Here is a 53,970-nt window from a genome sequence, read left to right on the forward strand (position 1 = left end):
CGCTTTCCTATTTTCCAAGTCGGTCAGGGACATCGCGCCGCCGCTCTCGGGTTGCGGCGCGGAGATGGCGGCGGTTTCCTTTGGTGGGGGTTCCTTTCCCGGAAGTTCACCCTTTGGTAACCCAGATTAAATCAAAATGAAGCGAACGGGCTGGGCGGGATCCGGCCTGGCTTTCGAACCATTTGAGAATACGGGAAAAGCGATGCGCGGATTGATAGCCACAGTTGCGAGCCTCATCCTTGTCGCGGGCGCAGCTCCGGCGCTCGCCCAGCAGGCGACCAAGATCGGCCAGCACAGCGCCTGGGGCACCTACAGTTACAAGACGGCGAACGGCAAGGTCTGCTACGTGCTGACTGTGCCGACCGACAAGCAGCCGCCCAGCCTCGACCACGGCGATATGTTCTTCTTCGTCAGCCAGCGGCCGGGCCAGCAGGTATCCTACGAGCCACAGTTCATCGCCGGCTACAACTTCCAGGAAGGCTCGAAGGCCACCGTCACGATCAACGGCAAGTCCTTCTCGATGTTCACCAAGGGTAAGTCGGCCTGGGTCGAGAACGCGGCCGAAGAGCCGGTGCTGGTCGCCGCCATGAAGGGCGGTTCCGACATGAAGGTCGAGGCCAAGTCCGGCCGCGGCAACGCCACCAGCTATACTTTCTCGCTCAAGGGCATCTCGGCGGCGCTCGATTCGATCAAGAGCTGCAAGTAGGTGCTCTCACGGCTGCTTGCCGGTCGACGGCGGCCGCCGGATTGACGGCTCAGCCTTCGGCGCCCGGTGCGGCCTCGGCGCGATGCCTGCGGATCGCCTCGGCGATGAAGATGCGCGACAGGGCGTGGTAGAGCGGCTCGTGCGAGACGATGCGCGCCGTACCGTAACCCAGCATTGACGCCAGCATCAGCGCGATGACGTTGTCGTGATTGCCGGTCATCTCCAGGATGATGACGAAAGCCGTCATCGGCGCCTGCACCACGCCGGCGAAATAGCCGGCCATGCCGAGCAGCGAGGCGATGCCGATGCTGGAGCCGAAGGCCATGCCGAGCGTGCTGCCAAGTCCCGCTCCCACGGCCAGCGACGGCGCGAACAGACCGCCCGGGATGCCCGAGACCGTCGACAGCACGCCTGCCGCCAGCTTGGCGCCGAAGAAATACCACGGCAGCGGAGCGCCTTCGATGGCGCCGCGCGCCTGGCTGTAGCCGGTGCCGAATGTCAGCCCGCCGGCTGCCAGCCCGATGACGGCGACGCCGAGCCCGCATAGCGCGGCGACGACCAGCGTCCGTTTCAACGGCCGCAGCGTGTTCCAGCGCCGGATACGGCGCGTCGCCTTGAGCGTCAGCCACGAGAACAGCGCGCCGAACCCACCGCCGACCACGCCGCAGGCGATCACCAGCGGCCAGTCGGCAAACGACACGCTGTCCTTGGCGACGCCGAAATAGGTGTAGTTGCCGACCAGCCCCAGGGAGGCAAGGCCGGCGAAGATCACCGCTGTCAGCACAAGCCCGTTGGTGCGTGCCTGGTAGGTACGCCCCATCTCCTCGATGGCAAAGACGATGCCGGCGAGCGGCGTGTTGAAGGCAGCCGCCACGCCGGCAGCCGAGCCGGCCAGGATGAGCCCTCGTTCCTGCGCGATGCCGCCCCAGCGCGCCGCCTGCAACATCACGGAGGCTCCGACCTGCACCGTCGGTCCCTCGCGACTGATCGAGGCGCCGCAGAGCAGTCCCAGCAGGGTGAGGCCGATCTTGCCGACCACCATCTTCAGCGAGAGCAGGCGGCTACGATCCTCGTCGGAACGAAGATGCCGTGCCGCGATCGCCTGAGGGATGCCGCTACCCTGCGAATTGGGGAAGCAGGTGAAGGCGAGCCACGCGCAGGCGACGAAGCCGAGCGGCGTGACGACCAGCGGCAACCAGCCGCGCCAGCCATGGCCGTCATTCACCAGCATCTGGAAGCCGAGTTGCGCCAGATCGGCCAGCTTCGCGAAAAGGACGCTGATAAGGCCGACGGCGATGGCGCCGCTCCAGAACACCAGGCGCGGCTGCCAGACGCGGCGCGAGCCCCAGAGCACGCGCGTGCGACGCAGCATGGGATATTTGCGGGGCGGGACTGCCATCGTCGAAGCTGCCTGTTTCGGCGAGCGGTAACACAGCTCGAAAGCGCGTTGAACCCATGAACGGCTCGCGACGGCTGACGCCGCCGGGACCGCCGCTTCCTCCAACCGGTCGATGACTCTTCCGCCAACCTGTGCTATGCGCCGCGTTTTCCGTGCGCCCGATGCTGAAATCGGCCGCAAATCGCTTATATTGGGCCGGCCATGTCCCTTTCCCTCGATCTTACCAGCCCGGACGCGCGCGCAGCGCTTGCCTGTCCCGTCGCTGCCGAAAAACCGCCGCTGATCGGCCTGACCCGGCCCGAACTGGCTGAGGCTCTCGTTGCCGCCGGCATCGTGCCGGAAAAGCAGGCGAAGATGCGCGCCAGCCAGCTCTGGCATTGGCTCTATGTGCGCGGCGTCTCCGACTTTTCCCTGATGTTCAACATCTCCAAGGACCTGCGCACCGCGCTTGACCGGCATTTTTCCATTGCGCGGCCGGAAGTCGTCGAGGAGCAGAACTCTACCGACGGCACCCGCAAATGGCTGTTCCGGTTTCCGCCGCGCGGCGCCGGCCGGCCGGTGGAAATCGAGACGGTCTACATCCCCGAGGAAGGCCGCGGCACGCTGTGCATCTCCAGCCAGGTCGGCTGCACGCTGACCTGTTCCTTCTGCCACACCGGCACACAGAAGCTGGTGCGCAACCTGACGGCCGAGGAGATTCTTGCCCAGCTGCTTTCCGCCCGCGACCGGCTGGGCGACTTCCCCGACCGCGACACGCCGGCCGGCGCCATCGTACCAACCGAGGGGCGGAAAGTGTCCAACATCGTCATGATGGGCATGGGCGAGCCGCTGTATAATTTCGAGGCGGTGAAGAAGGCGCTGCTCATCGCCTCCGACGGCGATGGGCTGGCGCTGTCGAAGCGCCGCATCACGCTGTCGACCTCAGGCGTCGTGCCGGAAATCTATCGCACCGGCGAGGAGATCGGCGTCATGCTGGCGATCTCGCTGCACGCCACCAATGACGACCTGCGCGACCTCCTGGTGCCAATCAACAAGAAGTTCCCGCTGAAGGACCTGATCGCAGCCTGTCGCGCCTATCCGGGCCTGTCCAACGCCCGCCGCATCACCTTCGAATACGTCATGCTCAAGGACGTCAACGACAGCCTCGACGACGCCCGCGCGCTGGTGGCGCTGTTGAAGGGCATTCCGGCCAAGATCAACCTCATCCCCTTCAATCCCTGGCCGGGCACCAACTACCAGTGCTCCGACTGGGAGACGATCGAGCGCTTCGCCGACTTCATCAACAATGCCGGCTACGCCTCGCCGATCCGCACGCCGCGCGGCCGCGACATCCTCGCCGCCTGCGGCCAGCTGAAGTCGGAATCGGAGCGCATGCGGAAAGTGGACCGGCTGGCGCTCGAAGCGATGATGATCGCGGGGCACGGCGAGGCGTGAGCGCCGGCGCCGCCGGAGAGCAGGGCGGCAGGCCCGGCCGGCTGCGGTCGGCCCTCTTGAAACTGTTGCTGATCGCCGCCGGCTATGTCCTTGCCGTCGCGGTCGCCACCGTAGTGACGGTGGCGTTGCTGTTTGCACCGTCGGCGATGTCGAGCGGAACGCTGGCGGGTGTCCGCTTCGCGCTGACCGACGCGCCCGTCATCGTCTTCGTCGCCTTCTTCTGGACGTTCTTCTGCGCCCTGCCGGGCTTCATCGTCGCGATCGCGCTCGGCGAGCGGCTGGGCTGGCGGCGCTGGCGCAGCTACGCCTTCGCCGGGTTGGCGGATGTCGTCCCGTCCTTCCTCATCTTCGGCATCTACAGCGGCTCGCTGTTCGGCATGATCGAGCCGTTCCTTGCCGCCCTTCCCGGCGGCTTCGCCGGCGGCGCGGCCTATTGGGCAGGCGCGGGACGCTTCGTCGCCGCGCGTAGGCGAGCGGTGGAAACATGAGCGGCGTCCTCGCCTGCCTGCTGCGCCTCGTCGTCATCCTGGCCGGCTATGTCGCGGCCTCGCTGGCGGCGAGCGCTTTCCTGCACGTCATCGTCTTCGCCTGGGCCGGTTTCGAGCCCGGGGACGCGCCGGCTTTCGTGGCCGGGTCGCTGATCTTTTCGGTCCCCTTCGTCGCCCTGTTCGTCGCCTATCTCGGCTTCATCCCGGCGGTCGCGGTGGTGCTGGTCGGCGAGCTGCTGGCGCGGCGGGACTGGCTCACCTACGCGCTCGGCGGCGGCGCGGTCGCCGCCGTCTTCCTCGCCTTCCTGTACCAGGCACCCGATCCCGGCCTCGAGGCCGCCAGCCCTCGCATGATGGCGACGATCCTCGGCAGCGGCATCGTCGGCGGCATTTTCTACTGGCTGGTCGCCGGCCGCACGGCCGGGTCGTGGCGTGCGGGCGCCGCTACTTCGCCTGGGCCGTGAGGATCTTCAGCGCGAAGGCGGAAAACACGCCGGCGAACAGATAGTCGACCACGCGGGTGACCCGCGGGCTCGCCTTCATCGCCGCGGCGAAGCGTTCGGCCGCCAGCACCATCGGCGCCGTTACCACGATCGACACCACCACGAACAGGGCGCCTAGGAAGAACAGCTTGCCCGGCGCATGCGGGTCGTGCGCGGAGACGAATTGCGGCAGGAAGGTCATGAAGAACAGGATGACCTTGGGATTGAGCAGGTTGACGCCGAGGCCGGCCATCCAGCTCCTGAACAGCGAGATGCGCGGACCGGCCTTTGCCTCCGGCGAGAAGGCCGAACCCTTCGTCAGCGCCTGCCAGGCGAGAAAGACGAGATAGCCGGCGCCGAAGATCTTCAGCACGAAAAAGGCCATCGGCGAGGCGACGATCAGCGCCGAGATGCCGACCACCACCAGCGTCGTGTGGACCAGCGTGCCGAACAGGGCGCCCGACATCGAGGCGAAGCCCGTGGCGCGGCCCTGGGAGAGCGTGCGCGAGACGAACAATGTCATGTCCGGTCCCGGCGTGATTGCCAGGATGACGCTGGCGATGGCGAACTGGACGAGAATGGAAAGGTCGGGAATGAAGGTCACGGGAGGTAACCGGAATTGGAGCGAGCGCCGGATCGGCGCCCGCTTTCTCTAGCCGAAAATTGCTAGCTGATGAAGTAGCTTTGCGTACCATGCGCCTCGATGGCCTCGGCCAACCGGCTCAGCGCATGCACATAGGCGGCCGTGCGCATGGTGATGCCGCGCGACACCGAAAGCTCGCGGATCGCCCGCCCCTCGCGCTCCATAATGGTGCGCAGCTTGGTGTGGATTTCCTCCAGCTCCCAGTAATAGCCCTGCTTGTTCTGCACCCACTCGAAATAGGAGACGGTGACGCCGCCGGCATTGGCGAGGATATCGGGAAGCACCACCACGTCGCGCGAAGCCAGGATCGCGTCGGCCTCCGGCGTCACCGGCCCGTTGGCCAGTTCCAGCACCAGCCTGGCCTTGACGGTCGCGGCATTGTGCTCGTGGATCATGTTTTCCAGCGCGGCGGGAACGAGGATGTCGCAATCGGCGCCGACGATTTCGTCGGCGGCGATGGCCTCATGGCCGTGCCTGCCGGCCGTCGTCACCACCGAATGGCCTTCGGCCTTGGCGGCCAGCAGCGCCTCGACGTCGAGCCCGCCGGCAGCGGCCACGGCACCGCCGGAATCCGAAACCGCCACGATCGAATGGCCGTCTGCCGCGAACAGCGAGGCGATATGCTGGCCGGCATTGCCGAAGCCCTGGATGGCGATGCGCAGCTTACCCTTGAGGCCGAGGTCGCCGGAGAGATGCCGCACCAGATAGTAGCCGCCGCGCGCGGTGGCGTCGCCGCGCCCGAGCGAGCCGCCGAGCGCGATCGGCTTGCCGGTGATGACGGCCGGCGAGGCCTGCCCGACGATCTCGGAATATTCGTCGGCCATCCAGCCCATGATCATGGCGTTGGTGTAGACGTCCGGCGCCGGAATATCGCGGTCCGGCCCGATGATGCGCGAGAAGGCCTGCATGTAGGAACGCGACAGGCGCTCGAGCTCGGCCTTGGAGAGCTGGCGCGGATCGACCTGCACGGCGCCCTTGCCGCCGCCGTAGGGCAGGTTCATGACCGCGCATTTGAAGGTCATCCAGAAGGCCAGCATCTCGACTTCCTCGACGGTGGCGTCGGGATGGAAGCGGATGCCGCCCTTGGTCGGGCCGCGCGTGTCGTCATAGCGGCATCGCCAGGCGAGGAACGATTTTCGCGACCCGTCGTCCATGCGGATCATCAATCGGACCTTGGTGGTTTCGCGGGCGTATTTCAGCTTCTCGATGACGTCGGGATCGACGTTGATGTGCTTGGCCGCCTCGTCGAGACGGGAGAGGGCGCTGTCGAGAAGGTTGCCTTGCGACATGGTCATTCCTTGCGTGATTTCCTGCTTTTCATGGCGAGGGGATGAGGCGGCCGGACGGCCGCGCCCTGAATTGCACACAAGCCGCGCCCTTAACAATGCCTCAATCGCCTCTATTGGACCATTTGCGTAATTTTCCGGCTGTTTGCGCATCCGTGGCGCAACTTTCGATGCCGGCCCGAACGCTTGCCGCGCGGCGCTTTCCTGCTATGAAGTGCGCCATCCAAACACGCGCTGAACGGTAACGGACTTCCCATGGCCAAGCTGAAAGACGTCAAGAAGGTCGTGCTCGCCTATTCGGGCGGCCTCGACACCTCCATCATCCTGAAATGGCTGCAGACCGAGCTCGGCGCCGAAGTCGTCACCTTCACCGCCGACCTCGGCCAGGGCGACAGCGACCTGGAGCCGGCGCGCAAGAAGGCCGAGATGATGGGCGCCAAGGAGATTTATATCGAGGACGTGCGCGAGGAATTCGTGCGCGATTTCGTCTTCCCGATGTTCCGCGCCAACGCCGAATACGAGGGGCTCTACCTGCTCGGCACCTCCATCGCCCGGCCGCTGATCTCCAAGCGACTGGTCGAGATCGCCCGCGAGACCGGCGCCGACGCCGTCGCCCATGGCGCCACCGGCAAGGGCAACGACCAGGTTCGCTTCGAGCTTTCGGCTTATGCGCTGAACCCCGACATCAAGGTCATCGCGCCGTGGCGCGACTGGTCGTTCAAGTCACGCACCGACCTGCTCGACTTCGCCGAAAAGCATCAGATCCCGATCGCCAAGGACAAGCGCGGCGACGCGCCCTTCTCGGTCGACGCCAACCTTCTGCACTCCTCCTCCGAAGGCAAGGTGCTGGAAGACCCATGGGTCGAGCCGCCGGAATTCGTCCACCAGCGCACCATCTCGCCGATGGACGCGCCGGACACGGTGACGGAAATCGAGATCGAGTTCCTGAAGGGCGATCCCGTCGCGCTGAACGGCAAGGCGCTCTCGCCGGCGGCGATGCTGGCGGCCCTCAACGACCTCGGCCGCGACAACGGCATCGGCCGCCTCGACCTCGTGGAAAACCGCTTCGTCGGCATGAAGAGCCGCGGTGTCTACGAGACGCCCGGCGGCACGATTCTGTTGCAGGCGCATCGCGGTATCGAGTCGATCACCCTCGACCGGGGCGCGGCGCATCTCAAGGACGAGCTGATGCCGCGCTATGCCGAACTGATCTACAACGGCTTCTGGTTCTCGCCCGAGCGACTGATGCTGCAAGCCCTGATCGACAAGAGCCAGGAAGACGTCGAAGGCACGGTGCGCCTGAAGCTCTACAAGGGCAACGCCATCGTTTCCGGCCGCAAGTCGAAGAAGTCGCTCTACCGCAACGACCTCGTCACCTTCGAGGACGATCGCGGCGCCTACGACCAGAAGGACGCCGAAGGCTTCATCCGGTTGAACGCGCTGAGGCTCAGGACGCTGGCGGCCCGCAACCGCGGCAACTGAGGCGGCACGAAGCTGCCTTTCCTTTGCGGCAGCCTTTATGTTAATCCGGGGTCATCCCCGCAACCCAAGACGGGCATCAGGCCATGGAAAAATTCACCAAGCTCACCGGCGTCGCCGCACCCTTGCCGATCGTCAATGTCGACACTGACATGATCATCCCCAAGGACTATCTCAAGACGATCAAGCGCACCGGCCTCGGCACCGGCCTGTTCGCCGAGATGCGCTACAACGAGGACGGCTCGGAGAACCCGGATTTCGTCCTCAACAAGCCAGCCTACCGCAAGGCGCAGATCCTCGTCGCCGGCGACAATTTCGGCTGCGGTTCGAGCCGTGAGCACGCACCGTGGGCGCTGCTCGACTTCGGCATCCGCTGCGTCATCTCGACCTCGTTCGCCGACATCTTCTACAACAACTGCTTCAAGAACGGCGTCCTGCCGATCACCGTCAGCCCCGAGGATCTCGACAAGCTGATGGACGACGCTTCGCGCGGCGCCAACGCCACCATCTCGGTCGATCTCGAAGCCAAGGAAATCCGCGGCCCGGACGGCGGCGTGGTCAGGTTCGACCTCGACGACTTCAAGCGCCACTGCCTGCTCAACGGCCTCGACGACATCGGCCTGACCATGGAGAAGGCCGGCGCCATCGCCTCCTTCGAGAAGCGCAACGCGGAAGTCCGCCCCTGGGCGTGATTTTCGGCGCGACACGGCGTGCCGGCCAAGTCTAGGAGACGTGTCATGACGCGGTTGTTTCTTGCCGGAACCTGCGCGGCGGCGCTTTTCGTCTTCTCGGGCATTGCTGCGCATGCCCAGCAGGCGGCGGACCCGGCGCCCGCCGCCGAGCCCGCGCCAAACGACGCCGTGGCCGGAGGCGAGCCGCCGACCTCCATCGATTTCGAGGGCGGCAAGCTCACCATCACCCAGCAGGAAAAATACGGCGAAAAGACCCTTGCCTATGACGGCAGGGAACTGGCGAAGAACTACCAGGTGAATTTCGACAAGGTCGTCACTGTCGGCGGCGTCAACGTGGCGCTGGTGGCGGTCGGCAACGGCGGCAATGCCTGCGGCCCGGCCGAAGTGCTGGTCTGGAAGCCGAAGGGCGACGAAATCCAAAGCATTGCCATCGGCGAGGAAGAATGCGGTGCACCGCCGGCCTCCGTGTCGGACGATCGCATCGTCTTCCTGCCCTACCTGTTGCCCGGCGACACCGCGCTGGTGCAGACGTGGTCGCCTGACGCCGGGCTGACCACAGCGGGAGAGCTCTCCTTCTCGCCCGAGCCCAATACCGGGTGGAAGAACTTCAGCCCGTCGAAGCTGGCCAGCATGCTTGACGCTTTCAAGAATGCCGAAATCTACCGGATGAGCCGCAAGCTGCTCGGCGACCATATGTCGGAGGTCGTCGTCGGCCTCAGCGTCAGCGGCGCGCCCGAGACGACCAAGATGGGGATCGTCTTCGGCAACGGCTGCACGCCGCACGCCTGCGGCGTCGCCGATTCCTTTATGGCGGTCGATACGAGGAACAAGGCCGTCTATTTCGCGCATCAGGGCGAAAAGGACGTCGATACATGGCCTGCATTGAAGCGCTGGCCGCCCGCCATTCGCGGCTTGATGACCACCGCGCTCACGCCGCCGAACTGACGCGATGCGCAAGCTGATCTCCACCGGCTCGCCGTTCGAGAAGACCGCCGGCTATTCGCGCGCCGTGGTGCAAGGCGACTGGTGTTTCGTCTCCGGCACCACAGGCTATGACTACGCCACCATGACCATGCCCGACACGATCGAGGCGCAGACCCGCAACTGCCTGGACACGATAACCAAAGCACTGAAGGAGGGCGGCTTCGAGCTGGCCGACGTCGTGCGCGCGCACTACTACATCACCGACCCGGCCGACGTGGACACGGTCTTCCCCATCCTGGGGGAATATTTCGGCGACATCCGCCCGGCCGCCACCATGATAACCTGCCAGCTAAACAAGCCGGAAATGAAGATCGAGATCGAGGTGACGGCCCTCAAGAGGGGCGCGGCATGACGGTGCGCCGCATCGTCGCCAATGTGGCGACCGGCGACATGGAAGCCGCGAAGCGCTTCTACGGCGATGTGCTCGGCCTCGATGTCCTCATGGATATGGGCTGGATCACCACCTGGGGTTCGGATGAAAGGATGACGGTCCAGCTGAGCTTCATGGAAGAGGGTGGCTCCAGCACACCGGTGCCTGACCTTTCCATCGAGGTGGACGACGTCGAGGCCGCGCTGAAAGGCATGAAGGATGCCGGTTTCCGGATCGAATACGGCCCGGCCGACGAGCCATGGGGCGTGAAACGCTTCTACGTGCGTGACCCGTTCGGCCGACTGGTCAACATTCTCTCGCACGCCTGAAGCAGGTCCCCCGAAAGTGAGACCGGATTTCCGTTCGGAATTGCGTTAAAATAAGAAGATAGATCGGGCCGGCCTCTATCTGTCGCGCGCGGCCACGAAGGAAGCGGCGTCCGCCAGCATCGCCGCGCGTGCGCCGTAAGGTTCGAGCAGCGCGTGCGCCTGCGCGACCAGTCCGGCAAGCTGGCGCCGCGCCCAGTCTTCCCCATGCAGGGCGGCCAGCGTCGCCTTGCCGGCGGCCGCGTCCTTGCCCGTCGCCTTGCCCATGGTCCCGGCGTCGGCGGTGAGGTCGAGAAGATCGTCGGCAAGCTGGAAGGCCAGTCCGATCGCCGAGCCAAACTCGGCCAGCCGCTCGCGCTCGGCTGCCGGCGCGCCGGCGACGATGGCGCCGGCCTCGCAGGCGAAGCGGATGAGTGCGCCGGTCTTCATCGCCTGCAGGCGGATGATGCCGGCTTCGTCCGGCGGCGCGTCGGCTGCCTGCAGATCGAGCATCTGGCCGCCCGCCATGCCGCCGGCCCCGGCAGCGCGCGCCAGAGCAAGCACCAGCGCCGCCCGGCGCTCGGCCGCAAGCTGCGTTGCCTCGTCGGTGACGATATCGAAGGCCAGCGTCAGCAGCGCATCGCCGGCCAGGATGGCGGTCGCCTCGTCATAGGCCTTGTGCACGGTCGGCTGGCCACGGCGCAGGTCGTCGTCGTCCATCGCCGGCAGATCGTCGTGGATGAGCGAATAGCAATGCACGCATTCGAGCGCCGCCGCCACGCGCGCGGCCGCCTCGCCGTCGGCTGAGAACAGCGCAGCACTTTCCATCACCAGGAAGGGGCGCAGCCGCTTGCCGCCGGCGAGCACGCCGTGCTGCATCGCCGCCATCAGCCGTTGCGGCCGGGCGATTTCGCCGGCCAGCGGCCGCTGCTCCAGCACCTGCCGAAGCACCGCCTCCACCGTCCGGGCGCGCCGCCGAAGCGCCTCATCGAAGCCCGCCTGATCGAATGCCGTGTCGTCGTCTTTCGCCATGGCCGCGAGCGGTAGCCGACACTCAGACATTGCGCAAGCAGCCAACCGCCTTTATGCCGGTAGGGGGTTTGATCGAGGTTGAACGGGTTGGCGGAACCGATCAGCGACCAAGGGGCCGAAGGGCTGGAAATGGCGTCGAGAGCAAAGCGCGGCAGCCGCGTCGGTGCCCGGCGCTGGGTCAGGCGCATCGTGATGACGGCACTGGCACTGGCGCTCGTTCCCGTGGTTCTGACCGTTCTCTACGCGCCGTCCTTCGTCCATCCCGTTTCGACGCTGATGCTGAAGGACCTCGCCACCTTTTCCGGCTACGAGCGGCGCTGGGTGTCGCTCGACGATGTGGCGCCCGTGCTCGCCAACTCCGTCATCATGTCGGAGGACGGCCAGTTCTGCTTCCATCACGGCATCGATCTCGGCGAGTTGAGGGGCGTGGTGGATGACGCGCTGGCCGGGGAGGCGACGCGCGGCGCCTCCACCATCACCATGCAGACGGTGAAGAACCTGTTTTTGTGGTCGCGACCGCTGGCAAGCCTGCGCAAGCTGGCGGAACTGCCGCTGGCCGTCTATTTCGACGCCGTGCTGTCGAAGCGGCGGATCCTGGAAATCTACCTGAACATCGCAGAATGGGGGCCGGGCATCTACGGCATCGAAGCGGCCGCGCAATATCATTTCGGCGTTTCGGCGAAGAACCTGACGCGCCGGCAGGCCGCCCTTCTGGCCGTCACCTTGCCCAATCCCTATGAGCGCAACCCGGCCAAGCCCGGTCCGGGGCTCAGGCGGCTCGCCCACCTGATCGAGCGACGGGCGGCGAAGTCCGGCGGCTATGTCGGCTGCCTGCAATAGGCTGGCGCTTCGCGGTCAAAAAAATTCGCGCCGGCGCTGGCCAAAACGGCGCAGGCCGTGTATAGGCACGCCACTTTCTTCTGGAAATCCGGCCCGAAAGCGGCCCTTTCACGAGGGCAATGACGGGCTTTGACCGAATTGATGGAGCATATCCATGGCCGTTCCGAAACGCAAAACCTCCCCCTCCAAGCGCGGCATGCGCCGTGCGGCCGACGCCCTCAAGGCGCCGACCTATATCGAGGACAAGAACTCCGGCGAGATGCGCCGCCCGCACCACATCGACCTGAAGACCGGCATGTATCGCGGTCGCCAGGTGCTGGAGCCGAAGGAAGGCTGATAGCCTCCTTTCAGGACTGGATAGCGCGGGACCGGCCCCTGGCCGGTCCTTTTTGCGTTTCCCGCCATGTGCCGTGCGGCACGGGTTCGCCATAGAACATCTTGACGCCGGCCGGTGCCGGCGGTCTACAGGGCCGACCAAACCGGAACCTTCCGATGCTCGCCAGTATCCCGCTGCTGATCGTCCCCTTCATCCTCTACAATCTCGGGCTCGCCGGCCTGTTCGGCGGCGGCGACGATCCGTGGGCGAACGAAATCTTCTCCATTTCCATGATGTCTGGCGGCGTCTTCTCCATGACGCTCGGCGACCTGATGGTGCTGATCGGCCTTGCCTTCTTCTTCGTCGAGATCCTGAAGTCGACGCGCACTTCGAACGCCTCGATCCTCGACCATCTTCTGTCCACCTTCGTCTTCGTCGCGTTCTTGGTGGAATTTCTGCTGGCCAGGGGCGCCGCACACTCCGTCTTCTTCATCTTGATGGTGATCGCGCTGATCGACGTGCTGGCCGGCTTCTCGGTGTCGATCCGCTCGGCCGGACGCGACGTCAATCTGAGCTGAGGCAGGCCGCTGCCGGGCTCAACCCGGATCGGCCGTGAATCCGGCCGCCTCGATGCCGGCGATCGCGGCCGCCTCGTCGTTCTCCGAGGAATCGCCGGATATGCCGACGGCGCCGAGGATCGTGCCCGCGCCGTCGCGGATCAGCACCCCGCCGACAACGGACAGGATCTTGCTGCCCGACACGTCGGAAATGCCGGCCATGAGATGCGGCCGGTCCTTGGCGAAGGCTTCCAGGCGGCGGCCGCCCATGCCGATCGCCACCGCGCCGTAGGCCTTGCCGGCCGACATCTGCGGCCGCAGGAAGGATGCGCCGTCCTGGCGCTGGAAGGCGACGAGGTGGCCGCCGGCATCCAGTACGGAAACGCCAAGCGGCCGTAGCTCCAGTTCCTCGCCCTTGGCGAAAGCGGCATCGATGATGGTCTTGGCGGCGGCGAGGGTCAAAGCGGTCATGCAAATATCTCCGTTGCAAAGCGATGATTGGATATGCCGGTGAGATAGGTAAGTGTCGCCGGCATTGAAACAGCTTCGCCTGCGAGACGGCTGAAGCTTTGCGGAAATATGCTGCCGGCGCGTCGCCTCAGGCCGTGACCGCCGCCGTCTTCCGGGCAACGACGGCTTCATAAGCGGCCTGCAACTCGGCGCGCACCGTCTCCCCGACGGGCTTCTGCGCACCGATACCCAGATGTTCGTGCCGCAATTCGTCCATGAACCGGTCCCACAGCGCCGGCCCACCCTTCTCCAGCAGTTCGGCGCGGATCGACAGCTCCTCGCTGACCGGCAGCCAGACCCGGCCCCAGGCGCCGAGCTGCGCCATGATCGGCACGAGCTGGATCGACATTTCCGTCAGGCTGTAGATCGCCTTCTGCTTGTGCGTGGGATCGTCGGCCTTGGTCAGCATGCCGAGCTCGAGCAGGCGCCTGAGGCGGTCGGCCAGGATGTTGGAGGCGATGCCCTCCATCGAATGGTTTAGCAACTCGCGGAAATGCCGCCGGCCGCCGAAGATCATGTCGCGCAGGATGATCAGGCTCCAGCGGTCGCCGAACACTTCCAGCGACAGGTTGATGGGGCAGCCGGAGCGTCGGTCAAGCGGCATCGATGCATCTCGCGGGAAAACCAGTTGCAAGATAGGATCGGTGATCGAATGACGCAAGCCGCGGTGGCGTCACCCTTCCCAGAACTGATCGAGCCAGATGTTGAGCTTGAGGAATCCGGGGCCGCTCACTGCATAGAGGCGGCGCGTGCCCTGGCTTTCGGCGCTGACAAGGCCTGCATCGAGCAACACCTTCAGATGCTGGGAGACCGCCGGCCGCGATACGGGCAGGCCCGACGCCAGCTCACCCACCGTCTTCGGGCCGCGCCGCAATTCCTCCAGCAGGTAGCGACGGTGGGGATCGGCGATGGCGACGAAGGCATCTGGCGTCATGCCTCATTTGTGAGGCAAAGTTACGGAAATCTCAACCTCCGGTTTCGGGTTTCGTACGCGGGTCGAGACGCGCCGCTTCCGGCGTCAGCGTCCGCTCGGCAGGCTGGGTCTTGAAGGCGTCGCGATCCTCGATCGGCACCGGGGCGCGGGCCTTGATGCGCAGGAGCGTGTAGCCGGCGAGTGAAAGATGCGCCAGCGCCGTGGCCAGGAACAGCCCTTCGGGCCGGACCCGGTCCATCAGCCCGGCAGCCAGCATCGGCCCGATCATGGTGCCGAAGCCGTAGAGCAGCAGCAGCCCGCCGGACACCTTGACGAAATCCTGCGCGTCGGCGTGGTCGTTGGCATGCGCGACGGCGACGGAATAGAGCGTGTAGGCGAAAGCGCCGTAGCAGGCCGCGAAGGTGAGCACCAGGGCGCCCGTCCGCGGCTGGAACAGGAAGATGAGAAGCGCGAACAGCGCCGCACAGAAGGCGGCGCCTGCCAGCACGTAGCGCCGGTCGGTGCGGTCCGACAGGCGCCCGGCAGGCAGTTGCATGACGGCGCCGGCGATCACCACAAGGCTCATCATCAAGGCGATCGCTGGCGTCGAGATGCCGACGCGCGCGCCGTAGACGGCGCCCAGCGTGCCCCAGGCACCGTTGGCGACGCCGATCAGCAGGCAGCCGACAGCCGAGACCGGCGAGTTGGCGTAGAGGCCCTTGAGGTCGAGCTTGACGTCCTGCAGGGGCTGCGGCGTCGACTGGGTCGACACCGCCGTCGGGATCAGCGACAGGCAGAAGAAGATGCCGGTGATCATGAACAGCGAGGCCGAGTGCACGTCGCCGCCAGCGACGATCATCTGGCCGCCCATGATCGAGGCGTAGGTGACCATCATGTAGAGGCCGAAGACGGTGCCGCGGTTCTCGTTGGTGGCCTTCTCGTTCAGCCAGCTCTCGATGATCATGAAGGCGCCGGCCATGGTGAAGCCGGTGAAGGCGCGCAGCACGATCCAGGCATATTCGTCGATGATCAGGCCGGTTAGCAGCGCGATGATGGCGCCCGAGGCGGCGAAGGTGCCGAAGGCCCGCACATGGCCGGCGCGGCGCACGATGCGCGGCGCGAAGAAGCAGCCGGCGACGAAGCCGCTCGCCCAGGCGGTGCCCATCAGGCCGAGCGCGGCGGTGGAAAACCCCTCCACCTGGCCGCGCAACGGCAGGAGCAGGCCGTGCAGGCCGGAAGCGGCGAGCAGGAAGGCGGTGCCGCGAAGGAGGGAAAGGATCGGTCTGTAGGCTGCGAGCATCGGAGGTCCGTCTGGAGAATCGGTGCACCCACGTCACAATAGGCGGTTTGGGGCTTTTCAGCGGCGGCGATACGACACCTGGAATTCGTTTTTGACGTATGGTGTTTTCCGAAAAGTCTGCAACTTTTCGGCATCATACTCTAGCGGCGAAACAGCGCCTCGGCGGCCGACTTGGTGGCGCCCTTGGCCTGCAGTTCCGCCTCCAGCCGGGCGATCTCCTCGCGCAGCAGGCCTATGCGTTCGTTGAGATCGGCGACGGACAGCAGCGACAGGTCCTGGCCGATTTCATGCGCTTTCGGCTTTTTCCTCGGTTCGTCTTCAAAGATCGCCATCGCGGCTCTCCGATTGCCTGTTTGCCTGACGCGCCGGGCAGCATACATAGGGCGTGGGCCCGGTGCAAAAGACCAAGCGAAAGACGGCGAAGGAGACAGAGGAAAACATGGCAGGCGCACAGACAATCCCGGCGAAGATGACGGCGGTGGCGATTTCCCAACCCGGTGGACCGATGGTGCTGAAACCGGAAAAGCGCGACGTGCCGCAGCCGGGACCGGGCGAGATCCTGATTCGCGTCCATGCCGCCGGCGTCAACCGGCCCGACCTCCTGCAGCGCAAGGGCGCCTATCCGCCACCGCCCGGCGCCTCCGACCTGCCGGGCCTCGAAGTGGCCGGCGAGGTGGCGGCGCTCGGCGAGGGCGCCGCGCGCTGGCGCGTCGGCGACCAGGTCTGCGCGCTGACGCCGGGCGGCGGCTATGCCGAATACGTCACCGTGCACGGCTCCAACGCGCTGCCGCTGCCGCCGGGCTTCACCCTGACCGAAGCCGCGGCCGTGCCCGAAACCTTCTTCACCGTCTGGCACAACGTCTTCGAGCGCGGCGGCCTGAAGGAAGGCGAGACACTGCTCGTCCACGGCGGCTCCTCTGGCATCGGCACCACCGCGATCCAACTTGCCAAGGCCTTCGGCGCCCGCGTCGTCGCCACCGCCGGTTCGGCGGAGAAATGCGAGGCCTGCGTGAAGCTCGGCGCCGACCGCGCCGTCAACTACCGCGAGGAAGATTTCGTCCGCGCCGTCAAGGACGCCACCGACGGCCGGGGCGCCAACGTCATCCTCGATATGGTCGGCGGCGATTATGTCAGCCGCAACTACGACGCCGCCGCGATGGAGGGCCGCGTCGTCCAGATCGCCACCATGGGCGGGGCCATGGCCAATGCCGACATTTCAAAGCTGATGGTCAAGCGGCTCGTCCACACCGGCTCGACGCTCAGGCCGCGCACCGTCGAGTTCAAGGGCGCGGTGGCCGCCGCCCTCGAAGCGCAGATCTGGCCGCTGCTCGCCACCCGCCGCGTCGCCCCCGTCATGGACATGATCTTCCCGCTCAAGGAAGCCTGGCGCGCGCACGAGCGCCTCGAGGAAGGTGAGCATGTGGGGAAGATCGTGCTGGATGTCGGGTGAGAGCGTCAGCGCTCCCCTCCCCCTTGAGGGGAGGGTGGCCGCGCAGCGGCCGGGAGGGGTCGTCGGCCGTAGAGCGAGGGCTTTATAGCGATAACGTCGGAGTGGTTGAGGGTACCCCTCCCACCGCCCTTCGGGCGGCACCCTCCCCTCGAGGGGGAGGGGGAAGTCGGCGCACTTCCTCATCGCCACGCCCGGATTTTCGTCCGTCTGGCCATTGTCAAAGAGCTGACCTCTTATGCTTGAGGTCGGGAAGCGGGCGCGGGAGCCGTGCCTGCTAAGTAAGTATATGGCGCGGCATCCCGCGCCCGCCGGTGTCTTGCCTCCCCGAGGGTCGCTGCCGCCTTTCGGGCGGCCCGCTGGCTCGGTCGAGGCCCGGACTTGGGGGCTCATCGCCCAGCAGCGTACCGTTAACGCTGCCAGCCCGGCACCGTCTCCTGCCACAAGCGCCCGGTTCGCGACCCGCGTTCCCGCACAGGAGATGACGGGCAGTATGAGGTGAGCGCGGGAGACGTGGATAGATTTCGGGAAGTTTTTTTGAGTGCGACGCCAAAGCTGTCCGTATCTACCGCGCTTGCGGCGGGGCGATCACATATGGAATTCGACCCCCACTCCGTCTTGCTTCGCAAGCCACCTCTCCCCCGTTCGACGGGGGAGAGGAAGCGCCGTTTGCAGGCTTGGTTCCCTTCCTCTCCCCTTTTGAGGGGGAGAGGTGGCGCGCGTAGCGCGACGGAGTGGGGGTGATTTGCGCCATATGCGATTGCCCTGCCGTTTACGGGGAGAGGATGCAGGCTCCGCCACTTGAAGCCAGGCGTTAGGGGTACTACGACGCCATTGCCGTGCCGTTTACGCCAAGCCGTCACCTATGATGCAAGACACCCGCATACAGTAAAGCCCGCCTCCTGCCGGAAGCGGGCCTCGCAAATGTCTGCACCGTAAAGCCGTATCAGGCCGCCGGCTGCGCCTCGATGGTGCGCAGCGACTGCGCCTGCCGCCTGGCGGCGGCCTTGACGGCGTCCTGCACCTTTTCGAAGGCGCGCACCTCGATCTGGCGCACGCGCTCGCGGGAGATGTCGAACTCGGACGACAGTTCCTCCAGCGTCAGCGGCTCCTCGGCGAGGCGCCGCGCCTCGAAGATGCGGCGTTCGCGATCGTTCAGCACCGACAGGGCACCCGACAACATGCCGCGCCGGTTCTCCAGCTCGTCCTGCTCGATCAGCATGGTCTCCTGGCTGTCATGGTCGTCGACCAGCCAGTCCTGCCACTCGCCGCTCTCGCCCTCGGTCGCGCGGATCGGCGCGTTGAGCGAGGCGTCGCCCGACAGGCGGCGGTTCATCGACACCACCTCCTCCTCGGAGACGTTGAGGCGCGTGGCGATCTCGGCGATCTGGTCGGGCTTCAGGTCGCCGTCGTCGAGCGCCTGGATCTTACCCTTCACCTTCCTGAGGTTGAAGAACAGGCGCTTCTGGTTGGCGGTCGTGCCCATCTTGACCAGGCTCCACGAGCGCAGGATGTATTCCTGGATCGAGGCCTTGATCCACCACATGGCATAGGTGGCCAGCCGGAAGCCACGCTCCGGCTCGAACTTCTTGACGGCCTGCATGAGGCCGACATTGCCTTCCGAGATCACCTCGCCGATCGGCAGGCCGTAGCCGCGATAGCCCATGGCGATCTTGGCGACGAGCCGAAGGTGGCTGGTGACAAGCTTGTGCGCGGCGCTGGTGTCGTCATGCTCCTGGTACCGCTTGGCGAGCATGTACTCTTCCTGCGGCTGCAGCATGGGAAAGCGGCGGATTTCTTCCAGGTAGCGGGACAGGCCGCCTTCACCGGAAACGATACTGGGTAGTGTCTGGGCCATGATGAGCGCCCTCCTCTCGTGAGATAGCCCCCAAAACGCGGCGGGCTTATGACGCGGCACCCTGAAATGCGTGCGCGCGACGAACCGGACTATACAGGAACAAAACCAGAAAAGACAGCTTTTGTTCAACGTGAAACAATCTGTCACGCCAAAGTGAACAAAGCGAGTCAAGTTTATTGATGGCGGGTTCAGGAATTGCGAAAGGCGCCGGCCAGTTCCTCCATGTCGTCCGGCAGCGGCGCCTCGAACCTCATCGTCAGATGGGTATCGGGATGCGAAAATTCAAGGAGGCGGGCATGCAATGCCTGTCTGGGAAACGCCTGCACCGTGGCGCGCAACGGCTCGGGCAGGCGGTTCGCCTTGGTGCGGAAGGCCTGGCCATAGTCGCGGTCGCCGACCAGCGGATGGCCGATATGGGCCATGTGGACGCGGATCTGGTGGGTACGGCCGGTCTCCAGCCGGCATTCGACCAGGCTTGCCGGGGCGAAATCCTTGCGGCCTTCGCCGAACCGTTCCTCGACCGCGTAGTGGGTGACGGCATGGCGGGCGTCGTCGCGCGCCTCGGGCACCACGGCGCGCCGGATGCGGTCGGCGGCACGGCCGAGCGGCGCGTCGATCGTGCCGACGGCGGGGGTCGGGACGCCCCACACCAGCGCGACATAGGCGCGGCGCAGGTCGCCGGTGCGGCCGTGGTCGGCGAAGGCTTCCGACAGCGCGCGATGCGCATGGTCGGTCTTGGCCACGACCATGACGCCGGACGTGTCCTTGTCCAGCCGATGCACGATGCCGGGGCGCTTCACCCCGCCGATGCCGGACAGGCTGTCGCCGCAATGGTGGATCAACGCGTTGACCAGCGTTCCGGTCCAGTTGCCGGCGCCGGGATGCACGACCAGCCCGGCCGGCTTGTTGACCACGATCAGCGCGTCGTCCTCATAGAGGATGTCGAGAGGGATCGCCTCGCCCTGCGGCTCGGCCGGCTCCGGTTCCGGCACCTCGACCGTGACGGCGTCGCCGGCGGCGAGCTTGTGTTTCGGCTCGAAGACGGTCTTGCCGTTGGTGGAGACGGCCCCCTGCTTGATAAGCGCCTGCACGCGGCTGCGTGACAGGGCGGGGGCAAGCTGTGCCGCCAGCCACTGGTCGAGCCGCTGGCCGGCCGCGCCGGCGTCAGCCGTCAGCGTCCTCGGCACCCCTATCAATTCGTCCGGTCGTTCGTTATGAGCGCTCATCTTTTAAGAACCGCTGGATATGCCATGGCCCGGCCCGCCGCCGACGATGAAGACGAAAAGCCGCTCGATCCGAGCATCGACAGGCTGCGCCGCAAGCTCATCCGCTTCATGGGCATCAACCTCGGGCTGATCTTCCTCGCCCTTATGGTGGTGGTGGGCGCCCTTGTCTACAAGTCGTACAGGACGCCGCCGGCGTCAGCGCCGGCAAGCGATATCCCGACGCCGGACGGCCAGCCGGCCAGCGGCGACATCGTTTTGCCGGTCGGCGCGAAAATCGTGTCGCAGTCGATTTCCGGCGACCGCATCGCCATCGACGCCGAACTGGCCGACGGCAGTCGCGCCATCTTCGTCTACGACATCGGCGAGAAGCGCATGATCGGCCAGTTCGCGCTGCGCACGCAGTAGGGCAACGACCAGGCACAAACCGAGAAAAATCGTCAGGCCGGAGCGAAAGCGGTGACTCGGCGAGCACCGGAGCGGAGCGTACATGAAGTACGTGAGCACCGGAGTGCAGCCGAACGCCGTTTGCAGCCCGGCCTCACGATTTTTCAGATGACGTTCAGCTCGCGGAACGCCCGCCCCTCGGCCACCCGCTCGTAACCGAAGGCGGAGCAGTCGATGCTGCGATAGCCGCCGTGCAGGACGAGCTCGGCCAGCGCCTTGCCGACCGCCGGCGCCTGCTGCAGGCCGTGGCCGGAAAAGCCGTTGGCGAACAGGAAGTTTTTCACCTCCGGATGCGGGCCAATCACCGCGTTCTGGTCGAGCGTGTTGTAGTCGTAGTGACCGGCCCAGGCGCGCGTCATCTTGATCGCCTCGAAGGCGGGCACGCGGGTGGCCAGCACCGGCCAGATCTCGTTCTCGAACAGGCCCCACTCCGGCTCGAAATCGGCCGGGTCGGCGGCCTGCTCTCCATCCTCGACCTCGGCGCCGCCGGTAATGTAGACGGAGCCTTCCGGCCGCCACCACACGCCCGACGGATCGACGGTGAGCGGCATGTCGTCGAAGCGGTCGCGCGATTCGAAGACGAAGACCGTGCGCTTGCGCGGCTCCACCGGCAGCGCGATGCCGGCCAGCGCCGCCACCTTGCCGGCGTTCGGCCCGGCGGCGTTGACGATGGTGCCGGCTGCAAGCGTCTCGCCGTTGTCCAGCGTCACGCCGGTGACGCGGTTGCCGTCCCGCGTGATGGCGGTGACGGAGGCCGTGACCAGGTCGACGTTCATCGTCCTCAGCGCCTTGCGGAACAGGGTGAGGTAGGCGTGGGCGTCGAACCAGCCCTCGCCGCTCAAGCCATAGGCGCCGGCCGCGATTTCCTCGCCCGACAGCCAGGAAAAGCGCCGCGTGAGGGCCGCCGCATCCTCCAGCACGATGTCGGCGCCTTCGGCGACCTGCGCGCGATGGTTGGCCTCAAGGATCGGCAGGCCTTCCGCGCCGGCGAGGATCAGGTAGCCGCCCTCGCGGAAACCGATGTCGGCATCGGCACCGAATTCCTCCTTCAGCCGCCTAAACAGGCCAAGCGTGAACTGCGACAGGCGGATGTTCTCGGGGATCGAGAACTGCTGGCGGATCGAGGCGGCCGACAGCGTGGTGGCCGAATGGGTGAACTGCGGGTCGCGCTCGACCAGCGCGATGGAGCCCGAAAAGCCCTCCTTGCGCAGGAAATAGGCCGTCGAGGCGCCGACGATCGCCCCGCCGATGATGACTATGTCGTAATTGGCCATGGCCGCCTGTCCGTTTGCGAAAAGATCGCCGCTTCACTGCCTGCGCGGCCCTCTCTTGCAAGAGCCAGGCTTCAAAGGCAAGAAGACCAGATGACCGAACAGACCCTCTACCGGCCGCGCCGCTCGGCCCTCTATATCCCGGTTTCCAACGACAAGGCGCTGGCCAAGGCCCCAGGCCTCGACGCCGACGTTGTCATCTTCGACCTCGAGGACGCGGTGGCGCCCGCGGACAAACCGGCCGCGCGCGCCAAACTCGCCGCCGTCTTCGCGGCCCCTGCCGGTCGCGCCGAGCGGGTGATCCGCATCAACGCGCTGGCGAGCGAATGGGGCGCCGATGACCTTGCCGCCGCACTTGCCTGCCAGCCCGACGCCATCCTGCTGCCAAAGGTCGACACCGCCCGTGACATTCTCGAAGCCGGCGACGCGCTGGACGACGCTGCCGCCCCTGACGAAGTGAAACTGTGGGCGATGATCGAGACGCCGAAGGCGCTTTTGAATATCGGCGCGATCGCGGAGCTCGGCCGCGACCCTGCCTCCCGGCTTGCTTGTTTCGTTGCCGGAACGAACGATCTCGCCAAGGAAACCGGCGTTTTCGACCGCCGCTACCTGACGCCCTGGCTGATGCAGCTCGTGCTCGCCGCCAAGGCCGGCGGCCTCGACCTGCTCGACGGCGTCTACAACGATTTTCGCGACGCGGACGGGTTTGTTCGCGAGTGCGCCGAGGGCGCCGCCATGGGCTTCGACGGCAAGACCGTCATCCATCCCTCGCAGATCGGCCCGGCCAACGCCACTTTCGCGCCGTCGGAACAGGCTTTGGCCGAGGCGCGCGCCATCCGCGATGCCTTCACGAAGCCGGAAAACGCCGACAAGGGCGTGATCGGATTGAACGGAAAGATGGTAGAGCGCCTGCATCTGACACAGGCCGAAAAACTGCTGGCGAAGGCGGCCGCCATCGGCGCATGATCGCCCCCGATACGACCCAGCCGACTCTGAACAGGATCAAGCCATGCGCCTCTATCGTTTCCTCACCGAAGTCGACGACGCCAAGTTCTGCCACAAGGTAACAGTGGCCCTGAACAAGGGCTGGCACCTCTACGGCTCGCCCACCTACGCCTACGACAAGAAGGAAAAAATCATGCGCTGCGGACAGGCGGTGGTGAAGGACATCGACGGCCAGGAATACAAGCCCGGCGAGACAAAACTGGGCGACTGGTAAGCTGCGGACCGGCCCCTGCCGGGCATGGAAGCCTTGCCCTTGTCCTCGGGACAGCCTGGGACCAACCGTGACGATCGATCTGTCGCGGCGATTGCGCGACACCGCAACGGCAGCTTTCGCCTCAAAGGACATGGCCGGCGCGGCCTGTAATCAGGCGGGAACGTAGGTCAACCTGATGACCTCCCCGCCGATTCGCTCACTGGCCACAAGGCGGAGCGGCGGCCGGGGACCGGCAAAGAAGGGCTTGCCGCGACCGAGCGCCACGGGGTGAAGGTAGAGGCGGTATTCGTCGATCAGACCCATGTCGGTCAGGCTTTGCGCCAACTCGGGTCCGGAAGCGGAAATCTCTCCCGTCAGCCTGGCCTTCAGCCCGCGTATCGCGACCTCGACGTCATCCGCGACAAGCGTGGCATTGGGACCGACCGACTTCAACGAGCGCGATACGACCCATTTCGGCTGGCGTCGCCACGCTGCCGCGAAGTCTCGTTGTTCCCGGGTCCAGTCAGGGTGGTCGTCGTCCCAATAGCGCATGTCTTCGTACATACGGCGGCCGTAGATGCTGCCCGTCAGATCGCGAACGTGCTCGGTCCAGTGACGGAAGAGCGCGGCATCGGGCGGCGGCAAGTGCTGATGATCGACATAGCCGTCGAGGGAGAGGTTCATTCCGAATACGATCTTCGCCACGTCGCAAGATCCCTCGTCATGTCGGATAGCCTGACCCATACAAGACGAAGGACAGCGAGGCGGCCCGACATATGGCCGGAAATTTTCTCCGGCAGGGGTCGTTACCCGGTTCCCGTCGTAAAATTCCCGAAACCCGCAACGCATTTCAGGCTCGACGAGCGGCGGGTCCTCAAATCTTCCGTCTCGGTCGAACCCTGCCCGAGGATGGCGGCGGTGAAGAATGCCGGAACCTTATTCCGCCGCTTCCTCGATCCGCTCCATGTCGTCGTCCGACAGGCCGAAATGGTGGCCGATCTCGTGGATCAGCACATGGGTGACGATTTCGCCCAGCGTCTCCTCGTTCTCGGCCCAGTAGTCGAGGATGGCGCGGCGGTAGAGCGTGATGCGGTTCGGTCCTTCGCCGGTGGCCGGGTTCCAGCGCTCGGCGATGCCGCGCCCCTCGAACAGGCCGAGCAGGTCGAACGGCGTCTCCAGCGACAGGTCGTCCATGATCTCGTCGGTCGGGAATTCCGTCACCTGGATGACGATCTCGCCGGTCAGCGTGCGGAATTCCTCCGGCAGGTGCGCATAGGCCTCCAGCGCCAAAAATTCCATTTCCTCCAGCGACGGCGACAGTTCGCCATGCCAGGTGCGGGTCTTGTAGATGCGGGCCATGCTTTATCCTTGCGCTCCGCGGCATATAGGCTTTTGCACCGCGCTCGGCAAATGAGCGCGGCAGGACGGGCCGGATGCTTCCCTTCGGCGAGGAATAAATTCTTTTCGGACTCCGCTTGACTCTCGTTCCGCTCTCTGGAATCCATAAGAACATAACAGGAACATATCGGACGGAACTGACCGCCATGGCAACGCCTGCCGTGGCGCGGGACACTGTTTTTGCCCTGCGCCGGGAAATCGCGAGGATCGAAGGGAGGCTGGCGGAACGGCTCGCCCCTCCCGGCGACGATGCGGTGGTGGTGCGCGGCAGCGGCCGGGTGCTCGGCGCGGCCGACAGGCTGGCCACCGGCGTGCCGACGCTGGACGCAGCGCTCGGCGGCGGCCTGCCCAGGGCGGCGCTGACCGAGGTGCACGGCCGGCAGATGCGCGATGCCGGCGCCGGCGCCGGCTTCGTACTGGCGCTGGCCGCCCTGCTCATGAAGCAGGCCGGCGCGAACCGCCCGCTTCTGTGGATCGGCACCGGCGGCATGTTCGCCGAAGCGGGCCTTCCGCATCTGCACGGGATTGCCCGGCTTTTCGGCATCGCGGCGGGTTCGCTGCTCTTCGCCGAGGCGCCAAAGCCGGTGGACGCGCTGTGGATCGCCGAAGAGGCGGCCGCGCTGAAATCGCTGGCGGCGGTCGTCCTCGAGCTGCCCGGCAACCCGCAGCGGCTCGACCTCGATGCGACGCGCCGCCTTCACCGCCGCGCCGCCCTCGCCGGCCGGCCGTTCTTCCTGCTGCGGCATTCGGCACAAGCCGGACCGACGGCGGCGCCGCTGCGGTTCGTCGTAGCACCCGCGCCGGCAGCGCCCCGCCACATTCTCGGCCGGCCCCTTGCCGGCTCGATCGGGCCGCCGGGCTTCACTGTCACGCTCGCCAAGAACCGGCTGGCGCCGCCGACGCGCCTCGTCCTGGAATGGAACCCCGATGCCCTCAGTTTCGAACACCGCCCGGCCCTCTTCGAAGACGGAATGCAGGATCCTGTCGCTCTGGTTTCCCTATCTCGCCACGGAGCGGATATGGCGGCAGCGGCTCGGCCACGCATGGCGTACGGCATGCTCCGCTTTCCCGCCGCTGGTCGTCAGCCATAACGACAGGAACGCGCAGCGCCTGGCCGCGCTCGACCGCCGCGCCGAGGGGCTCAACCTCAGGCGCGGCATGGGCCTGGCCGACGCGCGCGCCATGCACCCCGGCATCGACGTCGTCGAGGCCGACCCGGAAGCCGACCACCGCCTGCTGGAGGCGTTGGCCGACTGGTGCGACCGTTACACGCCGCTGGTGGCGCTCGACGGCGCCGACGGCCTGTTCCTCGATATTTCCGGCTGTTGTCACCTGTTCGGTGGCGAACAGGCGCTGCTTGAGGACATGCTGCGGCGCTTCCGCGAGCAGGGTTTTGACGCCCACGCCGCGATCGCCGCCACCGCGGGAGCGGCATGGGCGGTCGCCCGCTTCCACGGCAGCGCCACGGTGCCCGGCGGCATGGAGGCCGAATGGCTGGCTCCGCTGCCGCCGGCGGCGCTCAGGCTGGAACCGGACACCTGCGCCGCGCTCGCCGGTGTCGGTCTGCGCACGGTGGGCGCCGTCAAGGCCGCGCCCCGCGCGCCGCTGGCGCGGCGCTTCGGCAAGGCGCTCATCCTGCGGCTCGACCAGGCCCTCGGCCATATCGAGGAAGCGCTGTCGCCGCGCCTGGCGGTGCCGGAGCTTTCAGCCGAGCGCCGGCTGGCGGAGCCGATCATGGCGATCGAGGATGTCGAACGCATCGTCCTTGTCCTGGCGCAATCCTTGCGGACAAGCCTGGAGCGGCGCGACGCCGGCGCACTCGCCCTGCAACTCCTGCTGTTTAGGGTCGACGGCGCGGTCGCCCGCCTGCCGCTCGGCCTGTCCTCCCCGACACGCGCGCCGGAGCGGATCGCCAGGCTTTTCCACGAGCGGCTCGACGCGCTCGGCCAAGGTCTCGATGCCGGCTTCGGATTCGATCTCGTCAGGCTTTCGGTCCTGACCGCCGGTACCCTGCCGCCGGGACAGGCCGACCTCGGCGAGCAGGCCGCCGACACCGGCGAGACCCTGTCCGAATTCGTCGACCGCGTCGGTGCGCGCCTCGGCCGCGCCGTTATGCGCCGGTCGGTCGCCGTGGCCAGCCATGTGCCGGAGCGCGCCGTCGCTTTCCTGCCCTTCGCGCCGGACATGCCGGCCGGCCCGGCCGAGGCCACTCCGGCGCCGGAGCGGCCGCTACGCCTGCTCAGGCAACCCGAGCCCGTCGATGTCATGGCCGAGGTACCGGACGGCCCGCCGCTGAATTTCCGCTGGCGCCGCGCCCGCTACCGCATCGTCAACGCCGAAGGGCCGGAGCGGATCGAACCCGAATGGTGGCGGGAGAGCCTGCCCGTCGTCGCAAGACAGGAAAACGAAGAGGAACGGACTTACGAAGGCCGCCGCAAGGCCGCCGCCGCAGAAAAACTAACGCAGCGCAGCCGGGATTATTTTACCGTCGAGGATGCCGAGGGGCGGCGTTACTGGCTCTACCGCCAGGGCCTCTACGGCCTGTCCGGACAAGTGCCGCGCTGGTTCCTGCATGGGCTGTTCGCATGAAGACGGAACCGTCCTCCGACACGCCGCCCCGCAACATACCAGCCGAGCCGCGCTACATCGAGTTCGGCGTGCAGTCGAACTTCTCCTTCCTGCGCGGCGCCTCGCGGCCGGAGGAACTGGTGGTGGCCGCCTGCCGGCTCGGCCATGCCGGCATGGGGCTGGCCGACCGCAACACGGTGGCCGGCGTGGTGCGCGCCTGGAGCGCGTCGAAACACATCCGCATCGAGGCCGGGGAAGGAGATGCGGACAAGAACGAGGCCGAACCGAAGAAACCCTTCGGACCGTTTCATCTGCCCTATCATCCCGGCTGCCGTCTCGTCTTTTGCGACGGCACGCCCGACATCCTCGCCTATCCGCGTGACCGCGCCGGCTGGGGACACCTGTGCCGCATGCTGACCCAGGCCAACCTTCGCGACGAGACCGAAAAAGGCGCCACGCTTCTCAGGCGCGCCGACCTGCTGGAATGGGGGGATCGCCTCTCCCTCGCCGTCCTGCCCGATCTTGCCGGCAAAGAAGAGGAGACGCTGGCCTTGCTGCGCGGCCTTCGCCATCGCTTCGGTGCGGCGCTGCGGCTGGCCGTTGCTCCCGCCTATGGCGGCGGCGACCGGTTCCGGCTGGAGCGGGCGGCGGCAATGGCGGCGGCGGGGATGCCGCTGATGGCGGTCAACGACGTGCTCTGTCACGCGCGCGAGCGTCGTCCCTTGCAGGACGTGCTGACGGCGATCCGCCTCAACGTTCCCGTCGCCGAGGTCGGACTGGAGCTTGCCGCCAACGCCGAGCGCCACCTGAAGTCCGGCGCCGAGATGGCGCGCCTTTTCCATAAATTCCCCGAGGCGATTGCCGAGACTGAGCGCTTCGCGGCGGAACTCGGCTTTTCGCTTGGCGAACTCAAGCACAACTATCCCGACGAACCGACCCGCGACGGCGCAACCCCCCAGCAGGAACTGGCGCGGCTCGCTCGCGAAGGCGCGGCGGAGCGCTATCCCCCCGGGGTCCCGCAAAAGGTTTCGCGGCGCATCGAGGAGGAGCTGGCGCTGATCGAGAAGATGGGCTACGCGCGCTACTTCCTCACCGTCCACGACATCGTCCGCTTCGCCCGCAGCAAGGGTATATTGTGCCAGGGCCGCGGCTCGGCAGCCAACTCGGTCGTCTGCTACTGCATCGGCATCACGCCGGTCGGCCCGGACCAGATCGACACTCTGTTCGAGCGCTTCATCTCCGAGGAGCGCAACGAGCCCCCCGACATCGACGTCGATTTCGAGCATGAGCGCCGCGACGAGGTCATGGCCTATGTCTACGAAAAGTATCAGGAGAAGCACACCGCGCTGACCGCCGCCGTGACCAGCTATCGCGGCCGTTCCGCCCTGCGCGAAGTCGCCAAGGCGATGGGCCTGTCCGACGATGTGCGCGGCGCCCTGTCGGGCTCCATCTGGGGCTGGCATTCTTCGACGCTGGGGGCGCGGGAGGCGAAAGCCGGCGGGTTCGACCCGAAAGACGACCTTTCACGGCACGTCATCGACCGCGCCAACGAGATCATGGGTTTTCCCCGTCATCTCACCCAGCACGTCGGCGGCTTCGTCATCACCAAGGACCGGCTCGACGAGATCGTGCCCATCGTCAAGACGGCGATGGACGAGCGCAAGATGGTCGAATGGGACAAGGACGACCTCGACGCGGTCGGCCTGCTCAAGGTCGACGTTCTGGCGCTCGGCATGCTGTCGTGCATCCGCCGCGCCTTCGATCTTCTCACCAGCCATTACCGACCCGTCCGCGAAGACGACGGCCGTCCCATCGTCGATATCGCCACGATGCCCAAGGAGGACGGCCGCGTCTATGACATGATCTGCCGCGCCGACACGCTTGGCGTCTTCCAGATCGAGTCGCGGGCGCAGATGTCGATGCTGCCGCGCCTGAAACCGAAGGAGTTCTATGACCTCGTCATCGAGGTGGCGATCGTGCGGCCCGGCCCCATACAGGGTGACATGGTGCACCCCTACCTGCGTAGACGTACAGAGAAAGAAGACGTCGAATATTACAAACCGGAACTTAAGCAGATTCTTAGTAAAACCTACGGCGTGCCTCTGTTTCAAGAACAGGCAATGAAAATCGCTATGGTGGCAGGTGGCTTTGAAGCGTGGGAAGCAGATAAACTGCGCCGTGCGATGGCGACATTCCGGCGTACAGGCGAGGTTGGGAAATATCGCGACCGGCTAATTACAGGAATGAAAAAAAACGGCTATCCGGAGGAATTCGCCAAACGGTGTTTTCGTCAAATAGAAGGTTTCGGCGAATACGGTTTCCCCGAAAGCCACGCCGCCTCCTTCGCCATCCTCGTCTACGCCTCCTGCTGGTTCAAGGCCTTCTATCCCGACGTCTTCTGCGCGGCGATCCTCAATTCGCAGCCGATGGGTTTCTACCAGCCGGCGCAGCTGATCCGCGACGCCCGCGACCATGGCGTCGAGATCCGGCCGGTCGACATCAACCATTCGGACTGGGACTGCACGCTGGAGCCGGCCGCCTTCGATCCCGGCCGCATCGTGCCGCGTCATGGCGAAATGCGAACCGTCATCCGCACACGCCATGCCGTGCGGCTCGGCCTGCGGCAGATCAAGGGCCTTGCCGAGGCCAGGGCAAAAACCTTCGTCGAACGGCGCGGCACCGGCTACAGGTCGATCCGCGACGTCTGGCTGCGCTCCGGCCTCGATGCCGACGAGATCGAAAGGCTGGCGGAGGCCGACGCCTTCCGCTCTCTTGGCCTCGATCGCCGCGGCGCTGTGTGGGCGGTGCGGGCGCTGGCGAAGGGCGCCGGCAAGCTGCCGCTGTTCGACCGCAGCGAGATCCGCCTCGCCGACAGGGAGCCGGCGACGACGCTGCCCGCCATGCCGGCGGGAGAGCATGTCATCCACGACTACCGTTCGCTCGGCCTGTCGCTGAAGGCGCATCCCGTCGGCTTCCTGCGCACCCGGCTCGACCGCTTGGGCGTCACCCCCAGCGAGCGCCTGTCCACGGTGCCGGACGGCAGGCGCGTTTCGGTCGCCGGCCTTGTCCTGGTGCGGCAGCGACCGGGCAAGGGCAACGCCATCTTTCTCACGCTGGAGGACGAAAAGGCGATCGCCAACGTCATTATCTGGCCGCGCATATTCGACCGCTACAGGGCCGTCGTCATGGGCGCGCGCTTCATCCGCGTCAGCGGAAAGCTGCAATCGGAGCAAGGCGTCATCCACATCGTCGCCGACCGCATCGACGACCTGACGCCCTGGCTGACGGTGCTTCTGGAAGAAGCAGCACCCCGACCGGATGCGCGCCCGAGAACCGGCCCCGACATGAACCAAGAAGATTCCACAAACGAGCCCGGCGCGTGGCGAAACGACAGCGACGGACTGGCTCGGCGCGCCCGCGAGGTGATGCCGAAAGGCCGCAATTTCCAGTGAAGGGCAGGTGCGAGATCGAAACCGAAAGGCCGCGCCGGGCAGAGCGGCGGCATTTGCAGCGTCTCCGAGGTCTTCAGCTCTCGTCGTCGGAAAGCGCACGCGCTTCCGAGGACAGCATGATCGGAATCCCGTCGCGGACCGGATAGGCGAGCCGTGCCGCCTTCGAAACCAGTTCGCCGCGGTCGGCGTTCCAGACCAGCGGCCCCTTGGTCAGCGGGCAGGCCAGCAGTTCCAGCAACCGCATGTCGACGTCCCTGCCGCTGTCGCGTCCCGCCGTCATCCGCCCGTTCCTATCCTTGACGCATGTCTCCCGAAAGCGGGAACCGGCCCCGAACTACGGAAAACGGTCATGTCTGTCCCCAGCTGCATCATTGCAGGCTGGAGCCGAAATCGTCGGCCTCGCGCGCCAGCGTCATCTCCGTTATGGCGATCAGCGTTTCGGCGCGCGCCTTGAGATCGGGCGCCTCCAGCAGCGCCTGCTTTTCGGCCGGCCCGTAAGGCGCCATCATCGACAGCGCATTGACCAGCATGGCGTCGTCGGCGCGGCTGACGCTTTCCCAGTCGGCATCCAGCTCGTTGGCCCTCAGATAGGCCCGGAACGCCTTGAGCAGGGCCGGGCGGTCGATCCCGGCATCGGCCTGTTCCGGCAGGTCGGCAAGAAAGGGCGCGATGCGGCATTGCCGGAACGCCGTCCGGACGGCGATCTCGTCGAGCACGCGAAAACGGCAGACCCCTTGCAGGGCAATCAGATAGCGGCCATCGCCGGTTTCGGTGAAGGAGGCGATGCGGCCGAGGCAGCCGACCGCGCACAGCTCCGGCTCGCCGTCCGCGCGCGCCGAACCGTCCAGCGCCGGCTGGATGATGCCGATCAGCCGCGTGCCGGCGACGGTCTCGTCGACCATCTGCAGGTAGCGCGGCTCGAAGATGTTGAGCGGCAGCCGGGCGCCCGGCAAAAGCAGCGCGCCGGCGAGCGGAAACACCGCCACCTGCGTCGGCACATCCGCTTTGGTCCGGTAATGCGCGTTTCCGGCCTGCATTGCGCTCCCAATCCTTGTCGGGACGAACCGCGCGGCCGGTCGTTCGCCTGCGGTCGATCCTCAACGATTGCCCGAAGCCGGCGGCAGGGCCGGCCTCAGGAAAACAGCAGCGACGACAGCTTGCGCCGCGCGGCCAGCGTCGCCTCGTCGGTCATGCCCCACGCCTCGAAGAACTGCAGAAGCTGGTTCCGCGCGCCATCGTCCTTCCAGCCGCGGTCCGCCTTGACGATGGCCAGCAGGCTGTCCGCCGCCTTGTCGCGTTCGCCAAGCGTATTCTGGATCATGGCCAGGTCGAAACGGGCCTGATGGTCCTTCGGGTCCTTCGCCAACCTCTCCTCGAGTTCGGCGGGATTACCCAGCGAGGCAGCCTGTTCGGCCAGCGCCATCCGCGCCCGCACGGTGGCCAGCGCCGGCGCATCCTTCTTGGCTTCCGGTACGGTGGCAAGGGCTGCCTTGGCGCCGTCCATGTCGCCGGCCTCCAGTAACAGCTCCGCCAGGCCGGCGATGGCTTCGACGGTCTCCGGCGCTTGTTCCAGCACGGCCTCGTAGATGGCGGCGGCCGTCTGCGCGTCACCAGCGTCGCGCGCTTCGGTGGCGGCAGCCAGCGCTTCGGCGATCTGCGCGGCGCCGTTGTCGGCACCGCCGAGCTTGCGGATGAACTCCTGCACCTGGCTTTCCGGCACGGCGCCCATGAAGCCGTCGACCGGCTGGCCGTCGCGGAAGGCGATGACCGCCGGGATCGACTGGATGCCGAGCTGGCCGGCGATCGACGGATGCTCGTCGATGTTCATCTTGACCAGCTTGACCGCGCCGCCCGCGGCCTTCACCGCCTTTTCGAGCACCGGCGTCAGTTGCTTGCAAGGCCCGCACCAGGGCGCCCAGAAGTCGACCAGCACCGGCTGGCGCCGCGATTCCTGGATGACGTCGGCGGCGAAGCCGGCCGTCGAGGTATCCTTGACGAGATCGCCGGCCGCAGGCGCGGCCCCGCCGTTGCCGACGGTGACCTGCGGCGACCCCATGGAATACTGGTTGCCTGTCGCGAACGGATTGTTTTCTGTCATCTGCCGCCCTTCCGCGCCGCCTTGCCGGCAGCGCCTGTCCTGTCCTTTTGCCGCGCATCCAATGTGGCGATCATGCCGAGACTTTCAAGATGAGAGGCCGATGTCCGGTCGCTTCGACGAAGCGCAGCAGATCGGTTTTGGCGATCGACGTGGTCGCCTCGTTGGTGAGGGGATGGGCATTGATCGTGTCGTTTTCCATTAGCGCCTCGTCGAGCACGACGCGGACACGGCCCTCGGTATCGTTGACCAGCCCGAAAACCGTCACCGCGCCGGGAACGACGCCGAGCAGTTCCATCAAAAGCTCCGGCTTGCCGAACGACACGCGCCCGGAAGCGCCGATCAGCGTATGGATCTGCTTCAGGTCGACCGTCGCGTTCTCCTCCACCGTGACCAGAAAGACGTTGTCCTTCTTGTCCTTGAGGAACAGGTTTTTGGTGTGGCCGCCGGCGATCTCGCCGCGCAGCGCCTGCGAATCGGCGACCGTGAACAGCGGCGGATGCCGCCGGGTGGACGTTTCGATGCCGAGTCCCGACAGGAATGCGGACAATTCGGCTTCGGTTTTGGGCATCGCGGCGCTCCGGCGTTCGGCTTGCCGCAGCTTTTGCGGCAAGCCGGCGCCAAAGACAAGGCCGCTCCCGCCGGATGGCGGACGGATGACCATCTTCGCGCTTCGCCGCAGACCTTGCGGCGAGCCGGTCGCAGGCCACAGTTCTCCTGCGGTGCCGGAACGCGAAAAAACAGTCGAATTCCCTGTTGCAATCGTCCGGCGCTTCGGCCATATAAGCGCGGCTTGCGGCCTCGGGCCGCGCGAGCGGGTGTAGCTCAGGGGTAGAGCACAACCTTGCCAAGGTTGGGGTCGAGCGTTCGAATCGCTTCACCCGCTCCAAAAGTTTTTACTTTTGAATAGCTTAGAGGCTCGGATATCCGGGCCTTTTTGCTGTTTGTCAGCCGGGCGGTCGATGCGCGGCTTCTGCCTTCCGCCGTCCTTGCAGCAGATCGTCAACAAACGCTGCGGAAACGCTCTACGCAGACATCCAGCACCTCGCCGGGATCGCGCTTCCACCAGTTTCCGGCCGAAAAGATCTCGACCTCGCACACGCCGTCGTAGCCGGCACCCTCGACGGCCGCGCGAATCGCCTTCAGGTCGGCCACGCCGTCGCCCATCATGCCGCGGTCGAGCAGGACGTCGCGCGTCTCGGCCAGCCAGTCGCACAGGTGATAGCCGAGAATGCGATGCCTGCCGGCGCGCCTCAGTTGGTCGGCCAGCATGGTGTCCCACCACACGTGATAGACATCGACGGCGATGCCGACATTGGCGCTGTCGATCCAGTCGCACAGGTCGAGCGCGTCGCGCACGGTGACGAGGCAGGAGCGGTCGCCGCCATAGACCGGATGGAGCGGTTCGAGCGCCAGGCGCACCCCGCGTTCCGCCGCATAGGGCGCGGCTGCGGCAACCCGTTCCCCGACCCGCTTCAGGCTGTCCGCCATGCCCTTCGTCTCCGGTTCGACGCCGCCGACGACGATGGTGAGCACAGGCGCCTCAAGCGCCGCCGCCATGTCGATCGACGCATGGAAATCGTCCATCAGCGCCGCGAGCGGCCGCGGCGCCAGCGGGCCGACGAGAAACGGCGTGCGGCAAAGCCCGGCGACCGCGAGGCCGGCGGCGCGGGCGCGCCGGCCGATCGTCACCGCGTTCTTGCCGATCTCGCGCCGCCAGAACACGATGCCGCCGAACCCGCGCTCGGCGCAGGCATCGATCACCCGCTCGACCGGCCAGCCGGCGCCCTGCCCCTCGACATTGTGGCCCAACGTCGCCGTGTTGAGGGCGAGGGCGGAATGGTCGTGACGGAAATCGCGCATCGTCGCCTCAGGCGCCGTAGAGCGCCAGGAGCTTGCGCATGCGCTGGATCGCGAGGTCCGGGTCGCGCAGCAGGCCACAGCCGTCGGCCAGCTTGAACGCCTCGACGAAGTAAGGCAGCGGCCGCATCGCCTGCGCGCCGCCGAGCATGATGAAATGGTCCTGGAAGCCGTTCAGCCAGGCGAGGAAGACCACCCCGGTCTTGTAGTGCTGCGTCGGCGCCCGGAAGATCAGTCGCGCCAGCGGCACGGTCGGGTCGAGCGTATCGCGAAAAGCCTTGCCGTCACCTTCTCCCAGCTTGGCGACTGCATAAGCGGCCGCCGGCGCCAGCGGATCGAAGATCCCCAGCAGGGCGTGCGAATGGCCCTGCTCGTCGCCGGCGATCAGTTCGGGATAGTTGAAGTCGTCGCCCGTATACATCTTCACGCCGGCCGGCAGGCGGCGGCGCATGGCGATTTCCTTGTCCTTGTCGAGCAGCGAAATCTTGATGCCGTCCACCTTGGCGGCATTCTCCGCGATCACCGCCAGCGCCGTCTCCATCGCCGGCTCGAACGCATCGGCGCCCCAGTAGCCGGCCAGCGCCGGGTCGAACATTTCGCCCAGCCAGTGCAGCACCACCGGCCGGTCGCAGCGCGCCAGCACGTCGCTGTAGACGCTGACATAGTCGTCCGGCGAAGCGGTGACGGCGGCGAGCGCGCGGCTCGCCATCACGATGAGCCGGCCGCCGAGCTTCTGGATCGCCTCGACCTGCTCGAAATAGGCGCGTCGCACGTCGTCCAGGTCACGGGCATCGGCAGGCGCCAGCTGGTCGGTGCCGCAACCGTTGAACACCAGCGCGTCCGGCAGTTCAGCTTTTGTACGGCGGATGAGTTCGAGCGCGCCGGGCCAGTCGAGGCCCATGCCGCGCTGCGCGGTGTCCATCGCCTCGGCAATGCCCAGGCCGAGACTGTCGAGATGGCGCCGGAACGCCATCGTTGCCGTCCAGTCCACCGCCGCCGGCCCGGACGGTTCGCAGGCCGCGAACGGATCGGCGACCACATGCGCGGCCGAAAAGACGATGCGGGCGGCGTCGGCGGGCAACCGCGCCGACGGAATGGTCCTGCCGCTCAGCCGGTAGTCGGAGAATTTACCCTTCTCGTCGGGAAGCCGGATCGTCATGGTTGGTCCTTTTGAGCAATTCCAGGAAAAGTGTGAAACGGTTTTCCGTCCGGAATTGCGTTGTAACAAAGCGATCTAGAACCTCGGCACCAGCATGCCGGCGTCGACCGCGATCACCTGGCCGGTCGTGTAGGGCAGGTTGCCGGATGCCAGCGTCGCCATCACCCTGCCGACATCCTGGGGCTGGCCGAGCCGGCGCATCAGCGTCAGCCCTTCCTCGTCGATCCGCCGCTGGTAGGTGGCCGAGACCGGCCTGGTCATCGCCGTCTCGATCAGGCCCGGACGGATGTCGTAGACGGCGATGTTCTCGCGACCCAGCCGCACGGCGAACACCTTGCTCACCATCGCCGAACCGGCCTTCGACACGCAGTATTCCGCCCGCGATTCAGCCACCGCGTCGGCGTTCGAGGACGACACGTTGATGACGGCGTAGAAGCGGCCGTCGTCGCGCCGGCGCGGCAGCACGCGGCGCGCCCACGCCTGGCAAAGAAAGAATTGCGCCTTGGCGTTCACCGCCTGGCAGCGGTCGTAGCTTTCCTCGCTGACGTCGAGCGGATCGCCACGGGCGAGCACCGACACGCCGGCATTGTTGATGAGCGTCGACAGCGGGCCGATCGCGCGTTCTGAACGGTCGAGCATCGCATCGTGCGCGGCGATGTCGGCGACGTCGCCGGCGACCCGCACCACCGGCACCCCGAGCGCGGCGACGGCTGCCTCGGCGTCCTTCAGTTCGGCATCGTCAGCCGGGCCATTGAGCGCGACGGCGAAGCCGAGCCTGCCCAGTTCCAGCGCTGCCGCCAGCCCGATGCCGCGGCTCGATCCGGTGACGAAGACCGCCTGCCGCGCCGTTCCGCTCATGCCTGCGCCCCGTGCTTCAAGAGTTCGCGCGCGATGATCATGCGCTGAATCTGGTTGGTGCCCTCGTAAATCTGCGTGATCTTGGCGTCGCGGTAAAGCCGTTCCACCTCGAAGCCGCGGATATAGCCGGAACCGCCGAACACCTGCACGGCATCGGCGGTGCGGGCGACGGCCATGTCGCCGGCGAAGCACTTTGCCATCGAACAGGCCTTCGTCGCCTCCTCGCCGCGATCGATCTTGACGGCGGCGCTGTGCACCAGCAGGCGGGCGGCCTCGATGTCCTTGGCCATGTCGGCCAAAAGCCACTGCACGCCCTGGAAGTCCGAGATCGCCTTGCCGAACTGTCTGCGCTGCCTGGAATAGTCGACAGCCGCTTCCAGCCCCGCCTGGGCGATGCCGACGGCGAGCGAGGCGATGCCGACGCGGCCCTTGTCGAGCACGCTCATCATCATGTGGAAGCCCTTGCCGGCTTCGCCGAGCAGTGCCTCCGGCCCCAGCTTGACGTCGGTAAAGGTCAACGCGCCGACCTGGCTGGCGCGCTGACCCATCTTGTGCTCCTTCGGGCCGCGCTCGACGCCTTCGGCATGCAGGTCGACGATGAAGATGCTCATGCCGCGATGCCCTGCGGCCTTGTCCGTGCGCGCCAGCACGAAGCCGACATCGGCGACCGGCGCGTTGTGGATCCAGATCTTGCCGCCGTTGAGGCGCCAGCCCTCGCCGTCCGGCTCGGCAGTGGTGCGGATGCCGGAAACGTCGGTGCCGGCTTCCGGTTCGGTGATGCAATAGGCGGCGCGCTTCGCAGCCCGCATCACCGGGCCGAGCCAGGCGTCTCGCTGCGCCTCGGTGCCGTGGCGCACCAGGAGCGTGCTGATGAGTTCGACCAGCCCGCACTGGTCCGCCACCGAGGCATAGCCGCGCGACAGCTCTTCCATGACCAGCGCGTAGGTGAGCGTGTCGAAGCCGGGGCCGCCCATCGCTTCCGGCACGCCGATGCCGAACAGGCCGAGCTCGCCCATCTGCTGATAGAGCTCGGCGGGAAAGCGCTCGTCGCGGTCGAGGCCCTCGGCCGCCGGCCGGATCACCTCCTCGGCGAACTGGCGCGCCATGTCGCGCACCTGAAGCTGCGTCTCGTTGGCGTACATGGCGTCCTCATTTGTAACTATCTAGTTACTGCTATAGCGCAGCATCGCACATGCGGTCAAGCGTCTCCGCGGCGGCGACGCCGGGCGGCGGCACGGCTTGCCGAAAGACTTTGGTCCGTGTAAGAAATAACCGGATGGTTACAAGGGAGGACAGCATGGACCCGTCGCAGAAGCGCAAGTTCGGACGCAGCAACATCGAGGTCACCGCCTTTGCTTTCGGCACCGCGCCGATCGGCAATTTCCTGCGCGAGATCGACGAGCCCACCGCCGACGCGATGGTGCGGCATGCCTGGGACGCCGGCGTGCGCTTCTATGACACGGCGCCGATGTACGGCCACGGCCTGTCGGAACTGCGGCTGGGCCATTCACTGCGCTGGAAGAAGCGCGACGACTTCGTCCTCGCTTCCAAGGTTGGCCGCGTGCTGAAGGCCGGCAGGCGCTCGGAAATCGACTTCGCGCCGTGGAACAACGCGGCGCCCAACACCATGGCCTTCGACTACAGCTACGACGGCACCATGCGCTCCTTCGAGGATTCGCTGCAGCGGCTGGCGCTGGAGCGCATCGACATGCTGTTCATCCACGACATCGACCGCTTCACGCGCGGCGACGAGCAACCCGAAGTGTTCCGGCAGGCGATGGACGGCTGCTGGCGGGCGCTGGAGCGGCTGCGCTCGGAAGGCGTCGTCAAGGCCATCGGCGTCGGCGTCAACGAATGGGAGGTCTGCCACGAGGCACTGAAGCAGCGCGACTTCGACTGTTTCCTGCTCGCCGGCCGCTACACGCTCCTGGAGCAGGAGGCGCTGGACGGCTTCCTGCCGCTGTGCGAGGAGCGCGGCGCGGCCGTGCTGGTCGGCGGCGGCTTCAACTCCGGTATCCTCGCCACCGGCGCCGTTCCGGGCGCCAAGTACAATTATGCCCCCGCCCCGGCCGCTGTCATGGACAAGGTGGCGAAGATCGAGGCCGTGTGCCGCGAGCACGGCGTGCCGCTGCCCGCAGCCGCCCTCCAGTTCGTCGTCGCCCACCCCGCCATTCCGGCCTTCTGCGCCGGTACGCGCACGGTCGAGCAGTTGGAGCAGAACCTGAAATGGTTCAGCCACCCGATCCCGGCCGACTTCTGGGCCGACCTGAAGCACAGGAAGCTGCTGCGCGAGGACGCCCCGGTGCCGGCATGACCGGCGAGGGTGGCCGAAACCTGGGCGGGGCCGCCGAGCTTTCCTACGAGGATGTGGAGGCCGGCGACTGGTTCGAGACGCCCCGCCGCACGGTGAGCGCCGACATGATCGACGCCTTCGCCGCGCTGACCGGCGACCGCTTCGAGATCCACATGGACGAGACCGCCGCCCGCCGCCACGGCTTTGCAGGTCGCGTCGCCCACGGCCTGCTGGTGCTGTCGCTGGTCGACGGACTGAAGAACCAGGCTGAGGCACGGTTTCGGGCCATCGCATCGCTTGGCTGGGATTTCCGCTTCGAACGGCCTGTTCTGGCCGGCGACGCCATTCGGGCGCGCATCGCCGTGGCCGGCAAGCGCGTTACACGCAAGCCGGATCGCGGCATTCTCACCCTGCGGTTCGCCGTCGCCAACCAGAACGGTGACATCGTGCAGTCGGGCGATAACCGGCTGATGGTCTATCGCCGGTAGATCGTTTCGCCGGCTAAATACCAGTTCGTCAGAACTCGATGTCGACGACTGTCACGCCGTCGATCCCGCCCACCGTGTTGGCGACGATGCGCGCGCCGATCTCGCGATGCCTGGCATCGACGAGATAGGCGTCGCGCGCGGCGCTGTCGGCGAAATCGACCCAGAACGCATCGTGGTTGCCACGGATCAGGTCCGTCTCGACGCTGACATTCGCTCCGGCGTGGAAGCCGACGATGCCGGGCAGGTGATCGCGCAGGCCGCTCAGATCCTTGTAGATCAACGCCTTGGTTTCGGCATCGACGCTGTCGAGAAAGCGCAGGAGAACGAAATGCCGAATCATGCCTTGGTTCCTTTGGAGTTACGGGACGGCAATGGGGAGAAGCGGTTCGCCCGATTGCGGCAATCGTCAGAAACGCGGCGGCCGCTTGGCGCGGAACGCCGCAAGCCCTTCCTTGAGGTCGTCCGATCCCGCCACGGCGATACCGGCCAGGGCATCGAGGACCCGTTCCGTCTCCTCGCCCTCGGCCGCATTGACGAGCATCTTGGTGAGTTCGGTGGCGAGCGGGCCGCGCGCGCGGACCCGGGCGGCGACCTGCCGGGCGTGCTCGAGCCCCTTGCCGCTTTCGGTCACCGCATCGACCAGCCCGAGGCGAAGCGCCTCGTCGGCGCCGAACACCTCGCCGAAGATCGCCATGCGCCGCACCAGCCGGGCGCCGAAGCGGCGCACGGCGCGCTGCGTGCCCGACCAGCCGGGAATGACGCCGAGGCCCGTTTCGGGCAGGCCGATCTTCACATGTGCCTCGGCGATGCGGAAGTCGGCGCAGGCCGCAAGCTCCAGCCCACCGCCCAGCGTATGGCCGTTCAGCACCGCGATGAGCGGCTGCCGCAACCGCGCCAGCGCGTCGAAGGCGGCATGGCCCTCGCGTACCCAGAAGCGGCCGAAATCTTCCGGCGTCTCGCCGCTCCACGCCTCGATGTCGCCGCCAGCCGAGAATGCCTTGGCGCCGGAGCCGGTGAGGATCGCGACGCGCACGGCGGCATCGTGCTCGATCGTGGCGCAAGCCAGCGCCAGCTCGCGGACCATGCCGGCGTCGAGGGCGTTCAGCTTGCCTTCGCGCCGAAGCACGATCAGCGCCACGCCGCCCTCGACTTCCAGATGCACACCGCTGTCGGACATTATTCGGCCGCCTCCTTGCCGGCGGAGCGTCCGCCGCTGCCGCCGGGCAGAAAGAGGTCAGCTTGCATCGGCTTGAGCGACGGCGCAACGGTCAGCGGAAACGCCGCGCGGTCGAGCACGTCGCGCTGCAGGTCGATGCCGGGGGCGATCTCGGTGACCGTCACCTTGCCGTCGATCAACCGCAGCACGCAGCGTTCCGTGACATAGGTGATGTCCTGACCCTGCGCGGTTGCCCGCTTGCCGGAAAACGACACCTGGTCGACCTCGGGCACCAGCTTGGCGACCTTACCCTCCTTGTCGATCGATACCTTGCCGTCGGCGATGGAGAGCTTCGCGCCGGCGTTGAAATAGCCGGAAAAGACGATCTTCTTCGCCCGCGCCGTGATGTCGACGAAACCGCCGGCGCCGGCGGTGACATGCGGCCTCACGGCGAGTTTCGAGACGTTGACCGACCCGTCCGCGCCGATCTGCAGGAAGGACAGCAGCGAGGCGTCGAAACCCGCCGCCTGGAAATAGGTGAACTGGTGCGGCGACGGCACGAAGGCCTCGGCATTGGAGGAGCAACCGAACTTGAAGTCGAGCAGCGGGATGCCACCGACCGCGCCTTGTTCGATCACCCACGTCACCTCGCCGTGACGGCCTTCCTCGAGGAAGATGCGCGGCACGTTGGCCGAGATGCCGAAGCCGATATTGACCGCCCAACCGGGCTCGAGCTCGGCCGCGACGCGACGCGCGATGACCTTGGCGGGATCGAAAGCTGGCGTGCGGAAGGTATCGAGCGGCCGGAACAGCTCGCCGGAAATCGCCGGGTCGTAGGCCGTGGCGGTGGTCTGCAACTGGTCGGGCGCCTCGACGATCATGTCAACCAGGATGCCCGGCACCCGCACGTCATGCGGCCTCAGGCTGCCGGCCTGCGCCACCCGCTTCACCTGGGCGATGACCAGTCCGCCGCAGTTGTGCGCGGCGAGCGCCAGTTCCATCGCGCCGAGATAGGCGCCTTCGTGCTCGAAGGTGAGGTTGCCGCGTTCGTCCGCCGTCGAGGCGCGGATGATAGCGACGTCCGGCGCGATCGTCGGAAAATAGAGCCAATCCTCGCCCTCGAAATCGATCTTGCGCACGATCGCCTTTTCCCGCGCGCGCTCGTTCATGGCACAGCCGTCGAGATCCGGATCGACAAAGGTGTCGAGGCCGACCTTGGTGATGACGCCCGGCCGCTTGCCGGCGGCTTCGCGCAGAACGTCGAACAGGATGCCGCTCGGCACATTGTAGGCCGCCACCTTGTTCTCGCCCAGCATCTGCCAGATCAGCGGCGGCTCCGCCGAGGAGGGGCCGGAAGGGTAGGAGCCGGCGATGATGGTGTCGATCATGCCGTCCTGTGCGAGATGGTCGATGCCCCTGGTGCCGAACATGTCGCCGGCGGCGATCGGATGCACCATCGTCAGCCGGCCGGGATGCCGCTCGGCGCGATAGCGCTCGCCGAGCGCCTGCAGGACATGATCCGGACAGCACAGGCCGCTCGACGAATTCACCGCGACGACGGCGCCGTCGGCGATGCGTTTGACCGCATTTTCAGCGCTCGTGATCTTGGACATCGGCATCCTCGCTGTGATTCTTCACGGCTGCATTTCCATGTCGCCGGCACCTGTTTCGGACCGGACAAGGAACCGTCTTGCAGCCTGACCATGCTCATATTATAAGTAACCATCTGGTGCAATAGCGGATTCGAACGGAGAGTGGGGAACGGCCGAATGAGCATCTATTTCCAGCAGACATACCAGCGCGCTTTCGGCACATATCCGCTGCGCGGCGAGACTTGCAGGCAGGCCGTCGCGGCGGCGCTGGCGACCGGCTACCGCGCCTTCGACACCGCGCAGATGTACGAAAACGAGAGCGAGGTCGGCGAGGCGCTGGCCGGGGGCGGCGTGCCGCGCGCCGAGCTTTGCATCACCACCAAGGTCGGCGTCGAGAACTTCGCCGACAACCTGTTCCTCGCTTCGGTGGAGCGCAGCCTGAAGGCGCTGCGGACCGACTATGCCGACGTCCTTCTGCTGCACTGGCCGGCGGTGGACGGCAACATCGCGCCGCCGCTGCGCCAGCTCCAGAAGGCCCAGGAAAAGGGGCTGGCCCGCCATATCGGCATTTCCAACCACACGGCCCGGATGATGCGCGACGCGAAGGCCATCGTCGACGTCCCGCTGGTGACCAACCAGGTCGAATTCCATCCCCTGCTCAACCAGGATGTCCTTCTGGCGGCCGCCACTGAGACCGGCATCCCGCTGTCGTCCTACTGCTCGGTGGCGCGCGGCAAGGTGTTCGAGGTCCCGCTCTTCGCCGAGATCGGCGCGCTCTACGGCAAGTCGGCGGCCCAGATCGTGCTGCGCTGGATCCTGCAGAAGGGGGTGTCGCTGAACACCATGTCGACCAAGCCGGACAACATCCGCGCCAATTTCGACATCATGGATTTCACCCTGTCGAGCATCGACATGGCGCGGATCGAGGCGCTGACCCATACCAACTATCGCATCGTCGGCCGCGACCTGGTGCCCTATGCGCCCGAGTGGGATTGAAAGCGAGCGAAGCTGAAATGCTGGCGGCGATCCGCTGAGGATCGCCGCCGGACCGCAACGCTGCGGCTTATTTGTTGCCGCGGATGAGATCGGACGCCTTTTCGCCGATCATGATCGTCGCCGCATTGGTGTTGGAGCCGATCAGGCTGGGCATCGTCGAGGAATCGCAGATGCGGATGTTGTCCAGCCCGCGCACCCGTAACTGCGGGTCGACCACCGCCATGGCGTCAACGCCCATCTTGCAGGTTCCCGTCGGGTGATAGGACGTGCGTCCGTAGCGGCGCGCATAGTCGGCGAAATCGGCCTTCGTCTTCACCTCTTCGCCCGGCACGTGCAGGCGCTTGATGTATTTCTGCAGCGACGGCTGGCGGAAGATCTCGCGGCTGATGCGCACGCCTTCCGCGGATATCCAGACGTCGTCCGGCTCGGCGAGGAAATTCGGGTCGATGACCGGCAGCGCCTCGGCGTCGGCCGAACGCAGCCGGACCGTGCCCCGGCTTTTCGGCCGCAGCGTATAGGAATTGAGCGTGATGCCGGAGCCCGACGGGACCGTCGGAACGCCTTCCTCCGCGCCCGCCCCCGCCAGGAAATGGAATTGCAGGTCGGGAACTTCCCCGTCCGGCCGCGAGTGCCAAAAGGCGCCACCCTCGACAACGTTGGAGGTCACCGGTCCGGAATTGAAAAGCACGTACTGAATGCCGGCCCACAGCATCCAATGCAGCTTGTTGTACTTGTCGAGGCTGGTCGGCCCCTTCAGTTCGGCGACGATGTCGACACCGAAATGATCGTTGAGGTTCTCGCCGACACCGGGCAGGTCGTGCATCACCTCGATGCCGTGCTGGCGCAGGTGCGCCGCCGGGCCGACGCCGGACAGCATCATGATCTTGGGCGAGCCGATGGCGCCGGCCGTGACCAGCACTTCGCTATCGGCTCGCGCCAGGACGGCGCGGCCGTTCTTCGCATATTCGACGCCGACGGCCCGCACGCCTTCGAAGACGATGCGCCGGACGAGGCAACCCGTCTCGACCGTCAGGTTAGCGCGCCCGCGCGCCGGTCGCAGGTAGCCGACGGCGGCGGAGCAACGGCGGTTGTTCCTGATCGTCGTCTGGTAGATGCCGGCCCCTTGCTGCGTGCGGCCATTGAAATCCGGATTGTAGGGCATGCCGTATTCCTGGCACGCCTGCACGAAGGCGCGCGACGTGCGCTGCGGATCGGGCAGGTTGGAGACGCCGAGCGGTCCGTCCGTGCCGTGCCATTCCCCCGACAGGATGGTGTTGCCTTCCGAGCGCAGGAAGTAAGGCTGTACCTCCCTGAACGACCAGCCGGCGGCACCTTCCTCGTTGGCCCAGCGGTCGTAGTCGGATGGGTGGCCGCGCGTATAGACCTCGGCGTTGATCGACGAGCCGCCGCCGATCACCCTCGCCTGTGCATAGGGGATCTCGCGATTGTGGGCATGCCGCTGCGGTGCCGTCTTCAGCCCCCAGGTGAAAGGCCCCGAAGTCATCTTCGAAAAACCGACCGGCATGTGGATATAGGGATGGCGGTCGCGGCCGCCGGCCTCCAGAAGGAGCACGCGCACGGCCGGATTCTCCGTCAATCGCGCGGCGAGCACACAGCCCGCCGACCCGCCGCCGACAATCACATAGTCGTAGCCGCTTTCCCGCATCATCCTACCCAGGGCTGTCGCTTGCCGATCTCGATATGGACGGACTTGACCTGCGTGTATTCCTCCACGCCGTAGATCCCGGCCTCGCGGCCCCAGCCCGATTGCTTGAACCCGCCGATCGGCAGTTCGGGGCCGCCGGCCAGCGTGGTGTTGACCCAGAAGCGTCCCGCCCGTACCCGCCGCGAGACGGTGAGCGCCTTATCGATGTTTTTCGTCCAGACGCTCGCGGCCAGACCGTAGACGGTATCGTTGGCGATGGCGATCGCCTCTTCCATCGTGTCGAACGGCATGACGGCGAGCACAGGTCCGAATATCTCCTCGCGGGCGATCGCCATCGTGCCGGTAACATCGCCGAACAGGGTCGGCGCGATGTACTGGCCACGGCCGAAATCGAGCCTGTCGCCGCCGCACACCAGCCGCGCGCCTTCCTGCTTGCCCTTGGCAATATAGCCGAGGATGGTGTCGTTCTGCGCCGTCGTGGTGATGGCGCCGATCTGCGTTTCAGGGTCGAGCGGATCGCCGACCTTCACTTTGGCGAGCTTGGCGGCGACCATCGCTTCGAAATCGCGCGCCACCGAGCGCTCGACGATCAACCGGCTGCCGCTGACGCAGCACTGGCCGGTGTTGAAGCCGATGCCGAAGGCGACGCCGTCCGCCGCGTCTTCCAGGTCGGCGTCGGCAAAGACGATTTGCGGGTTCTTGCCGCCGAGCTCGAGCCCGAGCTTCTTGAAGTTGCCGGCGGCGGCGGCGACGCAACGGCGCCCCACGGCGGTCGAGCCGGTGAACGACACCATGTCGATGTCGGCATGCTCGGTCATCGCCTGACCGACCGTGCTGCCGGAGCCGGTGACGACATTATAGCAGCCGGCCGGGAGCCCCGCCTCGGCCAGCACTTCGGCCAGAAGCAGCGTCGTCGCCGAGGTGACCTCGGACGGCTTGGCGACGATCGTGCAACCCGCCGCTAGGATGTAGGGCACGCGCTCGCACAGGATCAGGAACGGGAAGTTCCATGGCGTGATCAGGCCGACGACGCCGATCGGCTCGCGCGTCACCACGCCGAACATGCCTTCGCCCAGATTGTTGAAGGCGTCGCCGTGCAGGGCGCGCGCAGCGCCCGCCGCATATTCGAACATGCCGGCGCAGCCGCCGACCTCGGCGCGCGCCTGGCTGATCGGCTTGCCGTTCTCCAGCGTCTCCCAGTAGGCGATCTCTTCGGCGCGGCGCCGCAGGATCTGCGCCGCGCGCAGCAGCACGTCGGCGCGCTCGACGGCCGGGATGCGCGACCAGCGGCCGTCCTCGAAGGCGCGACGCGCCGCAGCAACGGCCATGTCGAGATCGGCCGTCGTGCATTTCGGCATCCGCGTGACCGGCACGTCGTGGCCGGGGCTCCGCCGCTCAAAATGACCGCGTGGTCCCGCCTCGATCGTCTGGCCGTCGACGAAGAAGCCGAAACTTCTCGGTGTCGCCGGCAATGCCAGTGTTGCTGTCCGTTGATCCATCTTCGTCCTCCGCACACTTGCGGTTACACAATGGGTAAAGACCCGCTCATCCTGATTGCAAGCGCGTCGCGGCTACATCTCGATCTGCGTCTTCAGCACGCCGGGGCGATCCTTCAACGTCTCGAAGGCCTCCTGGATGGAATCCAGCGGATAGGTCGAACCCGTGAACGGCTCCGTATCGAAGCGCTTGTGCGCCAGCAGGGTCAGTGCGTCGTGCATGTCCTCACCCATGCCTGCGACCGACCCCTTCACCGAATTTTCCCTCAGAACCGTGTCGAGCAGCTTGAGCGGCACGCTGTCCTGCGGCCCGGTGATGCCGAAGGCGGCGACATGGCCGCCCGGGCGGATCAACTCGAAGGCCCTGGCGTAGAGCGCCGCATTGCCGACGCTCTCGATGACGATATCGGCGCCGCGTCCGCCGGTCATCGCACGCACAGTCGCCTCGGTCGTCGCCGGATCGCTGACGACGCGGTCCGCGCCGGCCAGCTCGGCCAGTGTGGCGCGCTCCGGCGTCAGCTCGACCGCGATGATCGGTGCGGCGCCGATCAGTCGCATCATCTGGATATGCAGGTTGCCGATCGGCCCGGCGCCGAGCACGACGACGGACTGGCCGAAGCGCACATCGGCCTTGCGCGCTGCCCTGACGACGCAGGCGACCGGCTCGGTCAGCGCCAGCATCTGCGGCGCGACGTCGTCGGGCGCGGGAATGACCAGCCGTCCGGGCACGGCGACATATTCGGCGAAACCGCCGTCGCGATGGATGCCGACCTGGCGCACCTCCGCGCAGTTCAGCACCTCGTGGCGGCGGCAGAAAAAGCAATGGCCGCAGCCGATGTTGATATCGGCGACGACGCGCTGTCCCGGCTGCAGGTTGGCGACCCGCTCGCCAACGCGGTGGACGGTGCCGGTGAATTCGTGACCGGGGATCAGCGGCAGCATGTCGGCGGCATAGTGGCCGTTGAACATATGGATGTCGGTGCCGCAGATGCCGCAGCGGTCCACCCTGATCAGGACATCGTCCGGCCCGAGCGCCGGCACGGCGACCGCCCTCACTTCGAAGCGCTTCGGCGCAACGAGCACCGCCGCCTGCATGGTCTCCATGCCGTCCTCCCGCCGCGCTACTTGACGATCCGCATCTTCGAGCGGTCGATGGTCAGCGCGATCGCGACGATCAGCACGATGCCGAAGAAGATCTGCTGGCTGGTCGCCGGAATATCGAGATAGAGCATGCTCGCCCGCACCACGGCGACGATCATCGCCCCGATCAGCGTGTTGAGCACGCCGCCGACGCCGCCGGTGAGCGGCGTGCCGCCGACCAGCACCGCGACGATCGCCGGCAGCAGGAAACCTTCCGCCAGCGTCGGTGAACCGCCTGACAGCTTGACCGAGAACAGCAGACCGGCAATCGCCGCGAACATACCCGACAGCGCGAAGGCCAGGATCTTGTAGCGATCGACGCGCAGGCCGGACGCGACCGCGGCCAGCTCGCCGGCGCCGACCGCCTTCAGGATGCGGCCCGCCTTCATCCTGTCCTGGATGAACCAGGCGAAGGCGAGCAGGACCAGCGACAGCACCAGTTCGTGCGGGATGCCGGCCGTGTTGCCGAGCATCCAGCCGAACGCCCGGTCGCGCTGTCCGGCATCCATGTAGAGCGCCCTCTGTCCGGACGCGAACTGGCCGACCGACAGCGCGATGCCGCCGACAGCGAGCGTCGCGATGAAGGACGGCACCTTCAGCCGCGTCGTCACCAGCCCGGACACCGCGCCGAACAGGAAGCCCACTGCGATCACCACGAGCGCCGAGAAGACGCCGAAGAGCGGCAGCGTGATCGTCGCCAGCACCGTCGTCATGTTGGCCACCGACTGCGCCGACAGGTCGATGCCGCCGATATAGATGGCCAGCGTCATGCCGAGCGCCATGATGAACAGCGGCGCGATGTCGCCTGCCAGCTCGACGAGGTTCTGCGGACGCAGGAAGTTGGGGTCCATGGCGCCGACGATCAGGACCAGGACGACGAGCGTGATCCAGGGGAAATGATGCTTGAGCCGATCGAGCGACATGCCGGTGCGCCTCAGATCATGTAGTGGATCAGGTCGTAGAGGGACGGCTTCGCGCCGGGCGGACAATTGTACCATTTCTTGATCTCGCCATCCTTGACAACGGCAATGGTGTGACTGAGGCCGATGGCCTCCTCCAGCGTGTCGGCGACCAGCACGACTCCGACGCCCGCCGCCGACATTTCGCGCACCATGTCGTACACATCCTCCTTGGCGCCGATGTCGAGGCCGCGTGTCGGATGGTCGAGCAGGATGATGTCGGAGCCGCCGCTGCGCCATTTTGCGAGCACGACCTTCTGCTGGTTTCCTCCCGACAGGTTGCCGCAATCGGCATTCTCCGAAGACGCCTTGATCGACAGCCGCTTGATCCAGTCGCGCGCCAGCTTGCGTTCGGCAGCGATGTCGAGCACGCCGGCCCTGGTGTATTTGTCCATCTGCGAGAGCGTCATGTTCTCGAAGACGCTCATGCCGCTGACGATGCCTTCGATCTTGCGCTCGCGCGGCACGTAGCCGATGCCGTGCGCCACGCGCTGCGAGGCGCTGACGGCGCCGGCCGGACTGCCGTGGATCGACATTTTTCCGGTCTGCGGCGCAAGCAGGCCGAAGACCGTGCGCAGGATCGCCTCGCGCCCGGCGCCTTCGACGCCGACCAGGCACAGCACTTCGCCGGCATGCAGTTTGAGCGATATATCCTTGTAGCGGCCGGGCAGGCTGATGGCGTCGAGTTCGAGCAGCACCTTGCCTTCGTCGTAGGGCCGCTGCTTTTCCTCGCGGTAATATTCCCGGTTGATGTCGCGGCCCACCATCTTGCGCTGGATGGCTTCCACCTCGGCCTTGCCGCTTTCGACCGCGTCGACCACCGCCCCGTCCTTCATGACGTAGATGCGGTCGGACAGTTCGATCACCTCGTCGAGCCGGTGCGAGACGAAGATGAAGGACGCCCGCTTGCGCAGGTCCCGCATCAGGGTGAACAGCAGCTCGATCTCCTCCTTGGCCAGCACCGACGTCGGCTCGTCGAGCAGGATGACGAGGTTGCCGTCCACCCGCTCTTCCAGCGTCAGCACCTTGGCGAGTTCGACGAGCTGCCGCTGCGCGAAGGACAGTTTCGAGGTGACGGTGGCCGGATCGATGGCGAGCTTCACCTTCTCGAGCTGGTGGCGCGTCGCCTCGGCCATGCGTTTCCAGTCGATCTTGCCGAAGCGGACGAACTGCTTCTCGTAGCCGAGGAAGACGTTCTCCATCACCGTCAGGTTGGGGATCAGCGACTGTTCCTGGAACACCATGCCGACGCCCCGGTCCATCGCCTCGCGCGGGCTGTGGAAACGGACCGGCTTGCCGTCGACCAGCACCTCGCCGCCGTCGTGCTGGTAGGCGCCGTAGATCACCTTCATCAGCGTCGACTTGCCGGCGCCGTTCTCGCCCACCAGGCCGACGATCTCGCCGCGGCCGATCTTGAAGTCGATGCCCTTCAGCGCATGGACGCCGGGGAATCGCTTTTCGACTTTGCGGAGCTCGAACATGGCGCCCTACTTCACGAAGGATAGCGACCGGCGGTCGGTTGACAGGTAGACCGCGGTGATGACGAGCAATCCCAGCACGCCGTCCTGGACGTAGCTCGGCAGGCCGATCACCACCATGCCGTTGCCGATGACGTTGACGATCAAGACGCCGATCAGCGTGTTCCACACGCCACCCGAGCCGCCCCACAGCGCCGTGCCGCCGACGACGACCGAGGTGATCGAGACGAACATCAGGTTGCGGCCAGTGACCGTCTCCGCGATGCCGATCTGCGCCACCGCCAGCATGGCGCCGAGCGCGTAGAATACCCCGGCGATGAGGAAGCAGATGACGCGCACCTTGTTGACGTTGAGGCCGGAGGCATGCGCCAGGTCCTCGCCGCCGCCGACAGCGTAGAAATTACGGCCGATCGTCGTGTGGTTCTGGATGAACCAGCCGGCGAGCAGCGCGACGATCGCCACGTAGGTCATCAGCGGGAACCCACCCAGCCGGACCGTCAGCAGCGAACGGAACAGCGGGTCCTCGACCAGGATGCGATCGCCGCCGGTGATCAGCAGCGACAGGCCGATGCCGACGAAACCCATCGACAGGCTGGCCATGAAGGAGGGTATGCGCAGCTTGACGTGGACGAGGCCGTTGATGGCGCCGAACACCGCGCCCACCAGCAGGGTGGCCGGAACGGCGAGCAGGCCTGGCCCGGCGAGCGAACCGCCAAGCGCCGCGAAGAAGGTGGCGAACAACACCGCGCACACCGCGACCGAGCCCTCCATGGAAAGGTCGATCGATCCCATCAGGATGACGAAGGTAACGCCGACCGCGATCATCAGCGCCGGCGTCGAGGCGATGGCGATGCGGGCGAAGTTGCGGATCGACAGGAAGTTGGGATTGACCGCCGTGAAGAACACGACGAGCACGACGAGCACCAAGAGCGGCGCCCACTTCTGCAGATTGTCCTGCGTCAACATGTTGGCCATATCCGGTTATCGCGGCAAAGGCGGGCGACGGCAGCGTCGTCGCCCCGTGTTGCGATGCGGCCGGTGAACAGCCGCATCCGTCCGAGATCAGGACTTGTACTGGATCGGGCCGTTGCTCGGACCCCAGAAGTCCTTCCAGTCGTAGGTCGGGTTGGTGTCGAGGTACTTGGCCTTGAAGTCGAGCGCGTCCTTGGGCGTGACGAGGATCGTCGGCCCGTAGAATTCGCGATGCTCGTGCGGCTCGTCCGACGGCTTGAAGGCGCCGATGGTGGCATAGTAGGCCAAGGCCGCCGTGATGCCGCCGCCCCAGTAGGGATTGGTGAAGACCGTCGCCAGGATCTCGCCCTTGGCGACGAGCTCGACCGCCCGCTCGTTGCCGTCGTAGGAGACGACGGGCATGCCCTCGATGCCTTCGGCGCGCAGCGCCTCGAGGACGCCGTAGGCGATCGTGTCGTTGGCGCAGTGGACGCCCTTGATCTCGTCGCCGTAGCGGGTGAGGAAGCTCGCCATGATCTGGTTCGCCTTCTGCGTGTCCCAGTCGGCCGGCTGCGCATCCAGAAGCTGGATGTCGGGATAATCCTTCAGCGCGTTCTTCAGGCCGTTCAGGCGCTCGACGGCGGGGTTGTTGGAGGCGATGCCGCCGAGATGGACGACGCCGCCCTTCTTGCCCATCGCGTCGAACAGGATGCGGGCGGTCTGCTCAGCAGGACCCTCGTCGGACCAGGTCATGTGCGACACGTAGTTGTCGCCGAAATCCCAGGGATGCAGGTCGTCGGTCTTGTTCCAGATGGTCGAGACATGCGCGCCCGCAGCGGCGACGGCCTCGACCACGGGGCGGCAGTTCGGCGCGTCGTTGGCGTCGATCGCCAGCGCGACCTTGTTGCCGTCCTTGGCGAGCAGCGCCTTGACGTCGGCCAGCGACTTCTCGCTCGACCCTTCGTTGATGAGATTGACCAGCGCGCTTTTCGGCAGGCCGAGACTTTCGACAAAGGCCTCGCCGCCGGACACGATATAGTTCCAGTACGGATTGGTGCGGTCGCGATAGCTCCACGCGATCGTCGGGTTCTCCACCGCGGCATGCGCGGCGCCCGCGCCGAACATGCGCAGCGCCGCCGCGCCGCTGAGGCCATAGGCCGAGGCCAAGAGCAGGTTGCGGCGGTTGATCGTCTCCTGCTCGATGAATTTCTTGATGAACGACATGCCTTCCTCCCGGTTCGTCCGCGCCCCGCCATCGAAGGAAATCGCTCGATTTACGTCTTCGCCGGAGCTTTATTGCACTATCTAGTTACTTCTTTATCGAAACAGTGTCAACGCCGTTTCCAAGAACCTATGAAGAGGCCCAGTACGAACGGCCCTTGCGCGGCAACGGGTACGGGCGGAGACGACGGCACTGGCGCGCACGCCAAGTAACCAGTACGTTATCTCCAGTGCGGAGTGATTCCGGCGGCCGGATGGCCCCGTTGTCGGAATCAGACGGAACGTGTCGGAAGGTCAGCTGCCTTCCGGCCATGGCGACAGGAGGCGGCGATGACGGTGAAGAGCGCACCCAGACCGAGGATCCGCGACGCGGAGGCGACGCAGGCGAGGATCCTCGCCGCAGCCAAGAAGGAGTTCGCCAAGAGCGGACTGGCCGGCGCGCGCGTCGACGTCATCGCCGAGCGCGCGAAGGCCAACAAGCGCATGATCTATCACTACTTCAACAGCAAGGAGGACCTGTTCCAGCGCGTGCTGGAGGATGCCTATGTCGACATCCGCACCGCCGAGCAGAAGCTCGACCTCGACCGGCTTGAGCCGCGCGAGGCGCTCGAGCGGCTGGTGCGTTTCACCTGGGATTATTATCTGAAGAACCCCGAGTTCCTGACGCTGGTCAACAGCGCGAACCTGCACAAGGCAAGGCACCTGAAGAAGTCGCAGACGATCGAGCAGGTCAGCCGCCGGTTCGTCGGCATGGTCGGCGCACTGCTCGATCGCGGCGAAAAGAGCGGCGACTTTCGCGCGGGCATAGACCCGGTGCAGCTCAACATCACCATCGCCGCGATCGGCTACTATTATTTCACCAACCGCTTTTCCGGTTCGATCATATTCCAGCGCGACCTGATGACGCCGGCGGCCCTGGAGGAGCGCCTGCGCTTCAACGTGGAAACCATCCTGCGCCTGGTTTGCAAGACCGAGCCGCCCGCCGGCAAATAGGCTCGCCCGGTTTCGCGCAGCGGCGCACGAATCTGCTAGGGAGTGATTCGTCGCCGAATTCCCATGTCTTCAAGCAGCCCGCCTTGTCCGCCGATCCCCTGCATATCCTGAAAACGGTCTATGGCTACGACGCGTTTCGCGGACCGCAGGCTGACATCGTCCGCCATGTGACGGCCGGCAACAACGCCTTCGTCCTGATGCCGACGGGTGGCGGCAAATCCCTGTGCTACCAGATTCCGGCGATGGCGCGCCCCGGCATGGGTCTTGTCGTCTCGCCGCTGCTGGCCCTCATGGCCGACCAGGTGGCGGCCCTGCGCCAGGCGGGCGTCAAGGCCGCCGCCTTCAATTCCGACCTGCCCAGCGACGAGCGGCGCGCTTTGTGGCGGGATGTGGCCACCGGCGGGCTCGACCTGCTCTATATGGCGCCGGAGACGCTGCTCAGACCGGAGATTCTGGAACGCCTTAGCCGGGTGCCATTGTCGCTGATCGCCATCGACGAGGCGCATTGCCTGTCGCAGTGGGGTCACGACTTCCGCCCCTCTTACCGGCAACTCGACGCGCTGGTCGCGGCGTTTCCCGACACGCCGCGCATGGCGCTGACGGCCACCGCCGATGCGCCGACACGCGCCGAGATCCTCGCGCATCTGCGGATTTCCGAAGGCGACGCCTTCATCGCCGGCTTCGACCGCCCCAACATCCGTTATGAAATCCGCGAGAAGGACAACCCGCGGGCGCAGTTGGCGCGCTTCCTGAAGGACCACGCCGGCGAAAGCGGCATCGTCTATTGCCTGTCGAAACGGAAGACGGAAGAAACCGCCGCCTGGCTTTGCGCCCAGGGCTACGACGCCCTTCCCTATCACGGCGGCATGGACAGGGCGGAGCGCCAGGCCAACCAGACGCGCTTCCAGAACGACGAGGCTGTCGTCATGGTGGCCACCATCGCCTTCGGCATGGGCATCGACAAGCCGGAC

General features: G+C 66.3%; 56 protein-coding genes and 1 tRNA gene (1 of these 57 cut by a window edge). 25 read left to right on the forward strand and 32 right to left on the reverse strand.

Annotated elements, in window-relative coordinates:
* The first annotated feature begins 202 nt into the window (after window positions 1-202).
* Complete coding sequence (locus FGU64_RS14155) at window positions 203-706, forward strand: invasion associated locus B family protein (RefSeq protein ID WP_136357625.1); 504 nt, start codon at window positions 203-205, stop codon at window positions 704-706.
* Window positions 707-755: 49 nt separating this feature from the next.
* On the opposite strand, the gene FGU64_RS14160 is transcribed toward FGU64_RS14155, so the two are convergent.
* Window positions 756-2,105, reverse strand: coding sequence for a chloride channel protein (locus tag FGU64_RS14160; protein ID WP_139953793.1), 1,350 nt, complete (start codon window positions 2,103-2,105; stop codon window positions 756-758).
* A 201-nt stretch (window positions 2,106-2,306) separates the two neighbouring features.
* Here FGU64_RS14160 and rlmN point away from each other — a divergent pair, with 201 nt between their 5' ends.
* The 3 genes from rlmN to FGU64_RS14175 are packed head-to-tail and all read left to right on the forward strand — an operon-like array spanning window position 2,307 to window position 4,491.
* Complete coding sequence (gene rlmN, locus FGU64_RS14165) at window positions 2,307-3,539, forward strand: 23S rRNA (adenine(2503)-C(2))-methyltransferase RlmN (RefSeq protein WP_139953794.1); 1,233 nt, start codon at window positions 2,307-2,309, stop codon at window positions 3,537-3,539.
* Window positions 3,536-4,027: a hypothetical protein gene (locus FGU64_RS14170; RefSeq protein WP_139953795.1), complete on the forward strand. Its 492-nt coding sequence runs from the start codon at window positions 3,536-3,538 to the stop codon at window positions 4,025-4,027. The genes rlmN and FGU64_RS14170 overlap by 4 nt, the downstream gene beginning before the upstream one ends.
* The gene (locus FGU64_RS14175) at window positions 4,024-4,491 is read left to right on the forward strand and encodes a hypothetical protein (protein WP_139953796.1); all 468 of its coding nucleotides are present in this window, start codon (window positions 4,024-4,026) and stop codon (window positions 4,489-4,491) included. Before FGU64_RS14170 ends, FGU64_RS14175 begins: the two co-directional genes overlap by 4 nt.
* Here the strand turns inward: FGU64_RS14175 and FGU64_RS14180 are convergent.
* Both FGU64_RS14180 and FGU64_RS14185 read right to left on the reverse strand, forming a co-directional pair.
* Window positions 4,472-5,113 carry a LysE family translocator gene (locus tag FGU64_RS14180; RefSeq protein WP_139953797.1) on the reverse strand — a complete coding sequence of 214 codons (642 nt, stop codon included), beginning with the start codon at window positions 5,111-5,113 and terminating at the stop codon, window positions 4,472-4,474. The two genes, FGU64_RS14175 and FGU64_RS14180, sit on opposite strands and share 20 nt — an antisense overlap.
* Window positions 5,114-5,175: 62 nt before the next feature.
* The gene (locus tag FGU64_RS14185) at window positions 5,176-6,441 is read right to left on the reverse strand and encodes a Glu/Leu/Phe/Val dehydrogenase (RefSeq protein ID WP_136357763.1); all 1,266 of its coding nucleotides are present in this window, start codon (window positions 6,439-6,441) and stop codon (window positions 5,176-5,178) included.
* Between the two features lie 252 nt (window positions 6,442-6,693).
* Between FGU64_RS14185 and FGU64_RS14190 the strand changes: the two genes are divergently transcribed.
* The 5 genes from FGU64_RS14190 to FGU64_RS14210 all read left to right on the forward strand — a co-directional run bounded on the left by FGU64_RS14190 (window position 6,694) and on the right by FGU64_RS14210 (window position 10,292).
* Window positions 6,694-7,920 (forward strand): argininosuccinate synthase, encoded by a 1,227-nt coding sequence (locus FGU64_RS14190; RefSeq protein WP_139953798.1) that lies wholly within the window; start codon window positions 6,694-6,696, stop codon window positions 7,918-7,920.
* A gap of 83 nt (window positions 7,921-8,003) precedes the next feature.
* The gene (gene leuD / locus FGU64_RS14195; protein ID WP_139953799.1) at window positions 8,004-8,609 is read left to right on the forward strand and encodes a 3-isopropylmalate dehydratase small subunit; all 606 of its coding nucleotides are present in this window, start codon (window positions 8,004-8,006) and stop codon (window positions 8,607-8,609) included.
* 45 nt (window positions 8,610-8,654) lie between these two features.
* Window positions 8,655-9,554, forward strand: coding sequence for a hypothetical protein (locus FGU64_RS14200; RefSeq protein WP_139953800.1), 900 nt, complete (start codon window positions 8,655-8,657; stop codon window positions 9,552-9,554).
* A gap of 4 nt (window positions 9,555-9,558) precedes the next feature.
* Complete coding sequence (locus tag FGU64_RS14205; protein WP_136357608.1) at window positions 9,559-9,945, forward strand: RidA family protein; 387 nt, start codon at window positions 9,559-9,561, stop codon at window positions 9,943-9,945.
* Window positions 9,942-10,292, forward strand: coding sequence for a VOC family protein (locus FGU64_RS14210; protein WP_139953801.1), 351 nt, complete (start codon window positions 9,942-9,944; stop codon window positions 10,290-10,292). The genes FGU64_RS14205 and FGU64_RS14210 overlap by 4 nt, the downstream gene beginning before the upstream one ends.
* A 75-nt stretch (window positions 10,293-10,367) precedes the next feature.
* Here the strand turns inward: FGU64_RS14210 and FGU64_RS14215 are convergent, their stop codons facing one another.
* A complete protein-coding gene (locus tag FGU64_RS14215) occupies window positions 10,368-11,300 on the reverse strand; it encodes a polyprenyl synthetase family protein (protein WP_139953802.1) in 933 nt (310 codons plus the stop codon).
* A gap of 129 nt (window positions 11,301-11,429) precedes the next feature.
* Here FGU64_RS14215 and mtgA point away from each other — a divergent pair, with 129 nt between their 5' ends.
* The 3 genes from mtgA to FGU64_RS14230 all read left to right on the forward strand — a co-directional run bounded on the left by mtgA (window position 11,430) and on the right by FGU64_RS14230 (window position 13,034).
* Window positions 11,430-12,140 carry a monofunctional biosynthetic peptidoglycan transglycosylase gene (mtgA, locus tag FGU64_RS14220; protein WP_246671120.1) on the forward strand — a complete coding sequence of 237 codons (711 nt, stop codon included), beginning with the start codon at window positions 11,430-11,432 and terminating at the stop codon, window positions 12,138-12,140.
* 154 nt (window positions 12,141-12,294) lie between these two features.
* Window positions 12,295-12,477 (forward strand): 50S ribosomal protein L32, encoded by a 183-nt coding sequence (rpmF, locus tag FGU64_RS14225; RefSeq protein ID WP_136357600.1) that lies wholly within the window; start codon window positions 12,295-12,297, stop codon window positions 12,475-12,477.
* Between the two features lie 155 nt (window positions 12,478-12,632).
* Window positions 12,633-13,034, forward strand: coding sequence for a hypothetical protein (locus FGU64_RS14230; protein ID WP_139953804.1), 402 nt, complete (start codon window positions 12,633-12,635; stop codon window positions 13,032-13,034).
* Window positions 13,035-13,052: 18 nt separating this feature from the next.
* On the opposite strand, the gene FGU64_RS14235 is transcribed toward FGU64_RS14230, so the two are convergent.
* From FGU64_RS14235 to FGU64_RS14255, 5 genes are all read right to left on the reverse strand, one after another.
* Window positions 13,053-13,484, reverse strand: a complete 432-nt coding sequence (locus FGU64_RS14235) for a heme-binding protein (RefSeq protein ID WP_139953805.1) — start codon at window positions 13,482-13,484, stop codon at window positions 13,053-13,055.
* Window positions 13,485-13,611: 127 nt separating this feature from the next.
* A complete protein-coding gene (locus tag FGU64_RS14240; RefSeq protein WP_139953806.1) occupies window positions 13,612-14,127 on the reverse strand; it encodes a helix-turn-helix domain-containing protein in 516 nt (171 codons plus the stop codon).
* A 69-nt stretch (window positions 14,128-14,196) separates the two neighbouring features.
* Window positions 14,197-14,457, reverse strand: coding sequence for a metalloregulator ArsR/SmtB family transcription factor (locus tag FGU64_RS14245; protein ID WP_139953807.1), 261 nt, complete (start codon window positions 14,455-14,457; stop codon window positions 14,197-14,199).
* A 31-nt stretch (window positions 14,458-14,488) separates the two neighbouring features.
* On the reverse strand, window positions 14,489-15,736 hold the full coding sequence (locus FGU64_RS14250; protein WP_139953808.1) for an MFS transporter: 1,248 nt from the start codon (window positions 15,734-15,736) through the stop codon (window positions 14,489-14,491).
* Between the two features lie 140 nt (window positions 15,737-15,876).
* Entirely contained in the window at window positions 15,877-16,068 is a 192-nt protein-coding gene (locus FGU64_RS14255) for a DUF1192 domain-containing protein (protein WP_139953809.1), read from the reverse strand.
* Between the two features lie 107 nt (window positions 16,069-16,175).
* Between FGU64_RS14255 and FGU64_RS14260 the strand changes: the two genes are divergently transcribed.
* Window positions 16,176-17,186: an NAD(P)H-quinone oxidoreductase gene (locus FGU64_RS14260; protein WP_139953810.1), complete on the forward strand. Its 1,011-nt coding sequence runs from the start codon at window positions 16,176-16,178 to the stop codon at window positions 17,184-17,186.
* Window positions 17,187-18,129: 943 nt separating this feature from the next.
* Here FGU64_RS14260 and rpoH read toward each other — a convergent pair.
* Together rpoH and FGU64_RS14270 are read right to left on the reverse strand one after the other, a co-directional pair.
* Entirely contained in the window at window positions 18,130-19,041 is a 912-nt protein-coding gene (rpoH, locus tag FGU64_RS14265; RefSeq protein WP_136357585.1) for an RNA polymerase sigma factor RpoH, read from the reverse strand.
* Window positions 19,042-19,229: 188 nt separating this feature from the next.
* Window positions 19,230-20,267 carry an RluA family pseudouridine synthase gene (locus tag FGU64_RS14270; RefSeq protein ID WP_139953811.1) on the reverse strand — a complete coding sequence of 346 codons (1,038 nt, stop codon included), beginning with the start codon at window positions 20,265-20,267 and terminating at the stop codon, window positions 19,230-19,232.
* Window positions 20,268-20,291: 24 nt separating this feature from the next.
* Here FGU64_RS14270 and FGU64_RS14275 point away from each other — a divergent pair, with 24 nt between their 5' ends.
* Complete coding sequence (locus FGU64_RS14275) at window positions 20,292-20,672, forward strand: fimbrial protein (protein ID WP_136357581.1); 381 nt, start codon at window positions 20,292-20,294, stop codon at window positions 20,670-20,672.
* A gap of 143 nt (window positions 20,673-20,815) precedes the next feature.
* On the opposite strand, the gene FGU64_RS14280 is transcribed toward FGU64_RS14275, so the two are convergent.
* Window positions 20,816-21,985, reverse strand: a complete 1,170-nt coding sequence (locus FGU64_RS14280; protein WP_139953812.1) for an FAD-binding oxidoreductase — start codon at window positions 21,983-21,985, stop codon at window positions 20,816-20,818.
* 90 nt (window positions 21,986-22,075) lie between these two features.
* On the opposite strand from FGU64_RS14280, the gene FGU64_RS14285 reads away from it, so the two are divergent.
* On the forward strand, window positions 22,076-22,948 hold the full coding sequence (locus FGU64_RS14285; protein ID WP_139953813.1) for a CoA ester lyase: 873 nt from the start codon (window positions 22,076-22,078) through the stop codon (window positions 22,946-22,948).
* Between the two features lie 43 nt (window positions 22,949-22,991).
* Window positions 22,992-23,201, forward strand: a complete 210-nt coding sequence (locus FGU64_RS14290; RefSeq protein ID WP_139953814.1) for a DUF1737 domain-containing protein — start codon at window positions 22,992-22,994, stop codon at window positions 23,199-23,201.
* A gap of 150 nt (window positions 23,202-23,351) precedes the next feature.
* On the opposite strand, the gene FGU64_RS14295 is transcribed toward FGU64_RS14290, so the two are convergent.
* The gene (locus FGU64_RS14295; RefSeq protein ID WP_139953815.1) at window positions 23,352-23,885 is read right to left on the reverse strand and encodes a dihydrofolate reductase family protein; all 534 of its coding nucleotides are present in this window, start codon (window positions 23,883-23,885) and stop codon (window positions 23,352-23,354) included.
* Between the two features lie 231 nt (window positions 23,886-24,116).
* Window positions 24,117-24,539 carry a metallopeptidase family protein gene (locus FGU64_RS14300; protein ID WP_139953816.1) on the reverse strand — a complete coding sequence of 141 codons (423 nt, stop codon included), beginning with the start codon at window positions 24,537-24,539 and terminating at the stop codon, window positions 24,117-24,119.
* Window positions 24,540-24,724: 185 nt separating this feature from the next.
* Here FGU64_RS14300 and FGU64_RS23555 point away from each other — a divergent pair, with 185 nt between their 5' ends.
* The 3 genes from FGU64_RS23555 to FGU64_RS14315 are packed head-to-tail and all read left to right on the forward strand — an operon-like array spanning window position 24,725 to window position 30,598.
* Window positions 24,725-25,669, forward strand: a complete 945-nt coding sequence (locus FGU64_RS23555) for a hypothetical protein (protein ID WP_139953817.1) — start codon at window positions 24,725-24,727, stop codon at window positions 25,667-25,669.
* 19 nt (window positions 25,670-25,688) lie between these two features.
* Entirely contained in the window at window positions 25,689-27,167 is a 1,479-nt protein-coding gene (locus FGU64_RS14310; protein WP_246671349.1) for a DNA polymerase Y family protein, read from the forward strand.
* Window positions 27,164-30,598, forward strand: a complete 3,435-nt coding sequence (locus FGU64_RS14315) for an error-prone DNA polymerase (RefSeq protein ID WP_139953819.1) — start codon at window positions 27,164-27,166, stop codon at window positions 30,596-30,598. The genes FGU64_RS14310 and FGU64_RS14315 overlap by 4 nt, the downstream gene beginning before the upstream one ends.
* Before the next feature lie 73 nt (window positions 30,599-30,671).
* Here FGU64_RS14315 and FGU64_RS14320 read toward each other — a convergent pair whose 3' ends face one another.
* The 4 genes from FGU64_RS14320 to FGU64_RS14335 form a co-directional block, all read right to left on the reverse strand.
* Window positions 30,672-30,878 carry a Trm112 family protein gene (locus FGU64_RS14320; protein ID WP_139953820.1) on the reverse strand — a complete coding sequence of 69 codons (207 nt, stop codon included), beginning with the start codon at window positions 30,876-30,878 and terminating at the stop codon, window positions 30,672-30,674.
* A gap of 88 nt (window positions 30,879-30,966) precedes the next feature.
* Complete coding sequence (locus FGU64_RS14325) at window positions 30,967-31,635, reverse strand: LON peptidase substrate-binding domain-containing protein (protein WP_139953821.1); 669 nt, start codon at window positions 31,633-31,635, stop codon at window positions 30,967-30,969.
* Between the two features lie 95 nt (window positions 31,636-31,730).
* Window positions 31,731-32,654, reverse strand: a complete 924-nt coding sequence (gene trxA / locus FGU64_RS14330; RefSeq protein WP_246671350.1) for a thioredoxin — start codon at window positions 32,652-32,654, stop codon at window positions 31,731-31,733.
* Window positions 32,655-32,766: 112 nt separating this feature from the next.
* Window positions 32,767-33,264, reverse strand: a complete 498-nt coding sequence (locus FGU64_RS14335; RefSeq protein WP_139953823.1) for a prolyl-tRNA synthetase associated domain-containing protein — start codon at window positions 33,262-33,264, stop codon at window positions 32,767-32,769.
* A 243-nt stretch (window positions 33,265-33,507) separates the two neighbouring features.
* On the opposite strand from FGU64_RS14335, the gene FGU64_RS14340 reads away from it, so the two are divergent.
* Window positions 33,508-33,582, forward strand: a tRNA-Gly gene (locus FGU64_RS14340).
* Window positions 33,583-33,695: 113 nt separating this feature from the next.
* Here FGU64_RS14340 and FGU64_RS14345 read toward each other — a convergent pair.
* The 4 genes from FGU64_RS14345 to FGU64_RS14360 form a co-directional block, all read right to left on the reverse strand.
* Window positions 33,696-34,556 carry a sugar phosphate isomerase/epimerase family protein gene (locus FGU64_RS14345; protein WP_139953824.1) on the reverse strand — a complete coding sequence of 287 codons (861 nt, stop codon included), beginning with the start codon at window positions 34,554-34,556 and terminating at the stop codon, window positions 33,696-33,698.
* 7 nt (window positions 34,557-34,563) lie between these two features.
* The gene (locus tag FGU64_RS14350; RefSeq protein WP_139953825.1) at window positions 34,564-35,712 is read right to left on the reverse strand and encodes a dihydrodipicolinate synthase family protein; all 1,149 of its coding nucleotides are present in this window, start codon (window positions 35,710-35,712) and stop codon (window positions 34,564-34,566) included.
* Window positions 35,713-35,787: 75 nt separating this feature from the next.
* A complete protein-coding gene (locus FGU64_RS14355) occupies window positions 35,788-36,570 on the reverse strand; it encodes a 3-ketoacyl-ACP reductase (RefSeq protein ID WP_139953826.1) in 783 nt (260 codons plus the stop codon).
* Window positions 36,567-37,712 carry an acyl-CoA dehydrogenase family protein gene (locus FGU64_RS14360; protein ID WP_139953827.1) on the reverse strand — a complete coding sequence of 382 codons (1,146 nt, stop codon included), beginning with the start codon at window positions 37,710-37,712 and terminating at the stop codon, window positions 36,567-36,569. Before FGU64_RS14360 ends, FGU64_RS14355 begins: the two co-directional genes overlap by 4 nt.
* Before the next feature lie 155 nt (window positions 37,713-37,867).
* Here FGU64_RS14360 and FGU64_RS14365 point away from each other — a divergent pair, with 155 nt between their 5' ends.
* Together FGU64_RS14365 and FGU64_RS14370 are read left to right on the forward strand one after the other, a co-directional pair.
* Complete coding sequence (locus tag FGU64_RS14365; RefSeq protein ID WP_139953828.1) at window positions 37,868-38,884, forward strand: aldo/keto reductase; 1,017 nt, start codon at window positions 37,868-37,870, stop codon at window positions 38,882-38,884.
* Window positions 38,881-39,351, forward strand: a complete 471-nt coding sequence (locus FGU64_RS14370; RefSeq protein WP_139953829.1) for a MaoC/PaaZ C-terminal domain-containing protein — start codon at window positions 38,881-38,883, stop codon at window positions 39,349-39,351. Before FGU64_RS14365 ends, FGU64_RS14370 begins: the two co-directional genes overlap by 4 nt.
* Before the next feature lie 28 nt (window positions 39,352-39,379).
* Here FGU64_RS14370 and FGU64_RS14375 read toward each other — a convergent pair whose 3' ends face one another.
* The 3 genes from FGU64_RS14375 to FGU64_RS14385 form a co-directional block, all read right to left on the reverse strand.
* Complete coding sequence (locus tag FGU64_RS14375; RefSeq protein WP_139953830.1) at window positions 39,380-39,691, reverse strand: Dabb family protein; 312 nt, start codon at window positions 39,689-39,691, stop codon at window positions 39,380-39,382.
* Between the two features lie 66 nt (window positions 39,692-39,757).
* Window positions 39,758-40,528 carry an enoyl-CoA hydratase/isomerase family protein gene (locus tag FGU64_RS14380; RefSeq protein WP_139953831.1) on the reverse strand — a complete coding sequence of 257 codons (771 nt, stop codon included), beginning with the start codon at window positions 40,526-40,528 and terminating at the stop codon, window positions 39,758-39,760.
* Window positions 40,528-42,126, reverse strand: a complete 1,599-nt coding sequence (locus FGU64_RS14385; RefSeq protein ID WP_348639771.1) for an acyl CoA:acetate/3-ketoacid CoA transferase — start codon at window positions 42,124-42,126, stop codon at window positions 40,528-40,530. The genes FGU64_RS14380 and FGU64_RS14385 overlap by 1 nt, the downstream gene beginning before the upstream one ends.
* Before the next feature lie 150 nt (window positions 42,127-42,276).
* Here FGU64_RS14385 and FGU64_RS14390 point away from each other — a divergent pair, with 150 nt between their 5' ends.
* Entirely contained in the window at window positions 42,277-43,095 is an 819-nt protein-coding gene (locus FGU64_RS14390; protein WP_139953833.1) for an aldo/keto reductase, read from the forward strand.
* Window positions 43,096-43,162: 67 nt separating this feature from the next.
* Here the strand turns inward: FGU64_RS14390 and FGU64_RS14395 are convergent, their stop codons facing one another.
* The 7 genes from FGU64_RS14395 to FGU64_RS14425 form a co-directional block, all read right to left on the reverse strand.
* Complete coding sequence (locus tag FGU64_RS14395; protein ID WP_246671121.1) at window positions 43,163-44,764, reverse strand: GMC family oxidoreductase N-terminal domain-containing protein; 1,602 nt, start codon at window positions 44,762-44,764, stop codon at window positions 43,163-43,165.
* Window positions 44,761-46,260, reverse strand: coding sequence for an aldehyde dehydrogenase family protein (locus FGU64_RS14400; RefSeq protein WP_139953834.1), 1,500 nt, complete (start codon window positions 46,258-46,260; stop codon window positions 44,761-44,763). Before FGU64_RS14400 ends, FGU64_RS14395 begins: the two co-directional genes overlap by 4 nt.
* A 72-nt stretch (window positions 46,261-46,332) precedes the next feature.
* Complete coding sequence (locus tag FGU64_RS14405; protein WP_139953835.1) at window positions 46,333-47,361, reverse strand: alcohol dehydrogenase catalytic domain-containing protein; 1,029 nt, start codon at window positions 47,359-47,361, stop codon at window positions 46,333-46,335.
* 17 nt (window positions 47,362-47,378) lie between these two features.
* Window positions 47,379-48,320, reverse strand: a complete 942-nt coding sequence (locus FGU64_RS14410) for an ABC transporter permease (protein WP_139953836.1) — start codon at window positions 48,318-48,320, stop codon at window positions 47,379-47,381.
* Between the two features lie 11 nt (window positions 48,321-48,331).
* Window positions 48,332-49,837: a sugar ABC transporter ATP-binding protein gene (locus FGU64_RS14415; protein ID WP_136357533.1), complete on the reverse strand. Its 1,506-nt coding sequence runs from the start codon at window positions 49,835-49,837 to the stop codon at window positions 48,332-48,334.
* 6 nt (window positions 49,838-49,843) lie between these two features.
* Complete coding sequence (locus FGU64_RS14420) at window positions 49,844-50,809, reverse strand: ABC transporter permease (RefSeq protein WP_136357531.1); 966 nt, start codon at window positions 50,807-50,809, stop codon at window positions 49,844-49,846.
* 87 nt (window positions 50,810-50,896) lie between these two features.
* Window positions 50,897-52,009 carry a sugar ABC transporter substrate-binding protein gene (locus FGU64_RS14425; protein ID WP_139953837.1) on the reverse strand — a complete coding sequence of 371 codons (1,113 nt, stop codon included), beginning with the start codon at window positions 52,007-52,009 and terminating at the stop codon, window positions 50,897-50,899.
* A 327-nt stretch (window positions 52,010-52,336) separates the two neighbouring features.
* On the opposite strand from FGU64_RS14425, the gene FGU64_RS14430 reads away from it, so the two are divergent.
* On the forward strand, window positions 52,337-52,999 hold the full coding sequence (locus FGU64_RS14430; protein ID WP_136357527.1) for a TetR/AcrR family transcriptional regulator: 663 nt from the start codon (window positions 52,337-52,339) through the stop codon (window positions 52,997-52,999).
* Window positions 53,000-53,082: 83 nt separating this feature from the next.
* Window positions 53,083-53,970, forward strand: the 5' end (the start) of a protein-coding gene (recQ, locus tag FGU64_RS14435) for a DNA helicase RecQ (protein ID WP_139953838.1). 915 nt of this gene lie beyond the right edge of the window; the window shows 888 of its 1,803 coding nt (coding positions 1-888); the start codon lies at window positions 53,083-53,085; the stop codon falls past the right edge of the window.

Origin of the sequence: Mesorhizobium sp. 8 (assembly GCF_006351905.1) — a bacterium.
In the GTDB taxonomy this organism is placed as follows: Bacteria; Pseudomonadota; Alphaproteobacteria; order Rhizobiales; family Rhizobiaceae; genus Mesorhizobium; species Mesorhizobium composti.

Excerpts from the sequence above, each read along its gene's own strand:
- FGU64_RS14155 (WP_136357625.1), top strand. The coding sequence starts at position 203 with ATGCGCGGATTGATAGCCACAGTTGCGAGCCTCATCCTTGTCGCGGGC.
- FGU64_RS14160 (WP_139953793.1), bottom strand. The coding sequence starts at position 2,105 with ATGGCAGTCCCGCCCCGCAAATATCCCATGCTGCGTCGCACGCGCGTG.
- rlmN (WP_139953794.1), top strand. The coding sequence starts at position 2,307 with ATGTCCCTTTCCCTCGATCTTACCAGCCCGGACGCGCGCGCAGCGCTT.
- FGU64_RS14175 (WP_139953796.1), top strand. The coding sequence starts at position 4,024 with ATGAGCGGCGTCCTCGCCTGCCTGCTGCGCCTCGTCGTCATCCTGGCC.
- FGU64_RS14185 (WP_136357763.1), bottom strand. The coding sequence starts at position 6,441 with ATGTCGCAAGGCAACCTTCTCGACAGCGCCCTCTCCCGTCTCGACGAG.
- FGU64_RS14190 (WP_139953798.1), top strand. The coding sequence starts at position 6,694 with ATGGCCAAGCTGAAAGACGTCAAGAAGGTCGTGCTCGCCTATTCGGGC.
- leuD (WP_139953799.1), top strand. The coding sequence starts at position 8,004 with ATGGAAAAATTCACCAAGCTCACCGGCGTCGCCGCACCCTTGCCGATC.
- FGU64_RS14200 (WP_139953800.1), top strand. The coding sequence starts at position 8,655 with ATGACGCGGTTGTTTCTTGCCGGAACCTGCGCGGCGGCGCTTTTCGTC.
- FGU64_RS14205 (WP_136357608.1), top strand. The coding sequence starts at position 9,559 with ATGCGCAAGCTGATCTCCACCGGCTCGCCGTTCGAGAAGACCGCCGGC.
- FGU64_RS14210 (WP_139953801.1), top strand. The coding sequence starts at position 9,942 with ATGACGGTGCGCCGCATCGTCGCCAATGTGGCGACCGGCGACATGGAA.
- FGU64_RS14215 (WP_139953802.1), bottom strand. The coding sequence starts at position 11,300 with ATGGCGAAAGACGACGACACGGCATTCGATCAGGCGGGCTTCGATGAG.
- mtgA (WP_246671120.1), top strand. The coding sequence starts at position 11,430 with ATGGCGTCGAGAGCAAAGCGCGGCAGCCGCGTCGGTGCCCGGCGCTGG.
- rpmF (WP_136357600.1), top strand. The coding sequence starts at position 12,295 with ATGGCCGTTCCGAAACGCAAAACCTCCCCCTCCAAGCGCGGCATGCGC.
- FGU64_RS14230 (WP_139953804.1), top strand. The coding sequence starts at position 12,633 with ATGCTCGCCAGTATCCCGCTGCTGATCGTCCCCTTCATCCTCTACAAT.
- FGU64_RS14235 (WP_139953805.1), bottom strand. The coding sequence starts at position 13,484 with ATGACCGCTTTGACCCTCGCCGCCGCCAAGACCATCATCGATGCCGCT.
- FGU64_RS14240 (WP_139953806.1), bottom strand. The coding sequence starts at position 14,127 with ATGCCGCTTGACCGACGCTCCGGCTGCCCCATCAACCTGTCGCTGGAA.
- FGU64_RS14245 (WP_139953807.1), bottom strand. The coding sequence starts at position 14,457 with ATGACGCCAGATGCCTTCGTCGCCATCGCCGATCCCCACCGTCGCTAC.
- FGU64_RS14250 (WP_139953808.1), bottom strand. The coding sequence starts at position 15,736 with ATGCTCGCAGCCTACAGACCGATCCTTTCCCTCCTTCGCGGCACCGCC.
- FGU64_RS14255 (WP_139953809.1), bottom strand. The coding sequence starts at position 16,068 with ATGGCGATCTTTGAAGACGAACCGAGGAAAAAGCCGAAAGCGCATGAA.
- FGU64_RS14260 (WP_139953810.1), top strand. The coding sequence starts at position 16,176 with ATGGCAGGCGCACAGACAATCCCGGCGAAGATGACGGCGGTGGCGATT.
- rpoH (WP_136357585.1), bottom strand. The coding sequence starts at position 19,041 with ATGGCCCAGACACTACCCAGTATCGTTTCCGGTGAAGGCGGCCTGTCC.
- FGU64_RS14270 (WP_139953811.1), bottom strand. The coding sequence starts at position 20,267 with ATGAGCGCTCATAACGAACGACCGGACGAATTGATAGGGGTGCCGAGG.
- FGU64_RS14275 (WP_136357581.1), top strand. The coding sequence starts at position 20,292 with ATGGCCCGGCCCGCCGCCGACGATGAAGACGAAAAGCCGCTCGATCCG.
- FGU64_RS14280 (WP_139953812.1), bottom strand. The coding sequence starts at position 21,985 with ATGGCCAATTACGACATAGTCATCATCGGCGGGGCGATCGTCGGCGCC.
- FGU64_RS14285 (WP_139953813.1), top strand. The coding sequence starts at position 22,076 with ATGACCGAACAGACCCTCTACCGGCCGCGCCGCTCGGCCCTCTATATC.
- FGU64_RS14290 (WP_139953814.1), top strand. The coding sequence starts at position 22,992 with ATGCGCCTCTATCGTTTCCTCACCGAAGTCGACGACGCCAAGTTCTGC.
- FGU64_RS14300 (WP_139953816.1), bottom strand. The coding sequence starts at position 24,539 with ATGGCCCGCATCTACAAGACCCGCACCTGGCATGGCGAACTGTCGCCG.
- FGU64_RS23555 (WP_139953817.1), top strand. The coding sequence starts at position 24,725 with ATGGCAACGCCTGCCGTGGCGCGGGACACTGTTTTTGCCCTGCGCCGG.
- FGU64_RS14315 (WP_139953819.1), top strand. The coding sequence starts at position 27,164 with ATGAAGACGGAACCGTCCTCCGACACGCCGCCCCGCAACATACCAGCC.
- FGU64_RS14320 (WP_139953820.1), bottom strand. The coding sequence starts at position 30,878 with ATGACGGCGGGACGCGACAGCGGCAGGGACGTCGACATGCGGTTGCTG.
- FGU64_RS14325 (WP_139953821.1), bottom strand. The coding sequence starts at position 31,635 with ATGCAGGCCGGAAACGCGCATTACCGGACCAAAGCGGATGTGCCGACG.
- trxA (WP_246671350.1), bottom strand. The coding sequence starts at position 32,654 with ATGGGGTCGCCGCAGGTCACCGTCGGCAACGGCGGGGCCGCGCCTGCG.
- FGU64_RS14335 (WP_139953823.1), bottom strand. The coding sequence starts at position 33,264 with ATGCCCAAAACCGAAGCCGAATTGTCCGCATTCCTGTCGGGACTCGGC.
- FGU64_RS14345 (WP_139953824.1), bottom strand. The coding sequence starts at position 34,556 with ATGCGCGATTTCCGTCACGACCATTCCGCCCTCGCCCTCAACACGGCG.
- FGU64_RS14350 (WP_139953825.1), bottom strand. The coding sequence starts at position 35,712 with ATGACGATCCGGCTTCCCGACGAGAAGGGTAAATTCTCCGACTACCGG.
- FGU64_RS14355 (WP_139953826.1), bottom strand. The coding sequence starts at position 36,570 with ATGAGCGGAACGGCGCGGCAGGCGGTCTTCGTCACCGGATCGAGCCGC.
- FGU64_RS14360 (WP_139953827.1), bottom strand. The coding sequence starts at position 37,712 with ATGTACGCCAACGAGACGCAGCTTCAGGTGCGCGACATGGCGCGCCAG.
- FGU64_RS14365 (WP_139953828.1), top strand. The coding sequence starts at position 37,868 with ATGGACCCGTCGCAGAAGCGCAAGTTCGGACGCAGCAACATCGAGGTC.
- FGU64_RS14370 (WP_139953829.1), top strand. The coding sequence starts at position 38,881 with ATGACCGGCGAGGGTGGCCGAAACCTGGGCGGGGCCGCCGAGCTTTCC.
- FGU64_RS14375 (WP_139953830.1), bottom strand. The coding sequence starts at position 39,691 with ATGATTCGGCATTTCGTTCTCCTGCGCTTTCTCGACAGCGTCGATGCC.
- FGU64_RS14380 (WP_139953831.1), bottom strand. The coding sequence starts at position 40,528 with ATGTCCGACAGCGGTGTGCATCTGGAAGTCGAGGGCGGCGTGGCGCTG.
- FGU64_RS14385 (WP_348639771.1), bottom strand. The coding sequence starts at position 42,126 with ATGCCGATGTCCAAGATCACGAGCGCTGAAAATGCGGTCAAACGCATC.
- FGU64_RS14390 (WP_139953833.1), top strand. The coding sequence starts at position 42,277 with ATGAGCATCTATTTCCAGCAGACATACCAGCGCGCTTTCGGCACATAT.
- FGU64_RS14395 (WP_246671121.1), bottom strand. The coding sequence starts at position 44,764 with ATGATGCGGGAAAGCGGCTACGACTATGTGATTGTCGGCGGCGGGTCG.
- FGU64_RS14400 (WP_139953834.1), bottom strand. The coding sequence starts at position 46,260 with ATGGATCAACGGACAGCAACACTGGCATTGCCGGCGACACCGAGAAGT.
- FGU64_RS14405 (WP_139953835.1), bottom strand. The coding sequence starts at position 47,361 with ATGGAGACCATGCAGGCGGCGGTGCTCGTTGCGCCGAAGCGCTTCGAA.
- FGU64_RS14410 (WP_139953836.1), bottom strand. The coding sequence starts at position 48,320 with ATGTCGCTCGATCGGCTCAAGCATCATTTCCCCTGGATCACGCTCGTC.
- FGU64_RS14415 (WP_136357533.1), bottom strand. The coding sequence starts at position 49,837 with ATGTTCGAGCTCCGCAAAGTCGAAAAGCGATTCCCCGGCGTCCATGCG.
- FGU64_RS14420 (WP_136357531.1), bottom strand. The coding sequence starts at position 50,809 with ATGGCCAACATGTTGACGCAGGACAATCTGCAGAAGTGGGCGCCGCTC.
- FGU64_RS14425 (WP_139953837.1), bottom strand. The coding sequence starts at position 52,009 with ATGTCGTTCATCAAGAAATTCATCGAGCAGGAGACGATCAACCGCCGC.
- FGU64_RS14430 (WP_136357527.1), top strand. The coding sequence starts at position 52,337 with ATGACGGTGAAGAGCGCACCCAGACCGAGGATCCGCGACGCGGAGGCG.